Source organism: Leifsonia soli (assembly GCF_013408745.1).
In the GTDB taxonomy this organism is placed as follows: Bacteria; Actinomycetota; Actinomycetes; order Actinomycetales; family Microbacteriaceae; genus Leifsonia; species Leifsonia soli.
On the sequence record NZ_JACCBJ010000001.1, the window covers coordinates 392,251 to 447,937 of the forward strand.

Consider the following 55,687-nt stretch of genomic DNA (forward strand, 5'->3'; position numbering starts at 1 on the left):
CGGCGAGGTCCAGAGCGCTCTCGGCGCGCGCGAGGACGCCGGGGGCAAGGGCATCAACGTCGCCCGCGTGATCGCTGCGGCCGGCGTGCCGGCGCTCGCGGTGCTGCCCCTCGCCGACGACGACCCGTTCGGCGTCGCCCTGCACGCCGCGGGCGTGGCGACGCGCCCGGTCCCGATCCACGGGCACGCCCGCGCGAACCTCACCATCACCGACCCGGCGGGCGTGACCACGAAGCTCAACCTGCCCGGCACGGTCCTCGAACCGGCCGAGAGCGCGGCGCTGGTGGCGGCCGTCGTCGACGCCTGCGAGGGCGCTGAGTGGCTCGTCCTGGCCGGATCGCTCCCGCCCGGGGCGGCCGATGACCTCTATGTGACCGTGATCCGCGCGGTCCGCGACCGCTGGCTCGGGGACGCTCCGAAGATCGCGGTCGACACCTCGGGCGACGCCCTGCGTGCCGCCGTCTTCGACGGACACCCCGACCTCATCAAGCCGAACGAGCTGGAGCTCGCGGAGCTCACCGGCACGGAACAGCCGGACGCCGACGACCTGATCGACGCGGTCCTGGCCGTCGCCCGCCCGCTCGTCCCGGACACCGTCGGCGCCGCTCTGATCACGCTCGGCGCGCACGGCTCCGTCCTGGTCACGGCCGACGGCGCGTTCGTCGCCGAGGCGCCGCGCATCACCGTGCGGAGCACCGTCGGCGCCGGCGACAGCGCGCTCGCGGGCTACCTGCTCGCCGATCGTGCCGGAGCCGACCCTGCGGATCGGCTCGTCGACGCTGTCCGCTACGGCTCGGCCGCCGCATCCCTGCCGGGCACCCAGGCCCCGCGCCCCCTCGATCTGCCGCCGGGCGACATCCGCGTCGCCGCGCTGCATCCCTGAACCCCGACCCCCCGAACACCCTGGAGGACACCGTGTCATCGAAGACCATCATCCCCGAACTCGTCGAACTGGACGTCGGCCACACCGACAAGAGCGAGGTCATCCGCGAGCTCGCCGCGCGCGTCGTCGCACAGGGTCGCGCGACGGATGCCGCCGCCCTGTTCGAGGACGCCTGGGCCCGCGAGCAGAAGGACGAGACCGGGCTGCCGGGCGGCATCGCCATCCCGCACGCCAAGAGCGCGGCCGTGACCGTGCCGTCGCTGGCGTTCGCGCGCCTGACGCCCGGCGTCGACTTCGGCGCCTCCGACGGCCCCGCCGACCTCGTGTTCCTCATCGCCGCACCGGCCGACGCGGCCGAGACCCACCTCGCCGTGCTGTCGAAGCTCGCCCGCAGCCTGATGCTCGACGAGTTCACGGCCGGTCTCCGGGCGGCGAAGACGCCGGAGGACGTGGTCGCCCTCGTCGACCAGGCGATCGGCGAGGCCGAGGCCGGGGCCGTCGCCCCCGAAGCCGTCGCGACGCCGGCCGTGCAGACCCGCCCCGACGTCGAGGACGCCCTGCTCATCGACGGCCGGCCGGCGCGCATCGTCGCCGTCACCTCGTGCGCGACCGGCATCGCGCACACCTTCATGGCCGCCGACGCCCTCACCGCCGCCGGGAAGACGTCCGGGGTCGACCTGGTGGTCGAGCCGCAGGGCTCGAGTGGCTACCAGGCGCTGCCGCAGAGCGTGATCGACGCCGCGGACGCCGTGATCTTCGCCAACGACGTGGATGTGCGCGAGGAGGCCAGGTTCGCCGGCAAGCCGGTCGTCCGCTCCGGGGTGAAGCGCGGCATCGAGCAGCCCGCGGCGCTCGTCGCGGAGGCCGTCGCGGCCGCGAAGAATCCGGCGGGCGCCCGGGTGCAAGCCGGCGCCGGCTCGGCGACCGGCACCGCGGCATCGCCGTCGCAGAACGTCTCGTGGGGCCGCAACATCCAGCGCATCCTGCTCACCGGCGTCAGCTACATGATCCCGTTCGTCGCGGGTGGCGGCCTGCTCGTCGCGATCAGCTTCCTGCCCTTCCTCGGCGGATACGGCATCGCGCTGGCCCACGGCGATGCCGGTGTGAACAACGCCGTGTACACGCTGCAGCACTTCGCGATCTGGAACCTCCCTCCCGAAGGGCTGGGCTACTACCTCGGCGCGATCGCGTTCGAGATCGGCAGCGTGAGCCTCGGCTTCCTGGTGCCCGCCCTCGCCGGCTACATCGCCTTCGCCATCGCCGACCGGCCGGGCATCGCCCCCGGGTTCGTCGCCGGTGCCATCGCCGTCTTCATGAACGCCGGCTTCCTCGGCGGCCTCGTCGGCGGTCTGCTCGCCGGTTTCGCAGCGTGGCTCATCGGGCGGCCGACCGTCCCGCGGTGGCTGCGCGGCCTGATGCCGGTGGTGATCATCCCGCTCGGCGCCTCGATCATCGCCTCCGGGCTGATGCTGCTCATTCTCGGCGCTCCCATCGCCTGGCTGATGACCCAGCTGAACGGATTCCTCAACGGGCTGAGCGGCGGCGGGGCCATCGTGCTCGGCATCATCCTCGGCCTGATGATGTGCTTCGACCTCGGGGGACCGGTCAACAAGGTCGCCTACGCGTTCGCCGTCGCCGGGCTGGCGCAGCAGACGGACGCCAGCTTCCAGGTGATGGCCGCCGTCATGATCGCGGGCATGGTGCCTCCGCTCGGCATGGCTCTCGCGTCCACCGTGCTGTACCGACGCGGCTTCACGGAGGTCGAGCGCGAGAACGGCGCGGCCGCCTGGCTGCTCGGCGCCTCCTTCATCTCCGAGGGCGCGATCCCGTTCGCGGCGGCGGACCCGCTGCGCGTCATCCCCGCCAACCTGGTCGGGGGAGCCGTGGCCGGCGGACTCGCGATGGCTTTCGCCGTCGAGTCGCGCGCTCCGCACGGCGGCGTGTTCGTCTTCTTCGCCATCGACCCGTTGTGGGGCTTCGCCCTGGCGCTCGCCGCCGGAACGGTCACCACCGCTCTGATCGTCACGGCCCTGAAGCGGTTCACCGCCGCCGGGCGGAAGGCGGACGCGATGTCGGCCGAGGCCGCCGAGTCGCCCATCCCGGAAACCGTGGCCGCCTGACCGCGGCTCCCGGCCACCGCACACACACACGCAGAGCAAGGACACTCCATGACCGAACGTCACGCCACCATCGCCAGCGCCTCCGGCCTCCACGCCCGCCCCGCCAAGCTGTTCGTCCAGGCGGTGCAGGAGAAGGCCATCCCGGTCACGATCGCCGTCGGCGACGGACCCGAACTGGATGCGCGCAGCATCCTGTCGCTCATGGGCCTGGCCGCCGGAAAGGGCACGGTCGTCACCCTGCGCTCGGATGCGCCGGGCGCGGAGGGAGCGCTGGACGACCTCGTCGAGCTGCTCGAGACGGACCTCGACGCCGCCTAGCGGCGAACAGGCGGGAGACCGCCGTGGTGGATGGTGCCCCCAGTAGGATTTGAACCTACGGCCTTCTGCTCCGGAGGCAGACGCTCTATCCCCTGAGCTATGGGGGCCAGGGTGTTCTCCAGGCTAGCATCCCGCCGGCCGCCACCGTGAAATCGGCGGCGGCCGTCGGGCGCGTTCAGGAGGCCGGGAGGTTGCCCAGCACGCTCCCCATGAGCGGGGCGGCGTCACCCGGTTCGAAGAACGCGACGGACTCGGCGACGATCCAGTACGGCCCGCGGAAGATCTGCACCTGGCCCGCGTCGCCGGCTTTGAAGTAGCCCTCCACCTGCGGGGGGACGCCGTAGGTCGGCACCGGCTTCGCGGCGGTGATCGCCGCGTTCTTGAGCGACTCGAGGGCGTCCGACGGCGGCTTGGCGATCGCGATCTGCACGACGTCGCCGCTGGTCTGGTTCTTCCAGGCGCAGGCGACGCCCTCCCAGCCGGCGATCTTCTTCTCCAGAGAGCCGTCCTGCGGCGCGTAACCGGGGTCCGCGCCGAAGTTGGGGTTGTACGCGTACAGCTGGTCCAGCGTCAGAACCTGGTCGCAGGTGATCCCGACCGGAGTGGGGGGCGCGGTCGGCGTCACGGCGGGCAGCGGCGTCGCCGACGTCGTCGGCGTCTTCGTCGCGTGCGCGGAGGCAGCCGGCGTCTTCGACGGCGTCGGCGTCGGCGAGCAGCCGGCGAGCGCGACGGAGGCGACGAGGCCTGCCGCGACGGTCGCGGTCAGAAGGCCGGAACGGCGGGTGAGTGAAGGCATTTCGGCTTGTCGTCTTCCTGTTCGGGAGCGCGCGTCGCGATGACCCTATCAACTCGCGCACCCGCGAAGCCGCCGGAGCGCCGGAGGGGACGGGCCGCGACATCGCGGGTCCGTGGCCGCCCGGTAGAATCGATCCTCATGACTCCCGCTGACCTCTCCGCCGCCCTCCTCGACATCGTGACGACGGTGGTCGAGCAGCGACGAGCGGCCGACGCGGAGCTCCCCGAACTCGCTCTCACCGTCGACGACGTGCCCCTGGAGCGGCCGAAGAATCGCGACCACGGCGACTGGGCGTCCAACGTCGCGATGCGGCTCGCGAAGAAGGTCGGCGCGAACCCGCGCGAGCTCGCCGAGCAGATCGCGGCGGCGGCCGCCGGCATCGACGGCGTCGCGTCGGCCGAGGTCGCCGGTCCCGGTTTCATCAACTTCCGCTTGGAGGCCGCAGCCGCCGGCCAGCTGGCCAAGACCATCGTCGAGGCCGGCGACGCGTACGGCCGCGGCGACATCTACGACGGCCTGTCGGTGAATCTGGAGTTCGTCTCGGCCAACCCGACCGGTCCCGTCCACATGGGCGGCGCGCGCTGGGCGGCCGTCGGGGACAGCCTGGCCCGCATCCTGCAGGCCGAGGGCGCCGACGTGACACGCGAGTACTACTTCAACGACCACGGGTCGCAGATCGACCGGTTCGCGCGCAGCCTGCTTGCGGCCTACCTCGGAGAGCCGACGCCGGAGGACGGCTACGGCGGCGGCTACATCGGCGAGATCGCCGACCGGGTGGTCGAGCGTTACGACGGCGACCTGGCGAGCCTCCCGCGCGAGCAGCAGCAGGAGGTGTTCCGCTCGATCGGCACCGAGCTGATGTTCCAGGAGATCAAGGAGCGCCTGCACGCGTTCGGCGTCGACTTCGACGTGTACTTCCACGAGGACTCGCTGCACGCCTCCGGCGCGGTCGAGCGCGCCATCCAGCGTCTCGACGAGCAGGGGCACATCTTCGATGCGGACGGCGCCATCTGGCTGCGCACCACCGCCTTCGGCGACGACCGCGACCGCGTCATCATCCGCTCGAACGGCGAGCCCGCCTACATCTCCGGCGACCTCGGCTACTACCTCGACAAGCGCGAGCGCGGCTTCGAGCAGAACATCATCATGCTGGGCGCCGACCACCACGGCTACATCGGCCGCATGATGGCGATGGTCGAGGCCTTCGGCGACGTCCCGAACGTCAACCTGCAGATCCTCATCGGCCAGATGGTGAACCTGGTGAAGGACGGCGAGCCGGTGCGCATGTCCAAGCGGGCGGGCACGATCGTCACGCTCGACGACCTGGTGGATGCGGTGGGCGTCGACGCCGCCCGCTACGCCCTGGTGCGCTCCTCGACCGACTCGCAGCTCGACATCGACCTCGACCTGCTGACCAAGCGCAGCAACGAGAACCCGGTCTACTACGTGCAGTACGCCCACGCGCGCACCCGCTCGGTCGCCGCGAACGCCGAGAAGGCCGGCGTCGACCACAGCGTCTTCGCGCCGGAGCTGCTCACCCACGAGACCGAGTCGGCGCTGCTGGGCGGTCTGCAGGAGTTCCCGCGCGTCGTCGCGCAGGCGGCCGAGCTGCGCGAGCCGCACCGGGTCGCGCGCTACATCGAGGAGCTCGCGGGGCTGTACCACGCGTGGTACGCGGTCCGCGACGGCTCCACGCGTGTGCTCCCGCACGGCGACGAGCCCGTCACCGACCTGCACCGCACCCGCCTCTGGCTGAACGACGCGACCGGACAGGTCATCCGCAACGGCCTCGGCCTGCTGGGTGTCTCCGCGCCGGACCGGATGTGACGACCGGATGAGCGACGACACCACCCAGGTGATCCCCGAGCCGCAGGCGCCGGGGCCGCAGGCGACAGCGCCGCGCCGCAGGCGACCGCGGTGGCTGCGCCTCCTGCTCGCCATCGGCATCCCGGTCGCCGTGGTGGTCGTCCTGCTCGTGGTGGCCGACACCGCCGTCCGCGCCTACGCCGAGCAGCGGGTGTCCGACGAGATCGAGAAGAACCTGCCCGCCGACATCCGCGGTGAGGTGACGACGCACATCGGCGGCTTCTCCGTGCTGCAGCAGTACCTCTCCGGCTCGTTCCAGCGGGTCGAGCTGGACGCGCCGAAGCTCGTCGTGCAGGGGGCCCCGCTGAGTGCGAAGGTCGTCGCCACGGGCGTCCCCGCCGACTTCTCGAAGCCGATCGCCGACGCGACCGGCACCTTGCGCATCGACCAGACGTCGCTGAACACCCTGGTGAAGATCCCCGGAGCGACCGGCGACATCACTCTCGGCGACGGCACGATCGGCTACGACGGGAAGATCGACCTGCTCGGGCTCCCCGTGGGCTACACGGTGACCGCGACGCCGGAGGCGGCGGGCTCGCAGGTTCTGCTGAAACCGGACAAGGCCAACCTCACGACGGGCGCGGGAGACGTGAACCTCAGCCGTCTGCTCCAGGCCCTCACGTCGCAGGGGCCGTTCCCCGTGTGCGCCGCGCAGTACTTGCCGGCGGGCGTCCAGGTGTCCGACATCCGGGTGACGCCGGGCCATGCGACCGTCGAGCTGACCGCGAGCGACTTCGTCCTCGACCAGAAGTTCCTCAACAGCAAGGGGAGCTGTTCGTAACACGCACCGAGCGTGCCGTGCAGCCTGGATAGACTTCTGCTGTCATCTCCACCGGCTTCAGGGGCCAACCCGGGTCCGCTCGCCTAGGAGACCCCCACTCGTCGCCACCCGTGAGGTTCCCTATGGCTGATTCCGTCGCTGCGTCCAACCCGCTCGCCCCGCCGTGGCTGCACGTGCCGGTGGATGCGAACGCCCTCGCCGCGGGCCTCTGGTCGCGCACGGCCGATCGCGCCGGCGGAGAGCTCGTCGTCGGCGGTGTGACCGCGACCGCACTCGCCGCGCGCTTCGGCACGCCGCTGTACGTGGTCGACGAGGAGGACGCCCGGGCGCGCGCCGTCGAGGTGCGCGAGGCGTTCGACCGCGCCTTCGCCGAGATCGGGACGGCCGCCAAGGTCTACTACGCCGGCAAGGCGTTCCTCAGCGTCGAGGTGGCGCGGTGGATGTCGGAGGCGGGTCTCAACATCGACGTCTGCAGCGGAGGCGAGCTGGCGGTCGCCCTGGCCGCCGGCGTCGACCCGGAGCGGGTCGGCTTCCACGGCAACAACAAGTCGCTCGCCGAGATCGACCAGGCCGTCGCGGCCGGCATCGGCGCCATCATCATCGACAGCGTGCAGGAGATCGGCCGGGTCGCCGCCGCCGCGGAGCGCCACGGCGTGCGCCAGAGCATCCGGCTGCGGGTCAACAGCGGCGTCCACGCCCACACCCACGCGTTCCTCGCCACCGCCCACGAGGACCAGAAGTTCGGGATCGCCCTGGAGCACGCCGCCGAGGCGGTCGCGCTGATCCGCTCCCACGCCTCCCTCGCCTTCCGTGGCCTGCACTGCCACATCGGCTCGCAGATCTTCGGCGCCGACGGGTTCGCGGAGTCCGCCGCCCGCCTCCTCACCCTCCACAAGGAGCTGCTGGCCGGCGGCGACGTGCCCGAGCTGAACCTCGGCGGCGGATTCGGCATCGCGTACACGTCCGCCGACGATCCCGCGCCGATCGGCGAGCTCGCCCGCCGCATCGCCGAGACCGTCGCCGCGGGATGCGAGGAGCTCGACATCCCGACTCCGGTCGTTGCATTCGAGCCGGGCCGGTCGATCATCGGGACCGCCGGGCTCACCCTCTACACGGTGGGCACGACGAAGGACGTCCCCGTCGCCTTCCAGGACGACGGCGAGACCGCGGTCCGCCGCTACGTCAGCGTCGACGGCGGGATGAGCGACAACGCCCGTCCCGCGCTCTACGGCGCCGACTACTCGGCCAGGATCGCGAACCGCGTCTCGCCGACCGCGCCCGCCCTCGTCCGGGTCGCCGGCAAGCACTGCGAGAGCGGCGACATCGTCGTCGACGCCGAGTACCTCCCGGCCGACGTCGAGCCGGGCGACCTGCTCGCGGTCCCGGCGACGGGCGCATACTGCTGGGCGCTGTCCAGCAACTACAACCACATCGGGCGGCCGGCGGTCGTCGCGGTGCGCGACGGGGAGGCCAGGGTGATCGTCCGCGGCGAGACCATCGACGACCTCCTCGCGCGGGACGCCGGCTACACGGCGCCCGCATCCACCCTCTCCGCGTCGAAGGAGCGCAGCCAGGCATGATCGAGTACCGCAACCTCCGCGTCGCCCTGCTCGGGGCCGGCTCCGTCGGATCGCAGGTGGCCCGCCTGCTGCTCTCGCAGGGCGACGAGTTCGCCTCCCGCATCGGCGCCCGCCTCGAGCTGGTCGGCATCGCCGTCCGCGACGTGGATGCGCCGCGCGACACCGAGCTGCCGCGCGAGCTCTTCACCACCGACGCCTCCTCGCTGATCCTCGGCGCCGACATCGTCGTGGAGCTGATGGGCGGCATCGAGCCGGCCCGCGGCTACGTGCTGGAGGCGCTGAACTCCGGTGCCGACGTCATCACGGCCAACAAGGCCCTGCTGGCCACGCACGGGCCGGAGCTGTTCGACGCCGCAGAGCAGGTCGGCGCGCAGCTCTACTACGAGGCGGCCGTCGCCGGAGCGATCCCGATCATCCGCCCGCTGCGCGACAGCCTCGCCGGCGACCGCATCAACCGCATCCTCGGCATCGTCAACGGCACGACGAACTTCGTGCTCGACCGCATGGACGTCAACGGAGAGACGCTCCAGGACGCGCTGGCGACGGCCACCGACCGCGGCTACGCCGAGGCCGACCCGACCGCCGACATCGGCGGGTACGACGCCGCGCAGAAGGCGGCGATCCTGGCGAGCCTGGCGTTCCACACCGTCGTGCCTCTCGACCGCGTCTACCGCGAGGGCATCACCGGCGTCACCAAGGCGCAGGTGGATGCGGCGCGCGAGGCCGGCGCTGTCATCAAGCTGCTGGCGATCTGCGAGCGCATGACCGATCCCGAGACGGGGGAGGAGGGCGTCTCCGCCCGCGTCTACCCCGCCCTCATCAGCCGGGACCATCCTCTCGCCGCCGTGCACGGCGCCCACAACGCAGTCTTCGTGCAGGCCGCCGCCGCCGGGGACCTCATGTTCTACGGCGCGGGGGCCGGGGGAGTCGAGACGGCGTCCGCCGTGCTCGGCGACGTCGTGTCGGCCGCCCGGCGGCACGTGGTCGGCGGCCCGGGCGTCGCCGAGTCCACGCACGCCGACCTGCCGGTGCTCGACATCGGCCGCGTCGTGACTCGGTACCAGATCACGCTCGACGTCGAGGACCAGCCCGGCGTGCTCGCCGCGGTGGCCCGCATCCTCAGTGACGGCGGGGTCAGCGTCGAGACCGTGCAGCAGTCCGTGCCGAGCACGACGGGGCCCGTCGTGATCGCCGGAGCGGCGCCCGCGGCGGCCGGGCCGATTCACGGCGGCGGGACGGCCACCGCTACCCTGGTGATCGGCACCCACGAAGCCGAGGAGGCCGCGCTCGCGGCCACCGTCGAGGCTCTCGCGGCGAGCGACGTCGTGATCGCCATCTCTTCCGTTCTCCGAGTCGAAGGATCGTAATGCCCCAGCCCAAGGCCTACAGTCGTCAGTGGCGCGGCGTCCTCCGCGAGTACGCGGACCGCCTGAACATCTCCGACGCCACTCCGATCGTCACGCTGGGCGAGGGCGGAACCCCGCTCATCCCCGCCCCGGCGCTCTCCGCGCGGACGGGCGCGGACGTGTACGTGAAGTTCGAGGGCATGAACCCGACCGGGTCCTTCAAAGACCGCGGCATGACCATGGCGATCTCGAAGGCCGTCGAGCACGGTGCGAAGGCGGTCATCTGCGCCTCCACCGGCAACACCTCGGCATCGGCCGCCGCCTACGCGACGCACGCGGGCATCCAGGCCGTCGTGCTCGTGCCCGAGGGCAAGATCGCGATGGGCAAGCTCAGCCAGGCGATCGCGCACAACGCTCAGCTGCTGCAGGTGCAGGGCAACTTCGACGACTGTCTCGACATCGCGCGCGAGCTGGCCACGAACTACCCGGTGCACCTGGTGAACTCGGTGAACCCGGACCGCATCGAGGGGCAGAAGACCGCCGCCTTCGAGGTCGTGGAGGCGCTGGGCGACGCCCCGGACTTCCACCTGGTCCCGGTCGGCAACGCCGGCAACTACACCGCATACCACCGCGGGTACAGCGAGGAGCTGCAGCGCGGCGAGGCGACCAAGCTGCCGCGGATGTTCGGCTTCCAGGCGTCGGGGAGCGCTCCGATCGTCCTCGGCCACGCCGTGAAGGACCCCGACACGATCGCCACCGCGATCCGCATCGGCAACCCGGCGTCGTGGGAGCTCGCTCTGAACGCCCGCGACGACAGCGACGGCTGGTTCGGCGCGATCGACGACGCCAAGATCCTCGAGGCGCACCGCATCCTGTCCGCCGAGGTCGGCATCTTCGTCGAGCCCGCGTCCGCCATCAGCGTCGCCGGGCTCCTGGAGCGCTCGGAGGCCGGCATGATCCCGGCCGGAGCGACCGTCGTCCTCACCGTCACGGGCCACGGCCTGAAGGACCCGCAGTGGGCCCTTCGCACGGCCGACGGGTCCGATGTCCAGCCCACCGTCGTCCCGGTCGACACGACCGCCATCGCCGACGTGCTCGGCCTGGCGCCCGCCGGGCAGACCTCCGCCGCCGAGGCGACCGCGTGACCACGCCCGACCTCCGCGGCCGGACCGTCGCGGTCAAGGTGCCGGCGACGAGCGCCAACCTCGGCCCGGGATTCGACACGCTCGGGCTCGCTCTCGCGCTGTACGACGAGCTCGAGGTCTCCGTCCGCGACGAGCCCGGCGCGACCGTCGAGGTCACCGGTGTCGGCGAGGGCGAGGTGGCGACCGACGAGAGCAACCTCGTCGTCCGCGCCATCGCGCACACCTTCGAGGCGGTCGGCGTCCCGCTGCCCGGCCTGAACCTGCGGGCGCGCAACAGCATCCCGCACGGGCGGGGGCTCGGCTCCTCCGGCGCGGCCATCGTCTCGGGCATCATGGCCGCGAAGGGCCTGCTCGACGGCGTCGTCGACCTGGATGCGCAGACCCTGCTGGCCCTCGCGAACGACATGGAGGGGCACCCGGACAACGTGGCTCCGGCTCTGTTCGGCGGCCTCACCATCGCCTGGGTCACCCCGGAGGGCCCGCGCTTCAAGAAGCTGATCGTGCACCGTGGCGTCTCTCCGCTCGTGCTCGTCCCCGAGACGGTGATGTCCACGGCGCTCGCCCGCAGCCTCCAGCCGCAGTCGGTGCCCCACGAGGACGCCGTCTTCAACGTCTCCCGCTCCGCCCTGCTCGTCGCGGCCCTCATCCAGAGCCCCGAGCTGCTGCACGCGGCGACCGAGGACAAGCTCCACCAGAGCTACCGCGCCTCGGCCATGCCGGAGACCGACCGGCTGATCACGCTGCTGCGCGAGAACGGCTTCGCCGCTGTCGTGTCGGGCGCGGGTCCGTCCATCCTCGTTCTCGGGAGCGACCCGAGCCAGCGGCTGGCCGCTGCGCGCCTCGTCGAGGAGTCCGCGGAGACCCGCTGGCAGCCGCTCATGCTCGCGGTCGACTTCAAGGGCGCGACGGTCAGCCGGGTCGCCGACGAGTCCGGCGCGACGCGGACGGACACGCCAGCGGCCTAGGTCCGATGGCCCCACCGCGAGGTGGTAAACTGCAGTCGCACCCGTGAAGAACCCGCGTCACGAGCGAATTCCGCTTCCGGGTGATCTCCTAGCAATCATGCCGTCACTCCTGCCTGCCTTCCCGGTTCCCCCTTCACGGAGAATTCGGGCGGCGACGTAGCGCGGATCCGAACGCAGCACGTTCCCGGCAGTTCATGTGACGAAGCTTCAGACGGCGCGTAAGGCGCGCCGGGGGAAAGGATCCTCTTCCGTGACTGATGTCGAACTCCACGCCGGGGGCGTGGACACCAGCGACCTGACCGCGCTCAAGGTGGCAGAGCTGCAAGCTCTCGCCGCCGGGCTCGGGCTCCAGGGCGCAACCCGGCTCCGCAAGGGCGAGCTGGTCGAGGCGATCGCCGCCGCGCGCGCGGCCTCCGCTCCGGCCGACGCCCTCGAGCTTCCCGAGACCGAGGAGGTCGTGGCCGAGCCGGCCGCCGCCTCCCAGGTGCTCACCGAGCCGCTCATCGCTGAGCCGCTCGTCGCAGAGACCGCCGGCGCGCAGCGCGTCGAGCCGACCGTCGGCGACCCCGTGCTTCCGCAGGCGGACGCCGGCGAGCAGACCAGCGGCTCGCGCCGCCGCGGCTCGCGCCGCGTGAGCAGCCCGGATGGCACCGGAATCGCTGCGGGCACCGGCGTCGCCGCCGGATCGCACGTCAACTCCGGCGCGACGGGCGTCGAGTCGCTCATCCCCGATGTGGATGCGCTGCTCGACTCCGCTCTCGCCTCCCGCGAGCAGGCGCGCGGCCAGAACGGCCAGGACGAGCAGGCCAACGGCCAGAACCAGGGCGGCGGACGCCGCCGCCGCGGTCGTGGCCAGGGTGGCCAGAACGGCGACCAGGGCGCCGACCAGAACCGCGACGGCCAGCAGCGCGACGGCCAGAACCGCGACGGCCAGCAGCCGCAGGCCGAGCAGGACCAGCTGGGCGACGCCCAGCAGGTCGACGGCCAGCAGGGCGAGCAGGGCGACAACGCCGGTGAGCAGCAGGGCCAGGGCCGCAACCGCCGCAACCGCAACCGCAACAAGAACAGCGGCCAGCAGAACGAGCAGGGCCAGGCGCAGGGCCAGAACCAGCCGAAGGACCTGCAGCAGGGCGGCCAGCAGGGCGACGGCCAGCAGAACCGCGGCCAGAACGCCCAGCAGCAGGCCGAGGGCGAGCGTGCCGGCCGCTACCGCGACCGCAATCGCAAGCGCCGCGGCGGCGCCCCGGGCGACGAGTTCGAGCCGGAGCTGGCCGACGACGATGTGCTCATCCCCGTCGCCGGAATCCTCGACGTGCTCGACAACTACGCGTTCGTCCGGACGACCGGGTACCTCCCGGGCGCCAGCGACGTGTACGTCTCGCTCGGTCAGGTCAAGAAGTACAACCTCCGCAAGGGCGACGCCGTCGTCGGCGCGATCCGCCAGCCGCGCGAGGGCGAGAACAACAGCCGCCAGAAGTACAACGCGCTGGTGAAGGTCGACTCGATCAACGGGCAGACCCCGGACGAGGCCGCCACCCGCGTCGAGTTCGGCAAGCTGACTCCGCTCTACCCGCAGGAGCGCCTGCGCCTGGAGACCGAGCCCAGCAAGGTCACCCAGCGGATCATCGACCTGGTCGCCCCGATCGGCAAGGGCCAGCGCGGTCTCATCGTCGCGCCGCCGAAGGCCGGCAAGACCATCGTGATGCAGCAGATCGCCAACGCGATCACCGCCAACAACCCTGAGGTCCACCTCATGGTCGTCCTGGTGGACGAGCGTCCGGAAGAGGTCACCGACATGCAGCGCACGGTGAAGGGCGAGGTCATCGCCTCCACCTTCGACCGTCCGGCGGAGGACCACACCACGGTCGCCGAGCTGGCGATCGAGCGGGCGAAGCGTCTCGTCGAGCTGGGCCACGACGTCGTCGTGCTGCTCGACTCGATCACCCGCCTCGGCCGCGCGTACAACCTGACGGCTCCGGCCTCCGGCCGCATCCTCTCCGGTGGTGTCGACGCCTCGGCGCTGTACCCGCCGAAGCGGTTCTTCGGCGCAGCGCGCAACATCGAGCACGGCGGCTCGCTCACCATCCTCGCCTCGGCCCTGGTCGAGACGGGCTCCAAGATGGACGAGGTCATCTTCGAGGAGTTCAAGGGCACGGGCAACATGGAGCTCCGCCTGTCGCGCCAGCTGGCCGACAAGCGCATCTTCCCGGCCGTGGACGTGAACGCCTCCGGCACCCGCCGCGAAGAGATGCTCATGGGCCAGGACGAGGTCAAGATCACCTGGAAGCTGCGCCGCGCCCTCGCCGGGCTCGACCAGCAGCAGGCGCTCGAGATCGTGCTCGGCCGCCTCAAGGAGACCTCGAGCAACGTCGAGTTCCTGATGCAGGTGCAGAAGTCGATGCCCGCGCCGGCCAACGGCCACGGCAACGCGCACTCGCACGGCCACGAGAACGACCACCGCTAGCTGCGATCAGCGCCCGCCCGCCGTGCCACCGTGCACGGAGGGCGGGCGCTTCGTCGTTCCCTGGCCGCATCCCTCGAGAAAGAAGACCCCATGTTCGAATCGGTGAACAGCCTCATCGCCGAGCACGACGACCTCCAGCGTCAGCTCTCCGACCCGGAGCTGCACAGCGACCCGGTCCGCTCCAAGCGCGTCAACCGCCGCTACGCCGAGCTGAGCCGCATCGTCGCCGCGTACAACGAGTGGAAGCAGCTCACCGACGACCTGGAGGCCGCCCGCGAGCTGGCGACCGAGGACGCGGCGTTCGCCGAGGAGGTCCCCGGGCTCGAACAGAGCGTGGCGGAGTCCGAGGAGAAGCTGCGCCGCCTCCTCATCCCGCGCGACCCCAACGACAGCCGCGATGTGATCATGGAGATCAAGATGGGCGAGGGCGGCGCCGAGTCGGCCCTCTTCGCCGGCGACCTGCTGCGCATGTACCTGCACTACGCGGACTCGAAGCGGTGGAAGGCCGAGATCATCGAGCAGACCTCCAGCGACCTCGGCGGCATCAAGGACGTCCAGGTCGCCTTCAAGGGCAGCTCGAGCGATCCAGCGGAGGGGGTCTGGGCGCACCTGAAGTACGAGGGCGGCGTGCACCGCGTGCAGCGCGTGCCGGCGACCGAGTCGCAGGGCCGCATCCACACGTCCGCCGCCGGCGTGCTCGTCTTCCCGGAGGTGGACGAGCCGGAGGAGGTCGAGATCAACCCGAACGACCTCAAGATCGACGTGTTCCGGTCGTCCGGTCCGGGCGGCCAGTCGGTCAACACGACCGACTCGGCGGTGCGGATCACGCACGTCCCGACCGGGATCGTCGTCTCGATGCAGAACGAGAAGAGCCAGCTGCAGAACCGCGAGGCCGCGATGCGCGTGCTGCGCGCCCGGCTGCTCGCCCGGCAGCAGGAGGAAGCGGACGCGGAGGCGGCCGTGTTCCGCAAGGGCCAGATCCGCACGATGGACCGCTCCGAGCGCATCCGCACGTACAACTTCCCGGAGAACCGGATCGCGGACCACCGCACCGGCTACAAGGCCTACAACCTCGACGCGGTGATGAACGGAGCCCTCGACCCGGTCATCGAGTCGAACATCCAGCTCGACGAAGAAACCCGCCTCGCCGACCTAACTCACGACTGACCGCCCCCCACCCCCACCCCCACCCCCACCGTCGAGTCCGCAAACTTTGCACGCCGTCGGCACGTTCAGCGTGCAAAGATCGCGTACTCGACGGCGTCGGCGCTAGCGGAGGGCGGTCGTGGCGCGGTCGCGCGTCGTGAGGTCGCGGTGCGTGGCGGCGGCGCGCCAGCCGTCGGCGGTGAGGAGGTCGCGGATCGCCGCGCCCTGCAGCTCGCCGTGCTCCAGCACGAGCGTGCCGCCGGGGTGGAGCAGGCGCCGGGCCACCCGGGAGATCGTGCGCACCACATCCAGCCCGTCCGGTCCGCCGTAGAGCGCGGCGTGCGGGTCGTGGAGACGGACCTCGGGGTCGCGCGGGATGGCGTCGTCCGGCACATACGGCGGGTTCGAGATGACGACGTCCACCGTCCCGTCGAGCTGTGGGAGCGCGTCGGCGAGGTCGATGAAGACCGGCGTCAGGTTCGTCGCGCCCACCTCGTCGATGTTCCTGCGCGCCCAGATGAACGCCTCCGGCGAGTTCTCGACGGCGTAGACGCGTGCGTGCGGCACCTCCGTGGCGAGAGCCAGAGCGATGGCGCCGCTCCCGGTGCCCAGGTCGACGGCGACCGGCTCGGGCGAGGCGACCGCGCGAAGCGCGTCGATCGCGAACTGCGCCACCTGCTCCGTCTCCGGACGCGGTACGAAGACGCCCGGCCCGACGGTGAGCTCGAGCGACCGGAACGGGGCGCGCCCCGTGATGTGCTGCAAAGGCTCGCGGGCGGCGCGGCGCTCCACGAGCGACCGCAGGACGCCGGCATCCTCGGCGGAGAGCGTCTCGTCCATCACCACGAGCGCCTGCACCCGACCGCGGCCGACGCCGAGCACGTGGCCGATCAGGAGCTCGGCGTCCACCTCCGGGTCGGGGACGCTCGCCCGCGCCAGCACGGCGACGGCGTCCTCGCGCAGGGAGCGGACGGAGGCAGCGCCGGGGGATGCGCCGGAAGCGGGGGTGGTGGGGGTCATCGCCAGAAGAGCCTAGCGCCTGACGCACGCCGTCTAGAGTGGAGACGCGATCACGCATCCCCCTGTCGTCATCCACCGTACGAGAGCACGAGGAAGAGACCATGTCAGGTCACATCTACGAGAACGTCACCCAGGCGGTCGGACGCACGCCGCTCGTCCGCCTCAACCGGCTGACCGAGGGCGTCGACGCGACGGTGCTGGCGAAGCTGGAGTTCTACAACCCGGCCGGCAGCGTCAAAGACCGCATCGGCGTCGCGATCGTCGACGCCGCCGAGAAGGCGGGCGCTCTCGCCCCGGGCGGCACCATCGTCGAGGCCACCAGCGGCAACACCGGCATCGCGCTCGCCATGGTCGGCGCGGCGCGCGGCTATAAGGTCATCCTCGCCATGCCGGAGACCGCGAGCAAGGAGCGCCGCGTGCTCCTGCGCGCGTTCGGCGCCGAGGTCGTGCTGACCCCTGGCCCCGATGGGATGCGCGGAGCGGTCGAGACCGCCCAGGAGATCGTCGCCACGACCGACAACGCCATCTGGGCGCGGCAGTTCGCCAACGAGGCCAACCCGGCCATCCACCGCGCCACGACGGCGGAGGAGATCTGGGAGGACACCGACGGCGGCGTCGACATCTTCGTCGCGGGCGTCGGGACCGGCGGCACGATCACGGGCGTCGGCCAGGTGCTGAAGGAGCGCAAGCCCGGTGTGACGGTGGTCGCCGTCGAGCCGCTCGACTCGCCCATCCTGAACGGCGGAAAGCCCGGTCCGCACAAGATCCAGGGGATCGGCGCGAACTTCGTGCCGGAGATCCTCGACACCACGGTCTACGACGAGGTGGTCGACGTCTCCTTCGATGACGCCCTCGACGTGGCCAAGCGCCTCGCCAGCGAGGAGGGCATCCTCGCCGGCATCTCGTCCGGGGCCATCGTCTGGGCGGCGCTGCAGCTCGCCAAGCGGCCCGAGAACGCCGGCAAGACCATCGTCGCGATCGTCTGCGACACCGGGGAGCGGTACATCTCGACGCCGCTCTGGGCCGACCTGCTGGACTGAACGGGGTGCCGATCTTCCGAGCGCGCGAGGACATCCGCAACGCGCGCAGGCACGACCCGGCGGCCCGCACCGCCTTTGAAGTCGCCACCGCGTACTCCGGGCTGCACGCCATCTGGTCGTACCGGGTGGCGCACCGGATGTGGCGGTCGGGGCTGCGAACGCCCGCCCGCCTGCTGTCGCAGTTCACCCGCTTCCTGACCGGCATCGAGATCCACCCGGGCGCGCGCATCGGCCGCCGCTTCTTCATCGATCACGGGATGGGCGTGGTGATCGGCGAGACCACCTGGGTCGGCGACGACGTCATGCTCTATCACGGCGTCACGCTGGGCGGCCGGGGGAGCGGGCACGGCAAGCGGCACCCCACCGTCGAGGACGGCGTGATCGTCGGAGCGGGAGCCAAGGTGCTCGGCGCGATCACCATCGGAGCGCACTCGGTCATCGGCGCGAACGCGGTCGTGACGCGGGATGCTCCGCCCGACTCCCTGCTCGTCGGCGTGCCCGCGCATCCTCGCCCGCGCTCCGGTCATGAGCAGATCGCCGGCGACGACTGGATCGACCCCGCCATCTACATCTGACCCGCCCCACCGTCGAGTCCGCGATTCTTGCACGCTCCGACGGCGTGTCGTGTGCAAAGTTTGCGGACTCGACGGTGGGGGACCGGGGAAAGGGGGTCAGCGGGCGGCGAAGGCGTGGAGGGCGTCGAGCATGCCGTCGGTGTCGAAGGTGCCGTCGTCGCGCTTCACGAAGTGGAAGGCGTGCATCCCGCAGGCGCGGGCACCCTCGACGTTGGCGATCGAGTCGTCGAAGAGGATGGCGTCCTCCGGCCGCACGCCGAACCGCCCGAGCGCCCTGGTGTAGATCCGGCGCTCCGGCTTCCGCGCGCCGAGCACGGCCGACACCAGGTCGTTGTCCTGCAGCACGTCGACGATCTCGGGCGTCAGAACCGGGAGCGAGTCCTTGAACGGGATGGGGTTGTTCGACAGCAGCGACACCGTCCCCAGCGTCGCGGCCTCGTGCAGCGCCGCGATCGCCCCGGGGACGGGCGTCATCGCCGCCTTGCGCGCCTCCTGCCACTGCGCGAGCGTCAGCCGGGCTCCGGTGACCTCGGCGAACGCCTCCAGGTACTCCTCGCTGGTGGAGTACTCGCCGATCTCGGCGGCGCGCTCGTGGCCGCCCGCCCACCAGCTCGACGCGAGCCGGTACTGGCTCACACCGCCCAGCTCCGCGAGCTTGGGCAGCCGCTTGTGGAAGTCGTAGTCGTAGAGCGTCTTGTCGCAGTCGAAGAAGTAGACGTCCATCCCCTCCAGTATCGTCCTCCCAGTCTGTGTGTCCGCGCCCCGGCTATCATTGAGCCGTCATGGCTCCCATCTACGACTGCTCCGTCGACTCCGAGCTGCTCACCGGTATGCGCCTCGCACGGGCTGCGATCGGGCGCGGCGAACTCGTCGTCATCCCCACCGACACGGTGTACGGGGTGGCCGCCGACGCCTTCAGCCCCGCCGCCGTCCAGCGGCTGCTCGATGCGAAGGGACGCGGGCGGCAGTCGCCGCCTCCCGTGCTGGTCCCCGGCATCCCGACGCTCGCCGCCCTCGCCGAGCGGGTGCCGGACGAGGTGGATGCGCTGGTCCAGGCGTTCTGGCCGGGCGGCCTCACGATCGTCCTGCCCGCGTCGCCATCCCTCGTCTGGGACCTCGGCGAGACGAAGGGCACGGTCGCCCTCCGCATGCCGAAGGACACGATCGCGCTCGAGCTGCTGTCCGAGACCGGCCCGCTCGCCGTGTCGTCCGCGAATCTGACCGGCCGCCCGGCCGCGCGCACCGCCGCCGAGGCCGAAGCCATGCTGGGCGACGCGATCTCCGTCTACCTCGACGGGGGAGAGGCCGGCTCCGCCTACGAGCGCATCGAGGGCAAGGACTCGTCGTCGACGATCGTGGACGCGACGGCCCTGGCCGCCGGCGTCGGGGGTCTGCGCATGCTGCGTCACGGCGTCATCTCGGCCGAGCAGCTGCGCGAGGTCGTCGGCGACGTGCTGGACGAGCCGGCGGCCGCTGCGGACGCCGCCCCGTGACTCTCCTCCTCGCCCTCGCTCTGATCTCGGCCGTCATCACGTTCGGGATGTCGTTCGTCGTCTACAAGCTGGCGATGCGGTACCGCCTGTACCCGAAGATCCGGGCACGCGATGTGCACACCCGGCCGACGCCCCGCCTCGGCGGTGTGGCGATGTTCCTCGGCATCCTGGTGGCGTTCGGCGTCTCGTGGCTGCTGTCGAGCCAGTTCGGCGTCCTGACGCTGATCTTCTCCGACCAGGGCCCGATCCTCGCGATCCTGGGCGCATCCCTGCTCATCGTCGTGCTCGGCGTCGTCGACGACATCTGGGACCTCGACTGGATGACGAAGCTGGCCGGGCAGTTCGTGGCCGCGGGACTCGTCGCCTGGCTCGGCGTGCAGATCTACTCGCTGCCGATCGGCGGCCTCACGGTGGGCTCGCCGGTGATGTCGATCATCATCACCCTCTTCGCCATCGTGCTGGTGATGAACGCGATCAACTTCATCGACGGCCTGGACGGCCTGGTCGCGGGGGTCGCACTCATCGCGAACGGCACGTTCCTCGTCTACACGTACCTCCTGCAGCGCGAGATCAGCCCGCAGAACTACTTCAGCCTGGCCGGCGTCATCGCCGCCATCCTGGTCGGGGCGTGCGCCGGGTTCCTGCCGCTCAACTGGCATCCGGCGAAGATGTTCATGGGGGATGCGGGCGCCCTGCTGATCGGTCTGCTGATGGCGACGTCGGCGATCTCGGTGACGGGGACCATCAACCCGCAGGACCTGCTGACGCTCGGCCGGTCGTCGCTCGTCCCGGCGTTCATCCCGATCATCCTGCCGTTCGCGGTGCTCATCATCCCGCTGCTCGACTTCGGGCTCGCCGTCATCCGGCGCCTGCGGGCCGGGAAGTCGCCGTTCAGCGCCGACCGCAAGCACCTGCACCATCGCCTGCTCGACATGGGTCATACCCACCTGCACGCTGTCCTCATCTTCTACGCGTGGACTGCCGTGCTGTCGATCGGCTGCCTGCTGTTCTTCTTCGACCCGTATTGGATGGCGATCGTCTTCGTCGCGATCGGGCTCGTCGTCTGCACCGCCTTCACGCTCGCTCCGTTGAGCCGCAGGAAGGCGAACGAGGCGGTCGCCGAGCTCGCCCCCGCCGGCAGCCGCGAAGCCGCGGAGACGGCCCGCTTCGACCAGCTCGATGCGGCGAGCGAAGGCGCCTCCGCATCCCCGACCCCCCTGACCGAGGAGACCCGATGACCGACCAGCAGGACGGGGCCACCGCCCCGCGGCCGGCCCAGCCGCCCGCCCAGCCGACCTCGACGCCCGTGCTGCGGGACGTGCTCAAGTACGGCCTGATCCTGGCCGCGGTGATCGCGGTCGCCGGGATGCTGCTCGGCGGTCTCTTCGCGGGCTGGGTCGGCGTCACCAGCGCCCTGATCGGCACGGCCATGGCGGCGGTGTTCCTCTCGATCACCGCGCTGAGCATCCTGATCGCCAACCGCTTCATCGGCACCGATCTCTTCGTCGGGCTGTTCTTCGGCATCGTCCTCGGCGGCTGGATCCTCAAGTTCGTGCTGTTCCTGGTGCTCGCGATCCTGCTGCGCGACCAGCCCTGGATCAACCCGGTTGTGCTGTTCCTCAGCCTCATCGCCGGCGTGATCGGATCGCTCGTCGTTGACATGATCGTGGTCTTCCGCTCCCGCGTGCCCTACGTCAGCGACGTGACGCTGCCGGGGGAGAAGCGCTGACCCGTATCCAATTCGTTATGGGCTGAAAACTCTTGTAGAGTTATCAGCGATCCCCACCCCGTTCGCGCCCGAGAAACCCTGAGGTCGCGAGAAGTGCAGGGTGTCCCACCGTTCGTCGTCGCGAGAGCTCCCAGCTCGACGCCCCGAAACAGGAGATAGCGCTGTTAGCTAACGCTGTGAACCTGCTGGTCCAGGCCGCAAGCTCCGATGATGGAAGCTTCCAGGGTCCCTCGATCAACGAGTTCTTCCCCCCGACCCTGTTCACGATCGGTGACCTCGAGTTCAACCGTATCTTCGTCGTCCGCGTCCTCGCGACGCTCGCGCTGATCCTCATCTTCTGGCTCGGCACGCGCCGGATGCGCCTGATCCCCGGCCGCTTCCAGTCGGTCGTCGAGATGGGTCTCGACTTCGTGCGCGTCAACATCGCGGAAGACCTGCTCGGCAAGAAGGACGGCCGCCGGTTCCTCCCGCTGCTGACCACCATCTTCTTCATGGTGCTGTTCTTCAACATCACCGGAATCATCCCGTTCCTCAACATCGCGGGCACCTCGGTCATCGCCGTCCCGCTGCTCCTCGCGATCGTCGCGTACATCGCCTTCATCTACGCGGGCGTCAAGAAGAGCCCGAAGAACTTCTTCAAGAACGCGCTCTTCCCGCCCGGCGTCCCGTGGTTCCTCTACATCATCGTGACGCCGATCGAGTTCGTCTCGACCTTCATCCTGCGGCCGATCACGCTGACGCTGCGACTCCTCATGAACATGGTCGTCGGGCACCTCCTGCTCGTCCTGTTCTTCCTCGCGACGGAGTTCTTCTTCTTCACCGCGGGCGGCTGGTGGTCGCTGTTCGGCGTCGGCACCTTCGCCTTCGGCTTCGCTTTCACCGTCTTCGAGATCCTGGTCGCAGTCCTGCAGGCCTACGTCTTCGCACTGCTCACCGCTGTCTACATCCAGCTGGCAGTCGCCGAGGAACACTAAGAACGATCCGCGCACCCGCACGGATCGCCATCACGGAAGGAAACACAACGTGGACATCGCTGCAATCAACGGCAACATCGCCACCGTCGGTTACGGCCTCGCCGCCATCGGCCCGGCCATCGGCGTGGGCATCGTCGTCGGCAAGACCATCGAGGGCGTCGCCCGTCAGCCCGAGCTGGCCGGCCGTCTCCAGGTCCTGATGTACATCGGTATCGCGTTCACCGAGGCGCTCGCGTTCATCGGTATCGCTACCTACTTCATCTTCCAGTAATCCTCTTTTCCCTCAGTAAGGAGGAACCATGCTCAAGAGTGTGGTGATCGCAGCCTCAGAGGGGTCGCACAACCCGCTGATCCCGGAGTGGCCGGACATCATCGGCGCGCTTCTCTGCTTCCTGATCATCCTGTTCTTCTTCTGGAAGCTCGTGCTTCCGCGCATGAAGAAGCTGCTGGATGAGCGCGCAGAGGCGATCGAGGGCAACATCGAGAAGGCCGACGAGGCGCAGCGCAAGGCCGAGGCCCTGCTGGAGGAGTACACCGCCCAGCTCGCCGAGGCGCGTGCGGAGGCGGGCAAGATCCGCGAGACCGCCCGCGTCGACGGCCAGAAGATCGTCGCGGAGGCCCGCGAGGCCGCCGCGACGGAGGCCGCGCGCGTGACCGCCCAGGCGCAGGCGCAGCTCGAGGCGGAGCGTCAGACGGCGCTCGTCCAGCTGCGCAGCGAGGTCGGTTCGCTGGCGATCGACCTGGCGTCGACCGTCGTGCGCGAGGCCCTCGACGAGGACAAGCGTGCACAGGCGATCGTGGACCGCTTCCTGGCGGACCTCGAGGCCGACGAGAAGGCTCAGGCCGACCAGAAGGCAGGATCGGGCAACTGATGGGAAGCGCCACCAGAGAAGCGTTGGCCCGATCCGTCTCGGCTCTCGCCGACCTCGGGTCCACGGCCGATCTGGCGACGGCCGAGGACCTGTTCAGTGCAGGGCGAGTCGTCGCGGACTCGGCCCAGCTCCGAGCCGTCCTCGGCGACCCCACGGTCTCGGCCGAGGGCAAGACGGCGCTCGTGAAGCGCGTCTTCCGCTCGCTCTCGGCTCCGGCCGTCGGACTGCTCACCGTCATCGCCGCCCAGCGCTGGTCGTCTCACGACGACCTGCTCGGCGCGATCGAGGAGCTCGGGATCCGTGCCATCGCAGGCTCTGCACCGCGGAACGTCGACATCGTCGCCGAGCTGCTGACCTTCGGAGGCGCCGTGACCTCCGACGCGCGCCTCGAGCTCGCGCTGCGCAGCAAGCTCGCATCGCCCGACTCCAAGGTCGCACTCGTCGAGCGGCTGCTCGACGGGAAGGCGTCGAAGGAGACCGTCGCCATCGTGCGCCAGCTCGTCGCGCAGCCCCGCGGCCGCAGCGTCCGCGAGTCGCTCCGGGCGGCCGCGCGCATGGTGGCCGCGCAGTCGGGCCAGACGATCGCGACGGTCTACGCCGCGTCCCCGCTGCCCGCGGCCCAGGCCGAGCGCCTGCGCACGGTTCTCAGCGCCTCCTACGGCGACCTCAGGATCAACCAGGTCGTCGACCCCTCGATCATCGGCGGATTGCGGGTGCAGATCGGTGACGACGTCATCGATGGAAGCATCGCGTCGCGTCTGGCCGAACTCCGGCTTCAGCTGGCGGGCTGACCGCCTCAAGATAGGAATCACAATGGCAGACACACAGATCAGCCCCGACGACATCCGCGACGCGCTCAAGGACTTCGTCACCACATACGAGCCGGCGTCCGCACAGGCCACCGAGATCGGCCACGTGATCGACGCCTCCGACGGCATCGCGCACGTCGAGGGCCTCCCGAGCGTGATGGCCAACGAGCTCATCCGCTTCGCCGACGGCACCCTGGGCCTCGCCCAGAACCTCGACGAGAACGAGGTCGGCGTGGTCGTGCTCGGCGAGTTCGACCACATCGTCGAGGGCATGGAGGTGACCCGCACCGGCGAGGTCCTCTCCGTCCCGGTCGGCGACGGCTACCTCGGCCGCGTGGTCGACCCGCTCGGCAACCCGATCGACGGCCTCGGCGAGATCGCCAGCGAGGGCCGCCGCGAGCTCGAGCTCCAGGCGCCCGGCGTCATGCAGCGCAAGTCGGTGCACGAGCCGCTGCAGACCGGCATCAAGGCCATCGACGCGATGATCCCGGTCGGCCGCGGTCAGCGCCAGCTGATCATCGGCGACCGCCAGACCGGTAAGACGGCCATCGCGATCGACACGATCATCAACCAGAAGGCCAACTGGGAGTCCGGCGACGTCAACAAGCAGGTCCGCTGCATCTACGTCGCCATCGGTCAGAAGGGCTCGACCATCGCCTCGGTGAAGGGCGCGCTCGAGGACGCCGGCGCGATGGAGTACACCACCATCGTCGCGGCCCCCGCCTCCGACCCGGCCGGCTTCAAGTACCTCGCCCCCTACACCGGCTCGGCCATCGGCCAGCACTGGATGTACGGCGGCAAGCACGTCCTCATCGTCTTCGACGACCTGTCCAAGCAGGCCGAGGCCTACCGCGCCGTGTCGCTCCTCCTCCGTCGTCCGCCAGGACGCGAGGCCTACCCGGGTGACGTCTTCTACCTGCACTCCCGCCTGCTGGAGCGTTGCGCGAAGCTCTCCGACGAGCTGGGCGCCGGCTCGATGACCGGTCTGCCGATCATCGAGACGAAGGCGAACGACGTCTCCGCGTACATCCCGACCAACGTGATCTCGATCACCGACGGCCAGATCTTCCTGCAGTCCGACCTCTTCAACGCCAACCAGCGCCCCGCGGTCGATGTCGGCATCTCGGTCTCGCGAGTCGGCGGCGACGCGCAGGTGAAGTCCATCAAGAAGGTCTCCGGCACGCTCAAGCTCGAGCTGGCGCAGTACCGCTCGCTCGAGGCGTTCGCGATGTTCGCGTCCGACCTCGACGCGGCGAGCCGCCGTCAGCTGGCGCGCGGCGCCCGCCTCACCGAGCTGCTCAAGCAGCCGCAGTACTCGCCGTTCCCGGTGGAGGAGCAGGTCGTCTCGATCTGGGCCGGCACCAACGGCAAGCTGGACGAGGTCGCCGTCGAGGACGTCCTGCGCTTCGAGGCCGAGCTGCTCGACCACCTGCGCCGCAACACCGACATCCTCGACACGTTGCGCGACACCAACGTCCTCGACGACGACACGGTGGCGAAGCTCGACTCCGAGGTGGACAAATTCAAGCTCGAGTTCCAGACCGGCGAGGGCAAGCCGCTCGCCTCGGTCGGACGCGAGGAGTTCCAGGCCATCGACGAGGACGAGGTCGACCAGGAGCGCATCGTCAAGGCCCGGCGCTGAGCGCTGAGCCCACGAGAGACTAGATACTAGGAGAGACATGGGAGCACAGCTTCGGGTCTACCGGCAGAAGATCAGATCTGCCCAGACGACCAAGAAGATCACCCGTGCGATGGAGCTGATCTCCGCCTCCCGCATCCAGAAGGCGCAGGCGCGGGTCGCCGCGAGCTCGCCGTACGCCCGCGCCATCACGCGCGCGGTGTCGGCGGTGGCGACGTACTCGAACGTCGACCACGTCCTGACCACCGAGCCGGAGAAGATCGAGCGCGCCGCGATCGTCATCTTCTCCTCCGATCGCGGCCTCGCCGGCGCGTTCAACTCGAACGTGCTCAAGGAGTCCGAGAAGCTCGCGGAGCTGCTGCGCAGCCAGGGCAAGGAGGTCGTGTACTTCCTCGTCGGCCGCAAGGCGCAGGGCTACTTCAGCTTTCGCCGCCGTGCGTTCGAGCGGGTGTGGACCGGCAACACGGATGCCCCGGAGTTCGAGCAGGCCAAGGAGATCGCCGACGCGATCCTGGAGTCCTTCCTGCGCGATGCGTCCGACGGTGGTGTGGACGAGATCCACATCATCTACAACCGCTTCATCAGCATGCTGACCCAGGAGCCGCAGGTCGTCCGCCTGCTTCCCCTGGAGGTCGTCGAGGGCGTGGAGGAGCCGGACCGCACGCAGGTCCTTCCCCTCTACGAGTTCGAGCCGGATGTGGGGACGGTGCTCGACTCGCTGCTCCCCGTCTACATCGAGAGCCGCATCTTCAACGCGATGCTGCAGTCGGCCGCCTCCAAGCACGCCGCGACGCAGAAGGCCATGAAGGCTGCGAGCGACAACGCCGACAAGCTCATCACCGACTACACGCGTCTGGCCAACAACGCCCGTCAGGCGGAGATCACCCAGCAGATCTCCGAGATCGTCGGCGGCGCGGATGCGCTGAGCTCGTCCCACTGATCGTCCAACGAGAGAGATAACAATCATGACTACCGCTACCGCCGAAGCCCAGGCTTCGACCGCGCAGCCGGCCGGTGTGGGACGAATTGCCCGCGTGACCGGTCCGGTCGTCGACATCGAGTTCCCGCACGATGCGATCCCGGGCATCTACAACGCCCTGAAGACCACGATCACGATCGGCGAGCAGTCGACCGAGATCACGCTCGAGGTCGCCCAGCACCTCGGCGACGACCTGGTGCGCGCGATCGCGCTGAAGCCGACCGACGGCCTGGTCCGCGGCGGCGAGGTGCGCGACACCGGTGCCCCGATCAGCGTGCCCGTGGGCGACGTGACCAAGGGCAAGGTGTTCAACGTCACCGGTGACATCCTGAACCTCGAGCCGGGCGAGAAGGTCGAGATCACCGAGCGCTGGCCCATCCATCGCAACCCGCCGGCGTTCGACCAGCTCGAGTCCAAGACCCAGCTGTTCGAGACCGGCATCAAGGTCATCGACCTGCTCACCCCGTACGTGCAGGGTGGAAAGATCGGTCTCTTCGGCGGCGCCGGTGTCGGCAAGACCGTCCTCATCCAGGAGATGATCCAGCGCGTGGCGCAGGATCACGGTGGTGTGTCGGTGTTCGCCGGTGTCGGCGAGCGCACCCGTGAGGGCAACGACCTCATCCACGAGATGGAGGAGGCGGGCGTCTTCGACAAGACCGCGCTCGTCTTCGGCCAGATGGACGAGCCGCCGGGGACGCGTCTGCGCGTCGCCCTGTCCGCCCTGACGATGGCGGAGTACTTCCGCGACGTGCAGAACCAGGACGTGCTGCTCTTCATCGACAACATCTTCCGGTTCACGCAGGCCGGTTCCGAGGTGTCCACGCTGCTCGGCCGCATGCCGTCCGCGGTGGGCTACCAGCCGAACCTCGCCGACGAGATGGGTCAGCTCCAGGAGCGCATCACCTCGACCCGCGGCCACTCGATCACCTCGCTGCAGGCGATCTACGTTCCGGCCGACGACTACACCGACCCGGCGCCGGCGACCACGTTCGCCCACCTGGACGCCACGACCGAGCTCTCCCGTGAGATCGCGTCGAAGGGTCTGTACCCGGCGGTCGACCCGCTGACCTCGACCTCGCGCATCCTCGACCCCCGCTACCTGGGTGAGGACCACTACCGCGTGGCCACGACCGTCAAGCAGATCCTCCAGAAGAACAAGGAGCTGCAGGAGATCATCGCGATCCTCGGTGTCGACGAGCTGTCGGAGGAGGACAAGATCACGGTGTCGCGTGCGCGCCGGATCCAGCAGTTCCTCTCGCAGAACACCTACATGGCGAAGAAGTTCACCGGTGTCGAGGGTTCCACGGTTCCGCTGAAGGACACCATCGAGTCGTTCGACGCGATCGCCAAGGGCGAGTTCGACCACGTGGCCGAGCAGGCCTTCTTCAACGTCGGACCGATCTCCGACGTGGAAGAGAAGTGGGCGCAGATCCAGAAGGAGAACGGCTAACAATGGCTGTCCTCAACGTCAGCGTCGTCGCCGCCGACCACGAAGTGTGGTCGGGTGAGGCGAGCATGGTCGTGGCGCGCACCGTGGAAGGGCAGATCGGTATCCTGCCCGGCCACGAGCCGCTGCTGGCCATCCTCGCGCAGGGCGAGGTGCGCGTGACCCTGAACGGGGGCGAGTCGATCACGGCGAACGCCGATGACGGCTTCCTCTCCGTCGAGAACAACACGGTCACCATCGTGGCCCGTCAGGCTGAGCTGGTCTGACATGTCCGGGCAGCAGGGAGCCCCGCTGGAGCGCCAGTTCGGAGACGTCCGCGTCCCGATGCTGGTGGCGATGGCGGGGCTTCCCGGTTCCGGGAAGTCCACCATCGCGGAGATCCTGGCCGGGCGCATGGGCGCGACGGTGATCTCGGTGGACCCGATCGAGGCGTCGATCATCCGTGCGGGGATCGATTCCGACCAGCCGACCGGGCTCGCGGCCTATCTGGTGGCCGAGACGATGGCCGAGCAGGTGCTGCTCTCCGGCCACTCGGTCGTCGTCGACGCCGTGAACGCCGTGGAGCCGGCGCGCCTGCAGTGGCGCGACCTGGCGGAGCGGTGCGACGTGAAGCTCCGTGTGATCGAGACGGTGTGCTCCGACCCCGACCTCCACGAGGAGCGCCTCGGCAAGCGCAGCGGGCTCGTCGCCGCGTACGCCGTCGAGCAGAGCACCGACGAGTACGACGAGTGGCGCGGTGCCTGCGGCACCCTGCCTCGCGTGACGCTCGACACGGCAGCGCCGCTCGGCGAGAACGTGAACACGGCCCTCGCCTTCGTGGAGGGCTAGCGTGCTCATCCTGCTCCCGCCCTCCGAGACCAAGAGGGACGGGGGAGCGGGGTCTCCGCTCGCCCTGGAGCGCCTGCGCTTCCCCTCGCTGAATGCGGTCCGCCGCGAGGTCGTGGATGCGGTCGTCGAGCTGGCGGCGGATCACGATGCTGCCATCCGCGCGCTCAAGCTCGGGCCGAAGCAGGCCGGCGAGGTGGAGCGCAACCGCGGCATCCCGACGGCCCCGACCATGCGGGCGCTCGAGCGGTACACCGGTGTGCTGTACGACGCCCTGGATGCGGGCTCGCTCTCTTCGGCGGACTGGGAGGTGGCCGCCGAGTCGGTCGCTGTGCAGTCGGCACTGCTCGGTCTGGTGGGCGCGGGCGACCCGGTGCCCGCGTACCGGCTGTCGTTCGATTCGCGACTCTCGGTGCACCGCGGCGCGGCGTCGCTCAAGAAGCGCTGGGCGCAGGCCGGCGCTGCGGCGCTGGCCGAGAGGGACGACCTGCTGCTCGATCTCCGCTCCGAAGGGTATGCGGCGCTGGCGCCGTTGCCGAAGCGCGACGGCGCACACTACGTGCGTGTCCTGGCCCGCGACGAGTCGGGCCATGTCCGCGCGTTGAATCACTTCAACAAGCAGGCGAAGGGCCTGCTCACCCGGGCGCTCATCGAGGCGGGGGCGGGCTTCCCGACCACAGCGGCACTGCTGGACTGGGCGGAGGCCGAGGGGTACGAGCTCCGGCCGGCGGCGGGCGCATCTCGCGACCTGGAGCTCGTCGTGCCGGAGGTGCGCGGCGCGCCCGGCAACCTCATGGCGACGCTGCGGGTCTGAGGCGGCGCTGCGGGTCTGAGGCGCTGCTGCGGGTGTGAGGCGCTGCTGCGGGTGTGGCGCGCCGCTCCCGGGCAACTCCCAGTGGTGCAGGAGTGAAAAGTGAGATAAGCTCACCACAAGAGAGAGGATCACTGATCCGAGGCGTGTGCGCGTACTGGTTGCGCGTCATCCGCCTCACCAAGTCGGGCCGTCGTGTGGTGGCCGGCGCATCATCCCCATGCGTCGTTTCCTGCGCCGGAGTGTGAGGCACCAAGATTCCGCCTGCGGTCGGGCACGAGCGGTACGCCCTCACCAGCGAGAATCCGGCGTCGGAGTCCGTATCCGCCGTCGGCCCGACTCTCTCGGTCCTCTCCCGTACTCCCGCAGCGACCGTCAACCGGCGCGGAAGCAGCCCTCGAAGTGGTCGTCGACCATGCCCGTCGCCTGCATGAGCGCGTACATGGTGGTCGGCCCGACGAAGCGGAATCCTCGGCGGCGCAGTTCTTTGCTGAGCGCCGTCGACTCGGGCGTGACCGCGGGGATCTCGCCCCACTCCCGCGGCCGGTGACCGGCGCGCGGCTCCGGGGCGAAGCTCCACATGAGCTCCTCGAGCGGTACATCGAGCTGCAGCACGGCACGCGCGTTCGAGATGGTCGCCTCGATCTTGCCGCGATGCCGGATGATGCGCTCGTCCTGCAGGAGGCGCTGGACGTCGGTCTCGGTCATGGCGGCGACCTTCTCGGGGACGAAGCCGAGGAAGTCCTCCCGGAAGGCCGGACGGCGCCGCAGGATCGTGATCCACGACAGGCCCGCCTGGAACCCTTCGAGGCACATCTTCTCGTAGAGCGCGCGCGGGTCGTGCTGCGGGCGCCCCCACTCGTCGTCGTGGTAGCGGCGGTACTCGGGATCGCTCGCCGACCACGAGCAGCGCGCAACGCCGTCCTCGCCGATGACGAGCGCGGAGCGGAGGGGTGTCGGTGTCGTCGTCGCGTCGCTCATGCGGCCAGCAGGATCCCCTCGTGCTCGAGAAGCCACAGCTTGGTGGGGATGCCGTCGCCCCCGCTGTAGCCGGTGACGCGGCCGCTGGAGGACAGCACGCGGTGGCAGCCCACGATGATCGGCACCGGGTTGGCCCCGACGGCCCCGCCGATCGCCCGGCCGTAGCCCGCGTGGCCGAGGGAGGCGCCCAGCTCGCCGTACGAGACGAACGTGCCGAACTCCAGTGACGCGAGCCGCTGCCATACCGCCTGGCGGAACGGCGTGCCCGTCAGACGCACGGGCACGTCGAAGGCCCGCCGCGAGCCGGAGAAGTATTCCTCCAGCTGGGCGGCCGCGTCGTCGAGCACGGGCGTGCTGCGTTCGGGATGGTCTTCGAGAGGGAGGTGACCCGATCGCTCGATGGAGAGAGAGGTGACGGCGGTGCCGTCACTGGTCAGTTCGAGCCGCCCGATGGGGCTCGTGGTGCGGAGGAGATAGGCGAAGGAACTGCTCATGGGACGACTCTAGGGCGCGCCACCGACGCGCACTCGCGGGAATCGGACATCGGGGGATAACTGCCGCTGCCCCGGATCTGTGGACGATTCCGTGGTGCCCGACGCGGGGAGAAGCGCCCTGCCTAGACTCGACGCATGGCGAACATCGAATACCGCACCCTCGGCCGCTCCGGCCTCGTCGTCTCCACCATCGGCCTCGGCTGCAACAACTTCGGCCGGAAGGACACGCTCACCGAGACGCAGGAGGGCACCGATGCGGTGATCGGCGCCGCGATCGACGCCGGCGTGACGCTGTTCGACACCGCCGACATCTACGGCTCCGAGCGCGGCCTCTCCGAGACGCTCATGGGCAAGGCGCTGGAGGGCAAGCGCGACCGCATCGTCCTCGCCACGAAGTTCGGGATGGACATGGCCGGCCTGAACGGACCGGACTGGGATGCGCGCGCCTCCCGCCGCTACATCCGTCTCGCCGTCGAGAGCTCGCTCCGCCGGCTGCGCACCGACTGGATCGACCTCTACCAGCTGCACCGCCCGGACGGCGTGACACCCATCGAGGAGACCCTGGCGACCCTGGACGACCTGATCGCCGAGGGCAAGATCCGCTACATCGGCCACTCCAATCTGGCGGGGTGGCAGATCGCAGAGGCGGAGTTCACCGCGCGTCTGCACGGGCATCCGAAGTTCATCTCCGCCCAGAATGAGTACAGCCTCCTCGCGCGCGACGTCGAGCGCGAGGTGCTGCCGGCCGTGAACCGCTACGGCCTCGGCTTCCTGCCGTTCTTCCCGCTCTACAACGGCCTGTTCACCGGCAAGTTCACCCGGGAGGGCGGCCCGTCCGACAGCCGGATCATGCACCTCCGCCGCCACCTGCTCGACGAGGCCCCGTGGGACAGGATCGAGCGCTACCAGGCGTTCTGCGACGAGCGTGGAGTGACCATGCTCGCCGCGACCTTCGCGTGGCTGCTCGCCCAGCCGGGCCTGTCGAGCGTCATCGCGGGCGCGACGAAGCCGGAGCAGATCGTCGCCAACGCCGAGGCGGCGACCGCCTGGAAGCCCACCGCCGCCGAGGTCGCCGAGATCGGGGAGATCTTCGCGCCCGCCGCCTGAAATGCGTGCTCTCGAACTCTTGTGAGTGAGCACTCACTCCGAGTAGAGTCGCCGCGTGACGAACGACGCTGCGACCGACGACCCGCCGCGCTCCCGCGCGCAGCCGATGGCCGCGGAGGATCGCAAGGCGATGATCATCGAGGCGGTCATCCCGCTGCTGCTCGAGCACGGGCGCGGGATGACCTCGCGCCAGATCGCCGACGCGGCCGGTATCGCCGAGGGCACGATCTTCCGCGCCTTCGGCGACAAGGAGACGCTCATCACGGCGGCGATCGAGAAGTACCTCGACCCGGAGCCGCTGCGTGAGGCGCTCCGCAGGATCGACCCATCGCTCCCGCTGGAGAACAAGATGCGCGCGATCCTGTACCTGCTGCGGGAGCGATTCCAGAGCGTCATGCGGATCATTCCGGTCCTCGGCCAGCAGCGGCCGCCCGTCCCGGAGGAGCGCGGCGAGTTCGCCCAGATCATCGCCCGGATCCTGGAGCCGGAGGCGGCCGAGCTGAACTGGCCGCCGGAGCGCGTTGCGCACCTGCTGCGGCTGATGAGCTTCTCCTCCGCGTTCCCCGCGCTCAACGAGGGCGTCGAGTTCAGCATCGACGATCTCGCCCGGATGACGCTGGTCGGTGTCGCCGGGACCTCGCCCCACGTCCTCATCCCGTCATCCGACACGGAGGCATCATGCTCCTGAGACTGCTCGGCCGGTTCCTCCGGCCGCACTGGCCGCTCCTGATCGGGGTGATCGTCTTCCAGCTGGCGCAGTCGCTGCTCTCGCTCTGGCTGCCGACGCTCAACGCCGCCATCACCGACAACGGCATCGCGAAGGGCGACACCGGGTACATCATGGCCGTCGGCGCCGAGATGCTCGGGGTGACGCTGGTGCAGGTCGCCTGCGCCATCACCGCGGTGTACTTCGGGGCGAAGGTCGCCATGCTCGTCGGCCGCGACCTCCGCGAGGCGATCTTCCGCCGCGTCGGCGAGTTCTCCGAGCGCGAGGTCTCGTCGTTCGGTGCGCCGTCGCTGATCACCCGCAACACCAACGACGTCCAGCAGGTGCAGATGCTGGTGATGATGACGTGCACGCTGCTCGTGTCCGCCCCCATCCTGGCGGTCGGCGGGATCGTGCTGGCGATGCAGCAGGACATCGAGCTGTCCTGGCTGATCGCTGTGAGCGTCCCGGCGCTGCTGGTCGCGGTGAGCATCATCATCGCCCGCATGGTTCCGCTGTTCCGGCGGATGCAGGACAGGATCGACCGGGTCAACCGCGTCCTGCGGGAGCAGCTGACCGGGCTCCGCGTCGTGCGGGCGTTCGTCCGCGAGCGCATCGAGACCGACCGGTTCCGCACCGCGAACGACGAGGTGACGGAGACGGCGCTCAAGGCCGGCCGGCTGTTCGCGCTGATGTTCCCGATCGTGATGCTCGTGCTGAACGTGTCGAGTGTCGCGGTGATCTGGTTCGGCTCGTTCCGGGTGCAGGACGGCTCCCTCCAGGTGGGGACGCTCACGGCCTTCCTGCAGTACCTCATGCAGATCCTCATGGGCGTGATGATGTCCACGATGATGGCGGTCCTCGTGCCGCGCGCCTCGGTGTGCGCCGACCGCATCGGCGAGGTGCTCGGAACGGAGCCGTCCGTCCGCGCCTCCGAGAACCCGGTCACCGAGGTCGAGGCGCACGGAACGGTGGAGTTCGTCGACGTCGGCTTCTCGTATCCCGGAGCGGAGCATCCCGTGCTCACCGACATCACCTTCCTCGCCGAGGCGGGCCGGACCACGGCCATCATCGGCAGCACCGGCGCGGGCAAGACGACGCTGGTGAACCTCATCCCGCGTCTGTTCGATGCGACGAGCGGGATCGTGCTGGTCGACGGTGTGGATGTCGCGGAGCTCGATCCGGAGGTGCTGTGGTCGCGCATCGGGATCGTCCCGCAGCGTCCCTACCTGTTCTCCGGGACGGTCGCGTCGAACCTGCGCTACGGCAACCCGGACGCCACCGACGACGAGCTGTGGCACGCCCTCGAGGTGGCGCAGGCCCGCGACTTCGTCGAGGCGATGCCGGAGGGCCTCGACGCGCCCATCGCGCAGGGCGGCACCAACGTGTCCGGCGGCCAGCGGCAGCGGCTCGCGATCGCCCGCGCGCTGGTGCGGAAGCCCGAGATCTTCGTCTTCGACGACTCGTTCTCCGCACTCGACACGGCGACCGACGCCCGGCTGCGGGCGGCCCTCGCCCGGGATGTCACCGACGCGACCATGATCGTTGTCGCGCAGCGGGTGTCCACCATCGTGGACGCCGACCAGATCATCGTCCTCGACGACGGCCGCGTGGTCGGCCGCGGGACGCACGACGAACTCCTCGAGAGCAACGAGACCTACGCCGAGATCGTCTCGTCGCAGCTCGCGGCTCAGGATGCGGCATAGGGAGAACCGGGATGAGCGACAAGACGACGACCCCCGAGCGGCCGGCCGGCCCTCCGATCCGGCGTGGCCCCGGTGGGGGAGGACCGTTCGCCGGGATGGGCATGCCCGTCCAGAAGTCGATGAACTTCGGCCCGAGCGCGAAGCGCCTTCTCGGGCGCCTCCGCCCCGAGTGGCTGCCGCTCGCCGCGGTCACCCTGCTCGCGGTGGTGTCGGTGACGCTCGCGGTGCTGGGGCCGAAGCTCCTCGGCAACGCGATCAACCTGGTGTTCGCCGGCGCGCTCTCGCTGCAGTTCCCGAAAGGGGTGACGCAGGCTCAGGTCATCGCGGGCCTCCGCGCGAACGGGCAGGACCAGTACGCCGACCTGCTCTCCGGCACGACGTTCACGCCGGGAGCGGGCATCGATTTCACCGCGGTCGGCCAGACCCTGCTCTGGGTGCTCGCGCTGTACGTCCTCTCGTCGGTGTTCAGCTACCTCCAGGCGTACGTGCTCAACGGCATCACCCAGCGCACCGTGTACCGCCTGCGCTCGGATGTCGAGGACAAGCTGCACCGCCTCCCGCTGCGGTACTTCGACGGGATGCAGCGCGGCGAGCTGCTCAGCCGGGTCACCAATGACATCGACAACATCTCGCAGTCGCTGCAGCAGACGATGAGCCAGCTGCTCACCTCGCTGCTGACCGTCGTCGGCGTCGTCGTGCTGATGTTCGTGATCTCGCCGCTGCTCGCCCTGATCGCGTTGATCACCATCCCGCTGACGCTGGTGATCACGACGCTCATCGCGAAGCGGTCGCAGAAGCTGTTCGTCGCCCAGTGGCGGCACACCGGCGAGCTGAACGGCCAGATCGAGGAGGCCTTCACCGGTCACTCGCTGGTCAAGGTGTTCGGGCGGCACCGCGAGGTGGAGGCCCGGTTCCGCGAGAAGAACCAGGAGATGTACCGGGCGAGCTTCGGCGCGCAGTTCATCTCGGGCATCATCATGCCGGCGATGATGTTCGTCGGGAACCTGATGTACGTCGCCATCGCGGTGGTCGGCGGACTCCAGGTGGCCATGGGGGCGATGCAGCTGGGCGACGTGACCGCGTTCATCCAGTACTCCCGCCAGTTCACGCAGCCGCTCACCCAGCTCGGGTCGATGGCGAACCTGCTGCAGTCGGGCGTCGCGAGCGCCGAGCGCGTCTTCGAGCTGCTCGACGCCGACGAGCAGTCGCCCGACCCGCGCACGCCGGCGAGCCCGTCCGGCACCCAGGGGCTCCTGGCGTTCGAGGACGTGTCGTTCCGCTACGTGGAGGACACCCCGCTCATCGAGCACCTGTCGCTGGTGGCGCAACCCGGCCAGACCGTGGCGATCGTCGGTCCGACGGGAGCGGGCAAGACGACGCTCGTGAACCTGATGATGCGCTTCTACGAGCTCGACGGCGGGCGGATCACCCTGGACGGCGTCGACATCGCGTCGATGAGCAGGCACGACCTGCGGAGCCGCATGGGCATGGTGCTGCAGGACACCTGGCTGTTCAAGGGCACCATCCGCGACAACATCCTCTACGGCCGCCCCGACGCGTCCGAGGAGGAGGTGCTGGATGCGGCGCGCGCGACGTACGTCGACCGTTTCGTCCACTCGCTGCCCGACGGCTACGACACCATCCTCGACGACGAGGGCTCGAACATCTCGGCGGGGGAGAAGCAGCTGCTCACGATCGCGCGCGCGTTCCTGGCGCGGCCGAGCGTGCTCATCCTCGACGAGGCGACTTCGTCCGTCGACACCCGCACGGAGCTGCTCGTGCAGAAGGCGATGAGTGCGCTGCGCGCGGACCGGACGTCGTTCGTGATCGCGCACCGGCTGTCCACCATCCGCGATGCCGATCTCATCCTGGTGATGGAGGCGGGCCGTATCGTCGAGCAGGGGACGCACGCCGAGCTGCTGGCCCGCGGCGGCGCGTACTGCTCCCTCTACAACGCGCAGTTCGCCGGGGCGGCGAGCGAGTAAGGGGTCGACGCGTCTGAATGAGTGCCGTACAGTTGTACGTACAGCACGTTTGTCGAGAGGGATGTCATGGGTGCAAGCGCACGCCTGGAGTTCCGGGTGAGCCCGGCCGACCGGGCCCGGATCGAGCACGCAGCCGAGCTGGCCGGTGAGCCGACGTCCACGTTCGCGCGTCACGCGGCCGAGGAGCGGGCCACCCAGATCCTTCGCGAGCACGAGGCGACCACTCATGTCCCGGCTCGGTTCTTCGACGACCTGTTCGCCGCTCTCGACGCGCCGGGAGAGCCCAACGCTGCATTCGCGGCCGCTGCCGACCGCCTGCGCGGCATGACCCGTGACTGACGGGCTGCCTTCGGAGCGATTCGACCCGGTTCGTCACGACACCACCTCATTCTCGTGCGGCGTGCCGGCGATGGATGCATGGCTCCGCGAGAACGCCGAGGACGCGGCACGACGGAGCACGGCCGTCACCTGGGTGTGGCTGGACGGCGACCGCATCGTCGCGTTCTATTGCTTGTCCGCGCACAAGGTAGCCCGAACCGAGGTCCCCGGCTCGATCGGGAGGGGAGGGCCCGTCGAGATACCGGCGGTCATGATCGGCAAACTCGCTCTCGACACGACCCTTCGCGGTCAGGGTCTCGGAGGTGTTCTGCTCGCTGACGCGCTGACGCGAGTGGTCTCCGCGACCCAGGTCGTGGCCGCTCGGGTGGTCGTGGTCGACGCGTTGGACGATGCTGTCGCCCGGTTCTATGAACGGTTCGGTTTCAGCCGCGTCCCGGGAAGCCTTCGGCTGGTGCGTCGGATCCGAAGCGTCGCGATCGATCTGGGAGTTGCCGCAGACTGACGCGGCGAGCGCGACGCCCGCAGGTCGACGCGCCGCGGATCACGGCTCCGCGAGGCGCGAAGCGTACGCGCGCACGCACCAGAAGGCGCCGTACGCGACGAGGCCCAGGGCGATGAGGATGAGGAGCACGACGCCGAACGGCACCTCGGTGAGTGCCTTCAGGCTGCCGTCGAGTCCTCCGGCCTTCTCCGGATCGGACGTGAGGGCGCCGAAGACGACCAGGCCGCCGACGATCACCAGGGCGACCCCCTTCGACACGTAGCCGACCCGGCCGAGCGTCGTCGTGATGGTCGCCCAGCGGTTGGGCGGGAGGCGCAGGTCGCGCTCGAAGCGATGCGTCAGTCCGTTCACCGCGAAGACGATTCCAGCGACCACGATGGCGATGCCGATGCCCGCCAGGAGGAACACGCCCCCGGGCATCGCGAGCAGCTGCGCGCTCATCGACTTCTCGGAGGAGGACGCGTCGTTGCGGCCGCCTGCCGCGATGGAGACGGCGATGCCGGCGAGGGCGGCGTAGACGATGCACTTGACGACCTCCGTCACCTTCTGGCCGGGCTTGTGCGCGGTGATCGCCTGCAGGATCTGCCAGACCGCGAGGAAGACGAGCCCGACGATGACCGCCCACAGCACGAAGAGCCCGCCGGGGACGGCGACGAGCGCCTGGAGCGCGCCCGACTGGTCCGCGCTTCCACCAGCGCCGAACGCGACGGCGAGGGCGATGACGCCGATCAGGATGTGCAGGATGCCGATGGCCGCCAGGCCCACCCGGGCGAGGGCCCGGACGGCCGGCTGGCGCTCGACGCGGGAGGCGACTCGGCTGGGGGAGGTCATGCGGTGAACGGTACCCGGCGTTCACGCGTTCGGGAATCTCGGGTACCGTAGAGGACTGAGTCCGCCGCGCCGTCACGCGGCGGCGAGATCTGAATAGAGGAGGCCGGCATGGACATCGACCTCAGCGTCTTGCGTCTCATGGAGCGCGAGAAGGAGATCCCGTTCGATGAGCTGGTGCAGATCATCGAACAGGCCATCCTGACCGCTTACCTGAAGCACACGAACCAGGCCGATCACCGCCACGGTCACAGCGACCAGCCGCCGGCCGCCCGCGTGCACCTGGACCGCAAGACGGGGCATGTCACGGTTTACGTGCCCGAGCGCGACGAAGATGGCACCATCATCGGCGAGGCCGAGGACAGCCCGAGCGACTTCGGCCGCATCGCGGCCTTCGCAGCCAAGCAGGTGATCAACCAGCGGCTGCGCGACATCGCGGACGACGCCGTGCTCGGCGAGTTCCGCGGGCGCGAGGGCGACATCGTCGCCGGCGTCATCCAGCAGGGACCGAACCCGCGCATGATCCACGTCGACCTCGGGACGGTGGAGGCCATCCTCCCGCCGGAGGAGCAGGTGCCGGGCGAGGAGTACACGCACGGCTCGCGCATCCGCGTCTACGTCACCAGCGTCACCAAGGGGCCGAAGGGTCCGTCGATCACGGTGTCGCGCACCCACCCGGCGCTCGTCCGGAAGCTGTTCGCCCTGGAGGTCCCGGAGATCGCCAGCGGCGTCGTCGAGATCGTGTCGCTCGCCCGGGAGGCCGGGCACCGCACGAAGATGGCGGTGCGCGCGACGGAGCCGGGGGTCAACGCCAAGGGCGCCTGCATCGGCGAGCTGGGTCAGCGCGTCCGTGCGGTGACCGCGGAGCTGAACAACGAGAAGATCGACATCGTCGACTACTCGCCGGACCTCGCGACCTTCGTGTCGAGCGCGCTCTCTCCCGCGAAGGTGACCAGCGCGTTCGTCATCGACGAGTCGCTGAAGGCCGTCCGGGCGCTCGTTCCCGACTACCAGCTGTCGCTCGCGATCGGCAAGGAGGGTCAGAACGCCCGCCTCGCCGCGAAGCTGACGGGCGCGAAGATCGACATCCAGCCCGATTCGATCCTCGACCGCGATTGAGTTCTGCAGAACCCGTGTGCTTCGTGCGGAATGTCGGCGCATTCCGCTACGTTCTCAACTGTGCGGGTTCCCGTCCGTTCGGCGCGTGCCGCCGGGAGGAGTAGGATGGAACCCGTCAGAACGTGCGTCGGATGCCGTTCTCGCGCTCCCCGGTCCTCTCTTCTGAGGATCGTCGCCCAGGATTCGGAACTCGTGGTGGACCCGTCCGCCACCCGTCCAGGGCGGGGCGCGTGGCTGCATCCGGTCGAGGAGTGTCTCGAACTCGCGTTGAAACGCCGGGCCTTCGGGCGGGCGCTTCGGGTGGAGGGGACGCTCGACACCGCGACCATCCGGTCGCAATTCATTAGAACAGGCTGAAGAAGTTGACTTCACATGAGTGACAACCGATGAGTGTCTCGAAATGAGATCCGTCCGCTATTAACGCCTGCCCCTGTCTGGGGTGGGCCCAGACAGGAGAATTGTGGCTGCAAAACCACGCGTACATGAGGTCGCGAGCGAGCTCGGCGTCGACAGCAAGGTCGCGCTCGCGAAGCTCAAGGAGATGGGCGAGTTCGTCAAGGGACCGTCCTCCAGCATCGAGCCCCCGGTAGCACGCAAGCTGCGTGCCGCCCTCGAGGCCGAGGGTGCGAAGCCGACCGCCGAGAAGGCGACCGCTGCCGCACCGAAGGCGCCGTCCCAGGCGCCGCGTCCGGCCGCGCCGCGTCCGGCGCAGGCACCTGCCGCCGCCGAGGCCGAGACGGATGCCGGGCCCAAGCCGCAGGCGCCGATGTCGGTCGCCGAGCGTCAGGCCGCTGCCGAGAAGGCCGCTGCCGAGAAGGCGGCGGAGAAGGCTGCCGCGAGCACCCCGGCCGCCGGAGCCCCGGCGACCCCGGACGCCGTCAAGCCGGCGTCCGCCCCCCGCCCCGCCGGCGGTGGCATCCCGCGCCCGAGCGCCCCGCGCCCGGGCAACAACCCGTACTCGTCGAACCAGGGGATGGGTCAGCGCACGCCGCGTCCCGGCAACAACCCGTTCTCGTCGTCGCAGGGCATGGGACAGCGTCCCTCGCCCGGCAACATCCCTCGTCCGACCCCGCCGCGTCCCGGCTCGCCGCGCATCGGCGCTCCCGGCCAGGGTGGCGGCAACCGTCCCGGCCCGCGTCAGGGCGGCGGCGGTCGTCCCGGCTTCCAGCAGCGACCCGGCACCGGTGCAGGTGCTGGCGCGGGCGCCGGCGGCGGCTTCCAGCGCCCCGGCGGCGGCTTCGGCGGACCGCGCCCCGGTGGCGGCGGCGGCCGTGGTCGTGGACCGGGCGGCGGCACGGCCGGCGCGTTCGGCCGCGGTGGCGGCAAGAGCAAGGCACGCAAGTCGAAGCGCGCGAAGCGCCAGGAATTCGAGATGCGGGAGGCCCCGTCGCTGGGCGGCGTGTCCGTTCCCCGCGGCGACGGCAACACCGTCGTCCGGCTGCGCCGTGGCGCGTCCATCTCCGACTTCGCCGACAAGATCGACGCGAACCCCGCGTCGCTGGTCACCGTCCTCTTCCACCTGGGCGAGATGGCGACCGCGACCGAGTCGCTCGACGAGGCCACCTTCGAGGTGCTCGGCGAGGAGCTGGGCTACAAGATCCAGGTCGTCTCGCCCGAGGACGAGGACAAGGAGCTCCTGGAGGGCTTCGACATCGACCTCGACGGCGAGCTCGCCGGCGAGTCCGACGAAGACCTCGAGATCCGGCCGCCGGTCGTCACCGTCATGGGTCACGTCGACCACGGTAAGACGCGCCTCCTCGACGCCATCCGCAACGCGAACGTCGTCGCGGGCGAGGCCGGCGGCATCACCCAGCACATCGGTGCGTACCAGGTGTGGACGGAGCACGAAGGCATCGAGCGTGCCATCACCTTCATCGACACCCCGGGTCACGAGGCGTTCACCGCCATGCGTGCCCGTGGTGCGCAGGTCACCGACATCGCGATCCTCGTGGTCGCGGCGGACGACGGCATCATGCCGCAGACCATCGAGGCGCTGAACCACGCCCAGGCGGCGAACGTGCCGATCGTGGTCGCTGTGAACAAGATCGACAAGCCGGAGGCCAACCCGGCCAAGGTGCGCCAGCAGCTCACCGAGTTCGGCCTGGTGGCGGAGGAGTACGGCGGCGACGTCATGTTCGTGGACGTGTCCGCGCGCAACGACATCGGCATCCAGAACCTCCTCGACGCGGTCCTGCTGACTGCCGACGCCGGTCTCGACCTGCGCGCGAACCCGAACAAGGACGCCCGCGGTGTCGCCATCGAGGCGAAGCTCGACAAGGGCCGCGGCGCCGTGGCGACCGTGCTCATCCAGTCCGGAACGCTCCGGGTGGGCGACGCGATCGTGGCGGGCACCGCCTACGGCCGTGTCCGTGCCATGGCCGACGAGAACGGCGAGGCCGTCTTCGAGGCCGCCCCGTCGCGTCCGGTCCAGGTGCAGGGTCTCTCCAGCGTCCCGCGAGCCGGCGACGTGTTCCTCGTCACCGAGGAGGACCGCACCGCCCGTCAGATCGCCGAGAAGCGTGAGGCGGCGGAGCGCAACGCGCAGCTGGCGAAGGCCCGCAAGCGCATCTCGCTCGAGGACTTCACCCGCGCTCTGGAAGAGGGCAAGGTCGAGGCGCTCAACCTCATCATCAAGGGCGACGTGTCCGGTGCCGTGGAGGCGCTGGAGGAGTCGCTCATGAAGATCGAGGTGGACGACTCGGTGAGCCTCCGCATCCTGCACCGCGGCGTCGGCGCGATCACCGAGTCGGACATCGACCTGGCGACCATCGACAACGCGATCGTGATCGGCTTCAACGTCCGCCCGGACGTGAAGGCGCGCGAGCGTGCCGCCCGCGAGGGTGTGGATGTGCGCTTCTACTCGGTCATCTACAACGCCATCGAGGACATCGAGAACTCGCTGAAGGGCATGCTCAAGCCCGAGTTCGAAGAGGTCCAGTCCGGTGTCGCCGAGATCCGCGAGGTGTTCCGCTCCTCGAAGTTCGGCAACATCGCCGGTGTCATCGTCCGCTCCGGGACGATCACGCGAAACGCCAAGGCGCGGGTCATCCGCGACGGCGTGGTGGTGGGGGACAACCTCGCCATCGAGTCGCTGCGCCGGTTCAAGGACGACGTCACCGAGGTCCGTACGGACTTCGAGGCCGGTATCGGTCTCGGGAAGTACAACGACATCCAGATCGGCGACGAGATCGAGACGACCGAGCTTCGCGAGAAGCCTCGCGTCTGAGTCGAGAGGATGGCCGGTGGCATCGCCACCGGCCATCTTGTCTGAGAGGAGTACCCCATGGCTGATCCGGCACGCGCGAGGAAGCTCGCGGACAGGATCAAGGAGATCATCGCCAAGCGTCTCGATCGCGGCCTCCGCGACCCGCGCCTCGGCTTCGTGACCATCACGGACGTCCAGGTGACCGGCGACCTGCAGCACGCCACCGTGTTCTACACGGTGTACGGCACCGAGCAGGAGCGCGAGGACAGCGCCGCCGCCCTGAAGGCGGCGACCGGCATGCTCCGCAGCGAGGTCGGCAAGAACATCACGGCCCGGCTCACGCCGACGCTGGAGTTCCAGCTCGACGCCATCCCGGAGAACGCCGCGCAGATCGAGAGCCTGCTCCGCGAGGCGCGGGAGCGGGACGCCGAGGTCGCCGGCCTCGCGGCCTCCGCGAACTACGCGGGTGACGAGGACCCGTACGTCAAGCCCCGCGAGTTCGAGGACGACGACGAGGACGACTTCGACGACGAGGACGACGACGAGGCAGACGACGAAGAGTCCGGCGTCGAGAAGCACTGACCGCCGCGCCGGGTCGGCTCTAGGCTGACGGCATGTTCGCCGTCTCGTACTACGATGCCGACCCCGACGCGGGTCCTGAGCACTTCCAGCGTCTCGTCGAGACGTACCCGCGCCACCGCGCCTACCTCGACGAGTTCGCCACCGGCGGCGATGTGCTGATGATCGGCACCTTCGGCGATCCCGCCACGCAGGGCTCCATGGCGATCTTCCGCAGCAGGGATGCCGCGGAGCGCTTCATCGCGGGCGACCCGTTCGTCACGGAGGGGCTGGTCTTCCGTATACGCATCCAGGACTGGGATCCGCTGGTATTCTCGCAGAGCTGACGGCCGACGGCTGACGGCTGACGGCCGAGCGGGCCGCTCAGGGCAGGGTGTAGCCGCCCTCCGCCGCGACCGCGAGGCCGTCGGCGAGGAGACCCGCGAGCGCGCGGTCGCGCTGAGCGGCATCCGGCCACACCGCCTCGAGCTCGGCCGCGGTCACCGGGATGTGCGACCCGCGCAGTTCGGCGAGGATGCGCCCGCGCACCTGGCGGTCGCTGCCTTCGTAGCGCTTCTGCACGGCCTTCTTCGGTCCGTCGTACGCGGGATAGCCGGCCTGACGCCACGCGCAGCGCGCGGCCACCGGGCACGCGTCGCAGCGCGGTGTGCGGGCGACGCACACGATCGCGCCCAGCTCCATCATCCCGGCGTTGAACGCGGCCGACGCCGCGCGGTCCTCCGGCAGCAACGCCTCCATCGCGGCAAGATCGCGCTTCCCGGGCGGTCCCGGCTCCGCCTGACCGTCGATCGCCCGTGCGATGACGCGGCGGATGTTCGTGTCGACGACCGGGTGGCGGTTGCCGTAGGCGAAGACCGCGACGGCCCTCGCCGTGTAGTCGCCGATGCCGGGGAGCGCGAGCAGCGCATCCACATCCTCCGGCACGACGCCGTCGTGCTGCTCGGTGATCGCGACCGCGGCCGCATGCAGCCACAGGGCGCGGCGCGGGTAGCCGAGCGACTGCCAGGCGCGCACCGCCTCTCCCGGCGGCACGGCGGCCAGGGCGGCCGGGGTCGGCCAGCGGGTCAGCCACTCCTCGAGGCGCGGGATGACGCGCGTGACCGGCGTCTGCTGCAGCATGAACTCGCTGACGAGGGTGCCCCAGGGCGTGAAACCGTCGCGCCGCCACGGCAGGTCGCGCCGGTTGGCGTGGTACCAGTCCACCACCGATCGGGCGAAGTCGTGCATGCATCGAGGCTAACCGGTGGCACGGCCTATGCTCGTCGCATGATGCTTCCTCCGACGCCGCGTGTGCTGTTCCTGCGCGCGCTGGTCGGCGACATCCGCGCGGTCTCGCCGGTGGGCCGGGTGATCGTCGGGGTCGACGGAGGCACGCAGGGCGGTCCTTTCGCGGACGACCTCGCCCTGGTCTTCCGAGAGGCAGGAGCGGACACGTTCCGGGCCCGCCTCGCGGACTTCCACACCTCGCGGTCGTACCGGACGCGCCTCGGACCGGAGACCGAGGCGAGCTACTACCGCGACGCCTACGACTACGTGGCCCTGCGGCGCGTGCTGCTCGACCCGTTCCGGCTGGGCGGCAGCGCCGGGTTCCAGACCGCGGCCTACGACGAGGAGCGGGACCAGCCGGTCGAGGCCCGCTGGCTGTCGGCCGGTCAGGATGCGGTGCTCGTCGTCGACGGGGAGTTCGTGCTGCGGCCGTCGCTGCGCGATGCCTGGAACACCTCCATCCTGCTCGTGAACGCGCTGCAGGAGACGGTGTACCTCGACGACGCCCGGCCGCTCGCGCACGCCGATCATCTGGTCGACGACTCCGAGCCGGAGCTTCCGCTGCGCATCGACCGCGCGCTCTGAGTTCGCGCGCTCTGAGTTCGCGCGCTCTGAGTTCGCGCGCTCTGAGTTCGCGCGCTCTGAGTTCGCACGCTCGGGGGCCCGCTGGTCACGCCAGCAGGGGACGCATCCGCTCGTGGACCTGGTCGGGGGAGAGGAACGTGCCGGTGCGCTCCACCTCGTGGACCAGGGCGGTGATCGCCGCGTTGACCGGCGCCTCGATGCCGGCGGTGCGGGCCTCGTCGACGACGGCGCCGTTCAGGTAGTCGATCTCGGTGAGCTGACCGCGGCGGATGCTCTGCAGCGTCGATCCCGGGTTCGGGGTCGACCCCATCCGCCGCTTCATGAGCAGGGGAACGGCCTGCGCCGCCCAGCGCGGCGCCCGCGCGACCACGCGGAGGATGCGGTCGTCGAGGCCCTGGATGCTGCCGTAGCGCACCCCGCGCGCGTAGCCGACGCGGGTGGCCTCCTGCAGGCTCGCCGTGACGACCGCCCGCAGTCGCCGGTCGCCGAGCACCTGCTGCGCGCTGAGACCGGTGATCGCGGGGAGGGCGTTGATCTGGTTGACCATCAGCTTGGTCCACTGCGCGCCGGTGAAGTTGTCGATCGCGAACGCGGGCATGGCGGCGTCGAGGATGCGCGCGGCGTCGACGGCCGCTTGCGGTGGCGGGCCGTCTCCGGCGCCGAGGTAGGTGTTGGCCGTCGTTGTGACGGAGACGAGGCCGGGGGAGAGGTAGCTCGCGGCGTACAGCGCGAGGGCGCCGACGCAGTCGGATCCCGGCAGCAGCTGCTCCGCCTCGCGGAGACCGGCGAGGCCGTTCTGCACGACCACGACGGTGATGCCGTCGAGGACGGCGGCGTTGGCGCGGATCGCAGCGGGCGCATCCTGGGCCTTCGTGGTGACGAACGCCAGCTCCGGGCGGGTCTGGAGGGTCTCCGCGGCGGCGATCCGCGCCGTGTGGGAGCCGCATCCTCCGTCGAGCCGCAGGCCCCCGTCGCGGATGGCCGCCAGCTGCTCGCCCCGGGCGGTCACCTCGACGAGGTGTCCGACGCGATCGAGGAGCGCGGCGATCGTCCCGCCGATGGCTCCCGCTCCGATCACGCCGATACGCACGCGCTCCAGCCTAACCGCGGCGCGCCACCCACCGTCGAGTCCGCAGATTTTGCACGCGACGCGCCGTGGCGGTGTGCAAAGTTCGCGGACTCGACGGCGGGGTCAGTCGGCGAGGACGGGGATGGGTTCGGCGTCGGCGAGGGCGGATGCGGCCCGCTGCCCGGCGGCCGGGCAGCGCCAGCGAGATCAGCGCGGCCGCGCCGAGGACTCCGGCGCCGACCCAGACGGCGGGGATCGCCGCATCCACATAGCCGGTCGGGGTGAGCGTGCCGCCCGCGCCGGTGAACACCGCGGTCAGGACGGCGACGCCGAGAGCGACTCCGACCTCCCGGAGCGTGGAGTTCGTCCCGGATGCCTTTGCGTGGTCGGCCGGCCGCATGTTCGCGAGCACCGCCGTCGAGCTGGGGGCGAAGACGAGGCCCATGCCGATCCCGGCCAGCAGGAACGGCGGCCACATCTCCGAGTAGGGCAGCGTGGCCGACAGGGTGAGGGCGATCCAGCCCATCGCGACGGCGAGCAGGACGAGGCCGGCGACGACCGGGAGGCGCGTGCCGGTGCGCGACGACAGCAGACCGGTGAGCGGTGCGACGACCATCGGGGCGAGGGTCCACGGCATCGTCATCACGCCCGCCTCGAGCGGCGTGTGGCCCTGCACGACCTGCAGGAACTGGATGAGGATGAAGATCGCCCCGAAGATGCCGAAGCTGAAGGTCACGCCGACGAGGTTGGCCACCGTGAAGCTGCGGTCGCGGAACAGCCGGAGGGGCAGCAGCGGCGCCGCCGTGCGCGACTCCCAGAGGACGAAGGCCACCAGCAGCGCGGCGCCCGCGATGAGCGGGATCAGCACCTCGGCGCTTCCCCATCCCGCGTCGTTCCCGCGCACGATCGCCCAGACCACTCCGAGCACGCCGGGGGCGGCGAGCAGCAGGCCGACGACGTCGGCCCTGACTCGGGCGCCGAAGCTGTTCGGCAGGGCGAGAAGCACCAGCGGGACGGCGATCACGCCGAGCGGGACGTTGAGCCAGAAGATGGCCTGCCAGTTCCATCCCTCCACCACGGCCCCGCCGATGAGCGGACCGAGAGCGACGCCGAGTCCCGAGATGCCGCCCCAGATGCCGATGGCGGCGGGGCGCATGCGCTCGCTCACACTCCCGGCGAGCAGGGTCAGCGACAGGGGGAGGAGGGCTGCGGCGCCGGCGCCCTGCAGCGCGCGGGCGCCGATGAGCTGCCACGGCTCGGTGGAGAGCGCGGCTGCCGCACTGGCGAGGGTGAAGACGGCGATGCCGCCGAGGAAGACGGAGCGCCGGCCGAGCCGGTCGCCCAGGCCGACCGCCATCAGCATCAGCGTCGCGAAGGTGAGGGTGTACGCGTTGACCACCCACTGCAGCTCCTCGATGGAGGCGCTGAGGTCTTTCGCGATCACCGGCAGCGCGCTGGTGACGACCAGGTTGTCGAGGGTCGCCATGAACATGGGCAGCGAGGCGGCGACGATCGCCAGCCAGATCGGGATGCGCCGGGAGCGGGCGGTCGTGCCGCCGGCGTCGCGGGTGAGGGGAGCGGACATGCACGCCTCCAAGAGAGATGGTCGTCGGGAAATGTGGTTATCGGATGATTACAAGAGCTGACACTAGTAATCGGCTGATAACCTGTCAAGCGTGACAGACAAGATCAGCGAGAGGATCCCGTCGGCCGAGCGCCGCGAGCAGATCCTCGAAGCGGCCAGCCGGGTGTTCGGCGAGCGCGGCTACTTCGGCGCGACGACCGACCAGATCGCGAAGGCGGCCGGAATCAGCCAGCCGTACGTGGTCCGCATGTTCGGCGGCAAGGAGAACCTGTTCGTCGGTGTGCTCTCGCGGTCGCTGGAGCGTCTGCTCGTCGCCTTCACCCGCACGCTGGAGGACTGGAAGGCGGAGGGCTCGCCCGCGGCCGCCGCCGCCGTCGTCAGCGATGGCACGCCGGTCGCCGGCGGGCACGGAGAGATCGGCCGTCGCCTGGGCCTCGCCTACGTGAACCTGATCGAGGACCGCGGACTCCTGCTGTCGCTCATGCAGGCGTTCAGCATGGGCCAGGACCCGACCATCGGCGCGAAGGCGCGCGACGGCTTCCTGGCGATCTACCGCCTGCTGCGCGACGAGGCCGGCTTCACGCCCGAGCAGACGCGCTCCTTCCTCGCCGAGGGGATGCTGCTCAACACGCTCCTGGGACTGCGGCTGCCCGACGAGTACGGCCGGGACGAGGCGGCGACGGAGCTGCTGGAGTGCACGTTCCGCACCAAGCTGGAACTGGTCCTGGGGGTGGCCGCCGAGAACGGCGCCGCCTCCGCCCCGGCGAAGGCGCAGGGCGCATGACCGGCAGCGGTCTCATCCTCGTCGACAAGCCGGCGGGCATGACGAGCCACGACGTCGTCTCGCGCGTGCGACGCGCGGCGGCCACCCGCAAGGTCGGGCACGCCGGCACGCTGGATCCGATGGCGACCGGGCTCCTCATCCTCGGGATCAACTCCTCCACGCGCCTGCTGACCTACATCGTCGGCGCGGACAAGGAGTACCTGGCGACCATCCGTCTCGGGGCGTCGTCGACGACCGACGACGCCGAGGGAGAGCTGGGCGAGCAGGCGTCGCAGGCTGCGCTCGATGCCGTGACCGGCGACGCGATCGCCGCGGGCATCGCCCGGCTGACCGGCGAGATCGAGCAGATCCCGTCCTCCGTCAGCGCGATCAAGGTCGACGGGAAGCGCGCGTACGCCCGCGTCCGCGCGGGGGAGCAGGTGGAGCTGAAGCCGCGGGCGGTCACTGTGTCCGAGTTCGAGCTGATCGGCACGCGCCGCGACGCGGGCGCGATCGACCTCGACGTCCGCGTCGTCTGCTCGTCCGGCACGTACATCCGCTCGCTCGCCCGCGACCTCGGCGCCGGCCTCGGCGTCGGCGGCCACCTGACCGCGCTGCGGCGCACCCGGGTCGGCGCGTACGACGTGCGCGACGCCCACGACCTCGCTACGCTCGACGCGGAGGCCGCGCTGATCCCGGCGGTGGATGCGGCCGTCCGGCTGTTCGAGCGCCTCGACCTCACCGAGCAGCAGGCGATCGATCTGACGCACGGCCGCCGCATCCACATCGCGGACCGCGAGGGAGCAGGCGGCGTGCCGGTCGCGGCCGTCGCCCCGAACGGAGCACTGGTGGGACTCATCGAGTTCCGCGGAAAGGAAGCACGGACCCTGGTGAACTTCCCGACGGACGAAGCGGTCGGACCCGCATGATCGAGTGGTTCGTCACGCTCCAGGTGATCGTCGCCTGCGCAGCGGGCATCCTGTGCATCGTCCTCGGGCTGGTCGGACGGCTGCCGGGCGACGTGTCGATGGGCGCGGTCGCCCTCGTGGAGCTGCTGCTCCTCGTCCAGTTGGTCATCGCGATCATCGCGCCCGCCGCGGGGAATCCGCCCTCGGGCAGCCTCGCCGAGTTCTACATCTATCTGATCTCGGCGCTCATCCTGCCGCTGGCCGGCGGCTTCTGGGCCCTGATCGAGCGCAACCGGTGGAGCACGGTCATCCTCGGCGGCGTCTGCCTCGCCATCGCGGTCATGGTGTACCGGATGGGGCAGATCTGGTTCGTCCAGGGCGCGTGACGGCCTCTCCAGGCAAATAGAATCGAAGGCGATGTCCCACCACACCATGTCCGCGCGCACCGACTCCGAGCCGTCCTCCCCGAGGCGGCGGATGACGGGGGTGGGCCGGGTGCTCGTCTTCGTCTACGGCATCCTGGCGCTGGCGGCCACCGGCCGCAGCGTCTTCCAGATCATCGACCGCTACCACGAGGCGCCGGTCGCGTTCACGCTCTCCGGTCTCGCTGCCGTCGTGTACATCGTCGCGACCATCGCGCTGATCGCGCCAGGACGGTTCTGGTACCGGGTCGCCTGGGCCACCATCAGCTTCGAGCTCGCGGGCGTGCTCATCGTCGGGACGCTGAGCCTGTTCGCGCCGGCCGTCCTCGGCCTCCACGACGTCGACCCGTTCGGCCGCGACGCCACCGTGTGGTCGGTGTACGGGATGGGCTACCTGTTCATCCCGCTGGCCCTCCCGGTGCTCGGGATGCTGTGGCTGCGCCGCCACCGCCCGGCCGATGCGGCACCGGCCGCCGCCTCCGGGGCCGCATCGTGAAGGTCTTCCACACCGTCTCCGAGGTTCCAGACGGCTGGGGCCCCAGCGCCGTCACCATCGGCAAGTTCGACGGGGTGCACACCGGCCACCGGGCCGTGATCGACCGGCTGCGCACCGTCGCCGCCGAACGCGGGCTGGTCTCGACCATCATCACCTTCGACCGCAACCCGCTCGAAGTGCTCGCGCCCGAGAAGTGCCCGCCGTCGCTCGTCAGCAACGCGCAGAAGCTCGACCTGCTCGCGTCCACCGGTGTCGACGCGACGCTCATGGTCGCCTTCGACCGGGCGCTCGCCGGGCTCGAACCCGAGGAGTTCGTCCACCGCATCCTCGTCGACCGGCTGCATGCCGCGGCCGTGCTGGTCGGCAGCGACTTCCGGTTCGGCGCCCGTGGCGCGGGCGACGTCGCCCTGCTGCGCCGGCTCGGCGAGAAGTACGGCTTCGCAGTCGAGCTCATCGACGACGTGCGGCCGGAGCACGGCCGCCGCGTCTCCTCCACCTGGATCCGCGAGCTGCTCGCGGACGGCGACGTCGCGCACGCGACGCAGCTGCTGGGCGCCGCGCCGACCGTGCGCGGACTCGTGGTGCACGGCGCTGCGCGCGGACGCGAGCTCGGGTTCCCGACGGCGAACCTGTCGCCGGAGTCGGAGGGGCTCATCCCCGCCGACGGTGTGTACGCCGGCTGGCTGACGGACGCGGGGGAGCGCTACCCCGCCGCGATCTCGGTCGGCAACAACCCGACCTTCGAGGGCGTGCCCCACAAGCAGGTGGAGGCGTACGTGCTCGACCGCGAGCTCGACCTGTACGACCACACGGTCGAGGTCGCGTTCGTCGAGCGCATCCGCGGGATGGTCGCGTACACCGGCATCGAGCCGCTCATCGCGCAGATCGCGGCCGACGTCGAGCAGGCGCGGCGCATCCTCGGCGTCGTCCCGGCGACCGACGCCGACGAGCGCGCCTGATGACGGGTGCGAACCCGGCCGCCGACCGGCGGCCGCTCTGGCACGGGCGCGCGATCGCGCTGCTCGGCATCCTGCTGGTCGCCGCGAACCTCCGCACCGCGGTCGCCGCACTGTCGCCGATCTTCGCGGAGATCCGCACCGATTTCGACGTGTCGAGCATCGGGGTCGGACTGCTCGGGATGCTGCCGCCGGTCTGCTTCGCCGTGTTCGGGCTGATCGCGCCCTCGTTCACCCGGCGGCTCAGTCTCGAAGCCGTCGTGCTGCTGGCGCTCGGCGTCATGCTGGCCGGCCATCTCATCCGCGCGGCCGCTCCGTCGTTCGCGGTGCTGGCGATCGGGTCCGCCGTGACCTTCGCGGGCATGGGTGTGGGCAACGTGCTGCTCCCTCCGCTGGTCAAGCGGTACTTCCCGGACCGGATCGGGCTCGTCACCTCGCTGTACGCGACGGTGATGTCGGTGTCGACGCTGCTGCCTCCGCTCGTCGCCGTTCCGGTCGCCGACGCGGCCGGGTGGCACGTCTCCGTCGGCATGTGGGCCGTGGTCTGCGCGCTCGCGATCCTGCCGTGGCTGCGCATCCTGATCACGCACAGGCCGGCGCACCCGGACCGCGACGTCGAGGTGGAGAAGGCGCAGCCGGCGATGGCCGGCCGGGTCTGGCACTCGCCGCTGGCGTGGGCGATGGCCGTGCTGTTCGCCGTGTCGAGCCTCAACGCGTACGCGATGTTCGCGTGGCTGCCCGAGATCCTGCACGACGTCGCCGGGCTCCCGCCGCTCGAGGGCGGGGCCCTGCTGTCGGTGTATGCCGGGATGGGCATACCGGCCGGGCTGCTCGTGCCGCTGCTGGCGGCGCGGATGCGGAACGTCGCCTGGCTCATCTACGCCGGTGTCGCGTTCTTCGTGCTGGGGTACCTCGGCCTCATCCTCGCGCCCGGCGTCGCGACGTGGCTCTGGGTTTCGCTGGCCGGGCTCGGGCCGTTGCTGTTCCCGCTCTGCCTCGTGCTGATCAACATGCGCACCCGGACGCACGCAGGATCCGTCGCGCTGAGCGGGTTTACGCAGGGGCTCGGCTACACGCTGGGCGCGCTCGGACCGCTCGCGGTGGGCGTGCTCCACCAGCTCACCGCCTCGTGGACGCTCGCCCTCGTCGTGCTGACCGCGACCGCCCTCGCCGCGGCGGCCGCCGGCGCCGTCGCCGCGCGCCCCCGCTACCTCGAAGACTGACCCCCGGGCTCTCCACCCGCCGTCGAGTCCGCAAAGACTGCACGCTGCTGCCGCGTGTCGCGTGCAATTTGTGCGGACTCGACGGTGGGGCGTCAGGGGAGGAGGGCGGCGCGGTGGATGAGGGCGGCTGCTCCGATGAGCGGCCCCTCGGAGGAGAGGGCGGACGGGACGATCCGCACCTTGCGCACGAACGGGAAGTAGTGGTGCTCGATCACGTCGCGCATGTGATCGAACAAGTCCGGCGTCGAGTGCGAGAACCCGCCGCCGATGGCGACGAGTTCCAGGTCGAGCAGCGCCGTCGCCGACGCGATCGCGCGCCCGACGGCCTCGCCGGTGCGGGCGATCGCCTCGCGCGCGATCAGGTCGCCCGCGACGTACGCCGCGGCCAGGTCTTCCCCGGTCGCCCCCTCGAAGCCCTGCTGTCGCGCCCACGCGACGGTGTGCGGCCCGGACGCCATGGCTTCCAGCGCGTACGGGTTGCCGAAGGTGTCCTCGCCCTTGATGTCGCCGACCTCGACGTGTCCGATGTGTCCGGCGTTGCCGGTCGGCCCGGTGATCACGCGGCCGCCGACGATGAGTCCGCCGCCGATGCCGGTGGAGATGACCATCCCCATGACGTTGTCGACGCCCTGGGCGGCGCCCACCCAGTGCTCGGCCATGGTGATCGCCACGCCGTCCATCTCGAGCGTCACGGGCACGGCGAGGCCGAGCTCGGCGGCGACGCCCGCGACGAAGTCGCGCATCGGGTAGTCGCGCCAGTGCGGCACGTTGAGGGGCGAGACCAGCCCGCGCTGCCGGTCGATCGGTCCGGCGCTCCCGATGCCGACGCCGACGATCGAAGCACCGGCGGGGAGGGATGCGGCAGCCGCGCGCACGACGCCGCCCACCGACTCCTCGAGTTCCGGGACGGTGGCGTTCCGCCCGGTCGGACGGCGGTGCCGGGAGCCCTCGACGAGGCGCCCCTCCGCATCCACCAGGGCGGCTTCGACCTTGGTGCCGCCGAAGTCGACGGCCAGGACGTAGGGGGTCGGTGCGGCGGGGGCGGCGAGCGCGGGGTCTGTGGGCACGACCCAACGATAAACGAAACGCGCTCTGCTCATTTGAGCATCCACCACACACATGTTGCTCACGTGCGCGGGGTCTTCCTAAGCTGGAGGCGTGGCCCTGAACGATTCGGACGAGATCCTCGCCGTCAAAGCCGCGGAACTCTATTACGAAGCCGGCAAGACGCAGGACGAGATCGGCGTCGCCCTCAACGTCTCGCGCTGGAAGGTCGGCCGTCTGCTCGTCGCCGCCCGTGAGCACGGGTTCGTGCGCATCGAGATCGTCCACCCCAGCGCCCGCCGGTTCTCGCTCGAGCGCGAGCTCTGCGGCTTCTACGGCCTGGTGGATGCGGTCGTCGTGCCCGCCGCGGAGTCCGACGCCGACGTCCAGGCCCGGGTCGCGCAGGCCGCCGCGGACTATCTGACGACGCTGCGTCCCGTGCCGCGCACGCTGGGCGTCAGCTGGGGCCGCACCCTGCACGCCGTCGCCGCACGCCTGCGCCCGGGCTGGGCCATCGGGGTGAACCCGGTGCAGATCAACGGCAGTGTCTCCTCGACCCGCCAGGCCACGGCGGCGGCCGACACGGCCGTCGTCATCGCCAGGAAGGCGCAGGGCACAGCGACCCTGCTGCCCAGCCCGGCGATCTTCGAGCACGCCGCCACCCGCCGGGCGATCGAGGCCGACCGCTCGGTGCAGAGCGTCCTCGAGCTCGCGCGGGACGCGAGCGCGTACCTGTTCAGCGCCGGCGTCGTCGACACCAGCTCGGTGCACGTCGATTCCGGGTACCTCTCGGTGGAGGATGTGGCCGCGCTGGCCGAGAAGGGCGCGGTCGGCGACGTGGTCGGCCGCTTCATCACCGACGACGGACAGGTCGCCGACCCCGAGCTCAACGCGCGGACCCTCGGGCTCAGCCTCGACGAGCTCCGCTCGGCGCGGACGTCCATCGCCGTCATCGCCGGGGAGGCCAAGCACCGCGTCGCCCACGCCGTCGTCGCGAGCGGGCTCTGCACGACGCTCATCACCGACGAGTCCACCGCCAACGACCTGCTCGGGCGCACGGCGCCCGGCACGACCGCTCCGTAGCATCCGAGCTGCACCATCTGGAGGAACACGTGACCATCGAGACAACGCCGCCCGTGCGCACCCTGGCACCCGCGGCCCGCGCGGTCGAGGTGCTCGGCGGCGACCTGACGGAGGGATCGCTGCGGCGGTACCTCAACGGCATCCCCGGAGTGGATGCGGTGGGCCTGGAGCAGCGCGCGGCCGGCCTCGGCACGCGCTCCATCAAGACCACCAGCAAGAAGTGGGCGCTCGACACGGTCATCGAGCTGATCGACCTCACCACTCTGGAGGGCGCGGACACCCCCGGCAAGGTGCGCTCGCTCGTGGCCAAGGCGCTCACGCCCGACCCGTCCGACCTGACCGCGCCGCGTCCCGCGGCCGTCTGCGTCTACGGCGACATGGTGCCGTATGCGGTGGAGGCACTGGGCGCCTCGCACGCGGGCGCCGTGCGCCGCGCGGGCGGCCAGGGCGGCGTCAGCGTGGCGGCCGTCGCGACCGCCTTCCCGAGCGGACGCGCCTCCCTGAAGGTCAAGCTCGCCGACACGGCGGACGCCGTGGCCGCCGGCGCGGACGAGATCGACATGGTGATCGACCGCGGGGCGTTCCTGTCCGGCCGGTACGGCCTCGTCTTCGACGAGATCGTCGCCGTGAAGGAGGCCTGCCGCCGCGAGGACGGCACGTACGCGCACCTCAAGGTGATCCTGGAGACGGGCGAGCTGAACACGTACGACAACGTGCGGCGCGCATCCTGGCTGAGCATCCTGGCGGGCGGCGACTTCATCAAGACGTCAACGGGCAAGGTGTCGCCGGCGGCGACGCTGCCCGTGACCCTGCTGATGCTGGAGGTCGTGCGCGACTGGCACCGGCTCACCGGCGAGGAGATCGGCGTCAAGCCGGCCGGCGGTATCCGCTCGTCGAAGGACGCCATCAAGTACCTCGTGACCGTGGCGGAGACGGTGGGCGAGCGGTGGCTGCAGCCGCACCTGTTCCGGTTCGGCGCATCCAGCCTCCTGAACGACGTGCTCCTGCAGCGCCAGAAGCTGGCGACCGGGCATTACTCCGGCGCCGACTACGTGACGATCGACTGACCCGAAAGCAGAACTGACATGAGCTTCCTCGAATACGCTCCGGCTC

57 protein-coding genes and 1 tRNA gene (2 of these 58 running past the window's edge) are annotated in these 55,687 nt (G+C 70.4%); 47 read left to right on the forward strand and 11 right to left on the reverse strand.

What is annotated here, in order from left to right:
• The 3 genes in view from BJ963_RS01905 to BJ963_RS01915 are tightly spaced (at most 48 nt apart) and all read left to right on the forward strand, a layout consistent with a single transcriptional unit that may run on beyond the window.
• Positions 1-883: the 3' portion of a 1-phosphofructokinase family hexose kinase gene (locus BJ963_RS01905; RefSeq protein ID WP_179454217.1), read on the forward strand. Its footprint begins 68 nt before the window's first position; 883 of the gene's 951 nt are visible here — the last part of the coding sequence; the start codon falls outside the window, past its left edge; the stop codon is at positions 881-883.
• A gap of 32 nt (positions 884-915) precedes the next feature.
• On the forward strand, positions 916-3,003 hold the full coding sequence (locus BJ963_RS01910; RefSeq protein WP_179454219.1) for a fructose-specific PTS transporter subunit EIIC: 2,088 nt from the start codon (positions 916-918) through the stop codon (positions 3,001-3,003).
• Between the two features lie 48 nt (positions 3,004-3,051).
• Positions 3,052-3,321 (forward strand): HPr family phosphocarrier protein, encoded by a 270-nt coding sequence (locus BJ963_RS01915; protein ID WP_089912627.1) that lies wholly within the window; start codon positions 3,052-3,054, stop codon positions 3,319-3,321.
• A 31-nt stretch (positions 3,322-3,352) separates the two neighbouring features.
• Here the strand turns inward: BJ963_RS01915 and BJ963_RS01920 are convergent.
• Positions 3,353-3,428 (reverse strand) — tRNA-Arg (locus tag BJ963_RS01920).
• 68 nt (positions 3,429-3,496) lie between these two features.
• Positions 3,497-4,117, reverse strand: coding sequence for an iron ABC transporter ATP-binding protein (locus tag BJ963_RS01925; protein ID WP_179454221.1), 621 nt, complete (start codon positions 4,115-4,117; stop codon positions 3,497-3,499).
• A 138-nt stretch (positions 4,118-4,255) separates the two neighbouring features.
• On the opposite strand from BJ963_RS01925, the gene argS reads away from it, so the two are divergent.
• The 8 genes from argS (at position 4,256) to prfA (ending at position 15,431) form a co-directional block, all read left to right on the forward strand.
• The gene (gene argS, locus BJ963_RS01930) at positions 4,256-5,944 is read left to right on the forward strand and encodes an arginine--tRNA ligase (RefSeq protein ID WP_179454223.1); all 1,689 of its coding nucleotides are present in this window, start codon (positions 4,256-4,258) and stop codon (positions 5,942-5,944) included.
• Positions 5,945-5,951: 7 nt separating this feature from the next.
• A complete protein-coding gene (locus BJ963_RS01935; RefSeq protein WP_179454225.1) occupies positions 5,952-6,764 on the forward strand; it encodes an LmeA family phospholipid-binding protein in 813 nt (270 codons plus the stop codon).
• A 122-nt stretch (positions 6,765-6,886) separates the two neighbouring features.
• Positions 6,887-8,344, forward strand: a complete 1,458-nt coding sequence (lysA, locus tag BJ963_RS01940; protein WP_179454226.1) for a diaminopimelate decarboxylase — start codon at positions 6,887-6,889, stop codon at positions 8,342-8,344.
• Complete coding sequence (locus BJ963_RS01945) at positions 8,341-9,711, forward strand: homoserine dehydrogenase (RefSeq protein WP_179454228.1); 1,371 nt, start codon at positions 8,341-8,343, stop codon at positions 9,709-9,711. Before lysA ends, BJ963_RS01945 begins: the two co-directional genes overlap by 4 nt.
• Positions 9,711-10,835, forward strand: a complete 1,125-nt coding sequence (gene thrC, locus BJ963_RS01950) for a threonine synthase (protein ID WP_179454231.1) — start codon at positions 9,711-9,713, stop codon at positions 10,833-10,835. The genes BJ963_RS01945 and thrC overlap by 1 nt, the downstream gene beginning before the upstream one ends.
• Positions 10,832-11,800 carry a homoserine kinase gene (gene thrB / locus BJ963_RS01955; protein ID WP_089912609.1) on the forward strand — a complete coding sequence of 323 codons (969 nt, stop codon included), beginning with the start codon at positions 10,832-10,834 and terminating at the stop codon, positions 11,798-11,800. Before thrC ends, thrB begins: the two co-directional genes overlap by 4 nt.
• A gap of 250 nt (positions 11,801-12,050) precedes the next feature.
• Complete coding sequence (gene rho / locus BJ963_RS01960; RefSeq protein WP_179454233.1) at positions 12,051-14,264, forward strand: transcription termination factor Rho; 2,214 nt, start codon at positions 12,051-12,053, stop codon at positions 14,262-14,264.
• A gap of 90 nt (positions 14,265-14,354) precedes the next feature.
• Complete coding sequence (gene prfA, locus BJ963_RS01965; RefSeq protein ID WP_179454235.1) at positions 14,355-15,431, forward strand: peptide chain release factor 1; 1,077 nt, start codon at positions 14,355-14,357, stop codon at positions 15,429-15,431.
• A gap of 102 nt (positions 15,432-15,533) precedes the next feature.
• On the opposite strand, the gene prmC is transcribed toward prfA, so the two are convergent.
• Positions 15,534-16,430: a peptide chain release factor N(5)-glutamine methyltransferase gene (gene prmC, locus BJ963_RS01970; RefSeq protein WP_179454237.1), complete on the reverse strand. Its 897-nt coding sequence runs from the start codon at positions 16,428-16,430 to the stop codon at positions 15,534-15,536.
• 101 nt (positions 16,431-16,531) lie between these two features.
• On the opposite strand from prmC, the gene cysK reads away from it, so the two are divergent.
• Together cysK and epsC are read left to right on the forward strand one after the other, a co-directional pair.
• Positions 16,532-17,470: a cysteine synthase A gene (gene cysK / locus BJ963_RS01975; RefSeq protein WP_179454239.1), complete on the forward strand. Its 939-nt coding sequence runs from the start codon at positions 16,532-16,534 to the stop codon at positions 17,468-17,470.
• A gap of 5 nt (positions 17,471-17,475) precedes the next feature.
• Entirely contained in the window at positions 17,476-18,045 is a 570-nt protein-coding gene (epsC, locus tag BJ963_RS01980; RefSeq protein ID WP_179454241.1) for a serine O-acetyltransferase EpsC, read from the forward strand.
• 96 nt (positions 18,046-18,141) lie between these two features.
• On the opposite strand, the gene BJ963_RS01985 is transcribed toward epsC, so the two are convergent.
• Positions 18,142-18,768 carry an HAD family hydrolase gene (locus BJ963_RS01985; RefSeq protein ID WP_179454243.1) on the reverse strand — a complete coding sequence of 209 codons (627 nt, stop codon included), beginning with the start codon at positions 18,766-18,768 and terminating at the stop codon, positions 18,142-18,144.
• Between the two features lie 59 nt (positions 18,769-18,827).
• Between BJ963_RS01985 and BJ963_RS01990 the strand changes: the two genes are divergently transcribed.
• From BJ963_RS01990 to BJ963_RS02050, 13 genes are all read left to right on the forward strand, one after another.
• Entirely contained in the window at positions 18,828-19,538 is a 711-nt protein-coding gene (locus tag BJ963_RS01990; RefSeq protein WP_179454245.1) for an L-threonylcarbamoyladenylate synthase, read from the forward strand.
• A complete protein-coding gene (locus BJ963_RS01995) occupies positions 19,535-20,776 on the forward strand; it encodes an MraY family glycosyltransferase (RefSeq protein WP_179454247.1) in 1,242 nt (413 codons plus the stop codon). Before BJ963_RS01990 ends, BJ963_RS01995 begins: the two co-directional genes overlap by 4 nt.
• Complete coding sequence (locus BJ963_RS02000; protein WP_089912586.1) at positions 20,773-21,267, forward strand: Cg1360 family ATP-synthase-associated protein; 495 nt, start codon at positions 20,773-20,775, stop codon at positions 21,265-21,267. Before BJ963_RS01995 ends, BJ963_RS02000 begins: the two co-directional genes overlap by 4 nt.
• A gap of 176 nt (positions 21,268-21,443) precedes the next feature.
• Positions 21,444-22,241, forward strand: coding sequence for a F0F1 ATP synthase subunit A (atpB, locus tag BJ963_RS02005; RefSeq protein ID WP_089912583.1), 798 nt, complete (start codon positions 21,444-21,446; stop codon positions 22,239-22,241).
• A 49-nt stretch (positions 22,242-22,290) separates the two neighbouring features.
• Entirely contained in the window at positions 22,291-22,512 is a 222-nt protein-coding gene (gene atpE, locus BJ963_RS02010; RefSeq protein ID WP_018190348.1) for an ATP synthase F0 subunit C, read from the forward strand.
• 28 nt (positions 22,513-22,540) lie between these two features.
• Positions 22,541-23,113: a F0F1 ATP synthase subunit B gene (locus BJ963_RS02015; protein WP_089912580.1), complete on the forward strand. Its 573-nt coding sequence runs from the start codon at positions 22,541-22,543 to the stop codon at positions 23,111-23,113.
• Entirely contained in the window at positions 23,113-23,904 is a 792-nt protein-coding gene (locus BJ963_RS02020) for a F0F1 ATP synthase subunit delta (RefSeq protein WP_179454249.1), read from the forward strand. Before BJ963_RS02015 ends, BJ963_RS02020 begins: the two co-directional genes overlap by 1 nt.
• A 22-nt stretch (positions 23,905-23,926) precedes the next feature.
• Positions 23,927-25,564, forward strand: a complete 1,638-nt coding sequence (atpA, locus tag BJ963_RS02025) for a F0F1 ATP synthase subunit alpha (protein WP_089912572.1) — start codon at positions 23,927-23,929, stop codon at positions 25,562-25,564.
• 37 nt (positions 25,565-25,601) lie between these two features.
• Complete coding sequence (locus tag BJ963_RS02030; RefSeq protein WP_018190352.1) at positions 25,602-26,501, forward strand: F0F1 ATP synthase subunit gamma; 900 nt, start codon at positions 25,602-25,604, stop codon at positions 26,499-26,501.
• Between the two features lie 25 nt (positions 26,502-26,526).
• Positions 26,527-27,990 carry a F0F1 ATP synthase subunit beta gene (gene atpD / locus BJ963_RS02035; RefSeq protein WP_089912569.1) on the forward strand — a complete coding sequence of 488 codons (1,464 nt, stop codon included), beginning with the start codon at positions 26,527-26,529 and terminating at the stop codon, positions 27,988-27,990.
• Between the two features lie 2 nt (positions 27,991-27,992).
• Complete coding sequence (locus BJ963_RS02040; protein ID WP_018190354.1) at positions 27,993-28,253, forward strand: F0F1 ATP synthase subunit epsilon; 261 nt, start codon at positions 27,993-27,995, stop codon at positions 28,251-28,253.
• A gap of 1 nt (position 28,254) precedes the next feature.
• On the forward strand, positions 28,255-28,815 hold the full coding sequence (locus BJ963_RS02045) for a P-loop nucleotide/nucleoside kinase family protein (RefSeq protein ID WP_089912567.1): 561 nt from the start codon (positions 28,255-28,257) through the stop codon (positions 28,813-28,815).
• A 1-nt stretch (position 28,816) separates the two neighbouring features.
• Positions 28,817-29,626: a peroxide stress protein YaaA gene (locus BJ963_RS02050; RefSeq protein ID WP_179454251.1), complete on the forward strand. Its 810-nt coding sequence runs from the start codon at positions 28,817-28,819 to the stop codon at positions 29,624-29,626.
• A gap of 372 nt (positions 29,627-29,998) precedes the next feature.
• On the opposite strand, the gene BJ963_RS02055 is transcribed toward BJ963_RS02050, so the two are convergent.
• Complete coding sequence (locus BJ963_RS02055) at positions 29,999-30,604, reverse strand: DNA-3-methyladenine glycosylase I (RefSeq protein WP_179454253.1); 606 nt, start codon at positions 30,602-30,604, stop codon at positions 29,999-30,001.
• Positions 30,601-31,098, reverse strand: coding sequence for a methylated-DNA--[protein]-cysteine S-methyltransferase (locus BJ963_RS02060; RefSeq protein ID WP_089912559.1), 498 nt, complete (start codon positions 31,096-31,098; stop codon positions 30,601-30,603). The genes BJ963_RS02055 and BJ963_RS02060 overlap by 4 nt, the downstream gene beginning before the upstream one ends.
• 135 nt (positions 31,099-31,233) lie before the next feature.
• Between BJ963_RS02060 and BJ963_RS02065 the strand changes: the two genes are divergently transcribed.
• The 6 genes from BJ963_RS02065 (at position 31,234) to BJ963_RS02090 (ending at position 37,443) form a co-directional block, all read left to right on the forward strand.
• A complete protein-coding gene (locus BJ963_RS02065) occupies positions 31,234-32,205 on the forward strand; it encodes an aldo/keto reductase (RefSeq protein ID WP_179454255.1) in 972 nt (323 codons plus the stop codon).
• A gap of 55 nt (positions 32,206-32,260) precedes the next feature.
• Positions 32,261-32,893, forward strand: a complete 633-nt coding sequence (locus tag BJ963_RS02070; RefSeq protein WP_231946795.1) for a TetR/AcrR family transcriptional regulator — start codon at positions 32,261-32,263, stop codon at positions 32,891-32,893.
• The gene (locus tag BJ963_RS02075; RefSeq protein WP_179454257.1) at positions 32,884-34,617 is read left to right on the forward strand and encodes an ABC transporter ATP-binding protein; all 1,734 of its coding nucleotides are present in this window, start codon (positions 32,884-32,886) and stop codon (positions 34,615-34,617) included. The genes BJ963_RS02070 and BJ963_RS02075 overlap by 10 nt, the downstream gene beginning before the upstream one ends.
• Before the next feature lie 11 nt (positions 34,618-34,628).
• The gene (locus BJ963_RS02080) at positions 34,629-36,602 is read left to right on the forward strand and encodes an ABC transporter ATP-binding protein (protein WP_281363842.1); all 1,974 of its coding nucleotides are present in this window, start codon (positions 34,629-34,631) and stop codon (positions 36,600-36,602) included.
• 66 nt (positions 36,603-36,668) lie between these two features.
• The gene (locus BJ963_RS02085; RefSeq protein ID WP_179454259.1) at positions 36,669-36,941 is read left to right on the forward strand and encodes a type II toxin-antitoxin system TacA family antitoxin; all 273 of its coding nucleotides are present in this window, start codon (positions 36,669-36,671) and stop codon (positions 36,939-36,941) included.
• Positions 36,942-37,011: 70 nt separating this feature from the next.
• On the forward strand, positions 37,012-37,443 hold the full coding sequence (locus tag BJ963_RS02090; RefSeq protein WP_179454261.1) for a GNAT family N-acetyltransferase: 432 nt from the start codon (positions 37,012-37,014) through the stop codon (positions 37,441-37,443).
• A gap of 39 nt (positions 37,444-37,482) precedes the next feature.
• Here BJ963_RS02090 and BJ963_RS02095 read toward each other — a convergent pair whose 3' ends face one another.
• On the reverse strand, positions 37,483-38,274 hold the full coding sequence (locus tag BJ963_RS02095; RefSeq protein WP_179454263.1) for a DUF1206 domain-containing protein: 792 nt from the start codon (positions 38,272-38,274) through the stop codon (positions 37,483-37,485).
• A gap of 108 nt (positions 38,275-38,382) precedes the next feature.
• On the opposite strand from BJ963_RS02095, the gene nusA reads away from it, so the two are divergent.
• The 5 genes from nusA to BJ963_RS02120 all read left to right on the forward strand — a co-directional run bounded on the left by nusA (position 38,383) and on the right by BJ963_RS02120 (position 43,500).
• Positions 38,383-39,390, forward strand: a complete 1,008-nt coding sequence (gene nusA / locus BJ963_RS02100; protein WP_179454265.1) for a transcription termination factor NusA — start codon at positions 38,383-38,385, stop codon at positions 39,388-39,390.
• Between the two features lie 105 nt (positions 39,391-39,495).
• Positions 39,496-39,747, forward strand: coding sequence for a YlxR family protein (locus BJ963_RS02105; RefSeq protein ID WP_081626598.1), 252 nt, complete (start codon positions 39,496-39,498; stop codon positions 39,745-39,747).
• Between the two features lie 103 nt (positions 39,748-39,850).
• A complete protein-coding gene (infB, locus tag BJ963_RS02110) occupies positions 39,851-42,616 on the forward strand; it encodes a translation initiation factor IF-2 (protein WP_179454267.1) in 2,766 nt (921 codons plus the stop codon).
• Positions 42,617-42,673: 57 nt separating this feature from the next.
• Positions 42,674-43,177, forward strand: a complete 504-nt coding sequence (rbfA, locus tag BJ963_RS02115) for a 30S ribosome-binding factor RbfA (protein ID WP_179454269.1) — start codon at positions 42,674-42,676, stop codon at positions 43,175-43,177.
• A 32-nt stretch (positions 43,178-43,209) separates the two neighbouring features.
• The gene (locus BJ963_RS02120; RefSeq protein ID WP_179454272.1) at positions 43,210-43,500 is read left to right on the forward strand and encodes a YciI family protein; all 291 of its coding nucleotides are present in this window, start codon (positions 43,210-43,212) and stop codon (positions 43,498-43,500) included.
• Between the two features lie 37 nt (positions 43,501-43,537).
• Here BJ963_RS02120 and BJ963_RS02125 read toward each other — a convergent pair whose 3' ends face one another.
• Positions 43,538-44,401, reverse strand: a complete 864-nt coding sequence (locus BJ963_RS02125) for an HhH-GPD family protein (protein WP_089912530.1) — start codon at positions 44,399-44,401, stop codon at positions 43,538-43,540.
• A 39-nt stretch (positions 44,402-44,440) separates the two neighbouring features.
• Between BJ963_RS02125 and BJ963_RS02130 the strand changes: the two genes are divergently transcribed.
• Positions 44,441-45,025 (forward strand): nucleoside/nucleotide kinase family protein, encoded by a 585-nt coding sequence (locus BJ963_RS02130; RefSeq protein ID WP_179454274.1) that lies wholly within the window; start codon positions 44,441-44,443, stop codon positions 45,023-45,025.
• An 85-nt stretch (positions 45,026-45,110) separates the two neighbouring features.
• Here the strand turns inward: BJ963_RS02130 and BJ963_RS02135 are convergent, their stop codons facing one another.
• Entirely contained in the window at positions 45,111-46,115 is a 1,005-nt protein-coding gene (locus BJ963_RS02135; RefSeq protein ID WP_179454276.1) for a 2-dehydropantoate 2-reductase, read from the reverse strand.
• A 10-nt stretch (positions 46,116-46,125) separates the two neighbouring features.
• Positions 46,126-47,679 carry a DHA2 family efflux MFS transporter permease subunit gene (locus tag BJ963_RS02140; protein WP_179454278.1) on the reverse strand — a complete coding sequence of 518 codons (1,554 nt, stop codon included), beginning with the start codon at positions 47,677-47,679 and terminating at the stop codon, positions 46,126-46,128.
• A 91-nt stretch (positions 47,680-47,770) separates the two neighbouring features.
• On the opposite strand from BJ963_RS02140, the gene BJ963_RS02145 reads away from it, so the two are divergent.
• The 6 genes from BJ963_RS02145 to BJ963_RS02170 are packed head-to-tail and all read left to right on the forward strand — an operon-like array spanning position 47,771 to position 52,447.
• Positions 47,771-48,463, forward strand: coding sequence for a TetR family transcriptional regulator (locus tag BJ963_RS02145; protein ID WP_179454280.1), 693 nt, complete (start codon positions 47,771-47,773; stop codon positions 48,461-48,463).
• On the forward strand, positions 48,460-49,371 hold the full coding sequence (gene truB, locus BJ963_RS02150; protein WP_179454282.1) for a tRNA pseudouridine(55) synthase TruB: 912 nt from the start codon (positions 48,460-48,462) through the stop codon (positions 49,369-49,371). The genes BJ963_RS02145 and truB overlap by 4 nt, the downstream gene beginning before the upstream one ends.
• Complete coding sequence (locus tag BJ963_RS02155) at positions 49,368-49,736, forward strand: hypothetical protein (RefSeq protein ID WP_179454284.1); 369 nt, start codon at positions 49,368-49,370, stop codon at positions 49,734-49,736. The genes truB and BJ963_RS02155 overlap by 4 nt, the downstream gene beginning before the upstream one ends.
• Before the next feature lie 31 nt (positions 49,737-49,767).
• Positions 49,768-50,268 carry a hypothetical protein gene (locus tag BJ963_RS02160; protein WP_179454286.1) on the forward strand — a complete coding sequence of 167 codons (501 nt, stop codon included), beginning with the start codon at positions 49,768-49,770 and terminating at the stop codon, positions 50,266-50,268.
• The gene (locus tag BJ963_RS02165; protein ID WP_179454288.1) at positions 50,265-51,227 is read left to right on the forward strand and encodes a bifunctional riboflavin kinase/FAD synthetase; all 963 of its coding nucleotides are present in this window, start codon (positions 50,265-50,267) and stop codon (positions 51,225-51,227) included. Before BJ963_RS02160 ends, BJ963_RS02165 begins: the two co-directional genes overlap by 4 nt.
• Positions 51,227-52,447 (forward strand): MFS transporter, encoded by a 1,221-nt coding sequence (locus tag BJ963_RS02170; RefSeq protein WP_179454290.1) that lies wholly within the window; start codon positions 51,227-51,229, stop codon positions 52,445-52,447. Before BJ963_RS02165 ends, BJ963_RS02170 begins: the two co-directional genes overlap by 1 nt.
• Before the next feature lie 92 nt (positions 52,448-52,539).
• On the opposite strand, the gene BJ963_RS02175 is transcribed toward BJ963_RS02170, so the two are convergent.
• Positions 52,540-53,514, reverse strand: coding sequence for an ROK family protein (locus tag BJ963_RS02175; RefSeq protein WP_179454291.1), 975 nt, complete (start codon positions 53,512-53,514; stop codon positions 52,540-52,542).
• A gap of 91 nt (positions 53,515-53,605) precedes the next feature.
• Here BJ963_RS02175 and BJ963_RS02180 point away from each other — a divergent pair, with 91 nt between their 5' ends.
• The 3 genes in view from BJ963_RS02180 to BJ963_RS02190 are tightly spaced (at most 29 nt apart) and all read left to right on the forward strand, a layout consistent with a single transcriptional unit that may run on beyond the window.
• Positions 53,606-54,574, forward strand: a complete 969-nt coding sequence (locus BJ963_RS02180) for a sugar-binding transcriptional regulator (protein WP_089912503.1) — start codon at positions 53,606-53,608, stop codon at positions 54,572-54,574.
• 29 nt (positions 54,575-54,603) lie between these two features.
• Complete coding sequence (gene deoC, locus BJ963_RS02185; protein ID WP_089912500.1) at positions 54,604-55,641, forward strand: deoxyribose-phosphate aldolase; 1,038 nt, start codon at positions 54,604-54,606, stop codon at positions 55,639-55,641.
• Between the two features lie 18 nt (positions 55,642-55,659).
• Positions 55,660-55,687: the 5' end (the start) of an aldehyde dehydrogenase family protein gene (locus BJ963_RS02190; protein ID WP_179454294.1), read on the forward strand. Its footprint extends 1,478 nt past the window's final position; the window shows 28 of its 1,506 coding nt (coding positions 1-28); its start codon is at positions 55,660-55,662; its stop codon lies off the right edge, out of view.

Coding starts and splice junctions, on each gene's coding strand:
- BJ963_RS01915 (WP_089912627.1), top strand. CDS start 3,052: ATGACCGAACGTCACGCCACCATCGCCAGCGCCTCCGGCCTCCACGCC.
- BJ963_RS01925 (WP_179454221.1), bottom strand. CDS start 4,117: ATGCCTTCACTCACCCGCCGTTCCGGCCTTCTGACCGCGACCGTCGCG.
- argS (WP_179454223.1), top strand. CDS start 4,256: ATGACTCCCGCTGACCTCTCCGCCGCCCTCCTCGACATCGTGACGACG.
- BJ963_RS01935 (WP_179454225.1), top strand. CDS start 5,952: ATGAGCGACGACACCACCCAGGTGATCCCCGAGCCGCAGGCGCCGGGG.
- lysA (WP_179454226.1), top strand. CDS start 6,887: ATGGCTGATTCCGTCGCTGCGTCCAACCCGCTCGCCCCGCCGTGGCTG.
- BJ963_RS01945 (WP_179454228.1), top strand. CDS start 8,341: ATGATCGAGTACCGCAACCTCCGCGTCGCCCTGCTCGGGGCCGGCTCC.
- thrC (WP_179454231.1), top strand. CDS start 9,711: ATGCCCCAGCCCAAGGCCTACAGTCGTCAGTGGCGCGGCGTCCTCCGC.
- prfA (WP_179454235.1), top strand. CDS start 14,355: ATGTTCGAATCGGTGAACAGCCTCATCGCCGAGCACGACGACCTCCAG.
- prmC (WP_179454237.1), bottom strand. CDS start 16,430: ATGACCCCCACCACCCCCGCTTCCGGCGCATCCCCCGGCGCTGCCTCC.
- cysK (WP_179454239.1), top strand. CDS start 16,532: ATGTCAGGTCACATCTACGAGAACGTCACCCAGGCGGTCGGACGCACG.
- BJ963_RS01985 (WP_179454243.1), bottom strand. CDS start 18,768: ATGGACGTCTACTTCTTCGACTGCGACAAGACGCTCTACGACTACGAC.
- BJ963_RS01990 (WP_179454245.1), top strand. CDS start 18,828: ATGGCTCCCATCTACGACTGCTCCGTCGACTCCGAGCTGCTCACCGGT.
- BJ963_RS02000 (WP_089912586.1), top strand. CDS start 20,773: ATGACCGACCAGCAGGACGGGGCCACCGCCCCGCGGCCGGCCCAGCCG.
- BJ963_RS02015 (WP_089912580.1), top strand. CDS start 22,541: ATGCTCAAGAGTGTGGTGATCGCAGCCTCAGAGGGGTCGCACAACCCG.
- BJ963_RS02020 (WP_179454249.1), top strand. CDS start 23,113: ATGGGAAGCGCCACCAGAGAAGCGTTGGCCCGATCCGTCTCGGCTCTC.
- atpA (WP_089912572.1), top strand. CDS start 23,927: ATGGCAGACACACAGATCAGCCCCGACGACATCCGCGACGCGCTCAAG.
- BJ963_RS02030 (WP_018190352.1), top strand. CDS start 25,602: ATGGGAGCACAGCTTCGGGTCTACCGGCAGAAGATCAGATCTGCCCAG.
- atpD (WP_089912569.1), top strand. CDS start 26,527: ATGACTACCGCTACCGCCGAAGCCCAGGCTTCGACCGCGCAGCCGGCC.
- BJ963_RS02040 (WP_018190354.1), top strand. CDS start 27,993: ATGGCTGTCCTCAACGTCAGCGTCGTCGCCGCCGACCACGAAGTGTGG.
- BJ963_RS02045 (WP_089912567.1), top strand. CDS start 28,255: ATGTCCGGGCAGCAGGGAGCCCCGCTGGAGCGCCAGTTCGGAGACGTC.
- BJ963_RS02055 (WP_179454253.1), bottom strand. CDS start 30,604: ATGAGCGACGCGACGACGACACCGACACCCCTCCGCTCCGCGCTCGTC.
- BJ963_RS02060 (WP_089912559.1), bottom strand. CDS start 31,098: ATGAGCAGTTCCTTCGCCTATCTCCTCCGCACCACGAGCCCCATCGGG.
- BJ963_RS02065 (WP_179454255.1), top strand. CDS start 31,234: ATGGCGAACATCGAATACCGCACCCTCGGCCGCTCCGGCCTCGTCGTC.
- BJ963_RS02075 (WP_179454257.1), top strand. CDS start 32,884: ATGCTCCTGAGACTGCTCGGCCGGTTCCTCCGGCCGCACTGGCCGCTC.
- BJ963_RS02080 (WP_281363842.1), top strand. CDS start 34,629: ATGAGCGACAAGACGACGACCCCCGAGCGGCCGGCCGGCCCTCCGATC.
- BJ963_RS02085 (WP_179454259.1), top strand. CDS start 36,669: ATGGGTGCAAGCGCACGCCTGGAGTTCCGGGTGAGCCCGGCCGACCGG.
- BJ963_RS02090 (WP_179454261.1), top strand. CDS start 37,012: ATGGATGCATGGCTCCGCGAGAACGCCGAGGACGCGGCACGACGGAGC.
- BJ963_RS02095 (WP_179454263.1), bottom strand. CDS start 38,274: ATGACCTCCCCCAGCCGAGTCGCCTCCCGCGTCGAGCGCCAGCCGGCC.
- nusA (WP_179454265.1), top strand. CDS start 38,383: ATGGACATCGACCTCAGCGTCTTGCGTCTCATGGAGCGCGAGAAGGAG.
- BJ963_RS02105 (WP_081626598.1), top strand. CDS start 39,496: ATGGAACCCGTCAGAACGTGCGTCGGATGCCGTTCTCGCGCTCCCCGG.
- rbfA (WP_179454269.1), top strand. CDS start 42,674: ATGGCTGATCCGGCACGCGCGAGGAAGCTCGCGGACAGGATCAAGGAG.
- BJ963_RS02120 (WP_179454272.1), top strand. CDS start 43,210: ATGTTCGCCGTCTCGTACTACGATGCCGACCCCGACGCGGGTCCTGAG.
- BJ963_RS02125 (WP_089912530.1), bottom strand. CDS start 44,401: ATGCACGACTTCGCCCGATCGGTGGTGGACTGGTACCACGCCAACCGG.
- BJ963_RS02130 (WP_179454274.1), top strand. CDS start 44,441: ATGATGCTTCCTCCGACGCCGCGTGTGCTGTTCCTGCGCGCGCTGGTC.
- BJ963_RS02140 (WP_179454278.1), bottom strand. CDS start 47,679: ATGTCCGCTCCCCTCACCCGCGACGCCGGCGGCACGACCGCCCGCTCC.
- truB (WP_179454282.1), top strand. CDS start 48,460: ATGACCGGCAGCGGTCTCATCCTCGTCGACAAGCCGGCGGGCATGACG.
- BJ963_RS02155 (WP_179454284.1), top strand. CDS start 49,368: ATGATCGAGTGGTTCGTCACGCTCCAGGTGATCGTCGCCTGCGCAGCG.
- BJ963_RS02160 (WP_179454286.1), top strand. CDS start 49,768: ATGTCCCACCACACCATGTCCGCGCGCACCGACTCCGAGCCGTCCTCC.
- BJ963_RS02170 (WP_179454290.1), top strand. CDS start 51,227: ATGACGGGTGCGAACCCGGCCGCCGACCGGCGGCCGCTCTGGCACGGG.